Origin of the sequence: Gramella sp. MAR_2010_147 (assembly GCF_900105135.1) — a bacterium.
In the GTDB taxonomy this organism is placed as follows: Bacteria; Bacteroidota; Bacteroidia; order Flavobacteriales; family Flavobacteriaceae; genus Christiangramia.
In genome coordinates this window covers 1,326,441-1,384,111 of record NZ_LT629741.1, presented here as the reverse complement: position 1 = coordinate 1,384,111, position 57,671 = coordinate 1,326,441, and the positions used below count along the sequence as shown (strand labels likewise).

Annotated in this window: 50 protein-coding genes, 2 tRNA genes and 3 rRNA genes (2 of these 55 cut by a window edge); 39 read left to right on the top strand and 16 right to left on the bottom strand. The window is 36.8% G+C overall.

The window, feature by feature from the left end; all coding sequences use genetic code 11:
* Together wecB and BLT95_RS06270 are read left to right on the top strand one after the other, a co-directional pair.
* Window positions 1-1,031: the 3' portion of a UDP-N-acetylglucosamine 2-epimerase (non-hydrolyzing) gene (wecB, locus tag BLT95_RS06275; protein WP_089665264.1), read on the top strand. 76 nt of this gene lie to the left of the window's left edge; 1,031 of the gene's 1,107 nt are visible here — the last part of the coding sequence; its start codon lies off the left edge, out of view; its stop codon occupies window positions 1,029-1,031.
* Window positions 1,021-2,280 carry a UDP-glycosyltransferase gene (locus tag BLT95_RS06270; protein ID WP_089665263.1) on the top strand — a complete coding sequence of 420 codons (1,260 nt, stop codon included), beginning with the start codon at window positions 1,021-1,023 and terminating at the stop codon, window positions 2,278-2,280. Before wecB ends, BLT95_RS06270 begins: the two co-directional genes overlap by 11 nt.
* 96 nt (window positions 2,281-2,376) lie before the next feature.
* Here the strand turns inward: BLT95_RS06270 and BLT95_RS06265 are convergent, their stop codons facing one another.
* Window positions 2,377-3,342, bottom strand: coding sequence for a glycosyltransferase family 10 (locus tag BLT95_RS06265; RefSeq protein WP_089665262.1), 966 nt, complete (start codon window positions 3,340-3,342; stop codon window positions 2,377-2,379).
* Window positions 3,343-3,465: 123 nt separating this feature from the next.
* On the opposite strand from BLT95_RS06265, the gene BLT95_RS06260 reads away from it, so the two are divergent.
* The 23 genes from BLT95_RS06260 to BLT95_RS06155 all read left to right on the top strand — a co-directional run bounded on the left by BLT95_RS06260 (window position 3,466) and on the right by BLT95_RS06155 (window position 28,336).
* Window positions 3,466-4,617, top strand: coding sequence for a glycosyltransferase (locus BLT95_RS06260; protein WP_089665261.1), 1,152 nt, complete (start codon window positions 3,466-3,468; stop codon window positions 4,615-4,617).
* A gap of 1 nt (window position 4,618) precedes the next feature.
* Window positions 4,619-5,788: a hypothetical protein gene (locus BLT95_RS06255; RefSeq protein ID WP_089665260.1), complete on the top strand. Its 1,170-nt coding sequence runs from the start codon at window positions 4,619-4,621 to the stop codon at window positions 5,786-5,788.
* Window positions 5,788-6,867 (top strand): glycosyltransferase family A protein, encoded by a 1,080-nt coding sequence (locus BLT95_RS06250; protein WP_089665259.1) that lies wholly within the window; start codon window positions 5,788-5,790, stop codon window positions 6,865-6,867. The genes BLT95_RS06255 and BLT95_RS06250 overlap by 1 nt, the downstream gene beginning before the upstream one ends.
* A 3-nt stretch (window positions 6,868-6,870) precedes the next feature.
* Window positions 6,871-7,746, top strand: a complete 876-nt coding sequence (locus BLT95_RS06245) for a hypothetical protein (RefSeq protein WP_089665258.1) — start codon at window positions 6,871-6,873, stop codon at window positions 7,744-7,746.
* 3 nt (window positions 7,747-7,749) lie between these two features.
* Window positions 7,750-8,751 carry an N-acetylneuraminate synthase family protein gene (locus BLT95_RS06240; protein ID WP_089665257.1) on the top strand — a complete coding sequence of 334 codons (1,002 nt, stop codon included), beginning with the start codon at window positions 7,750-7,752 and terminating at the stop codon, window positions 8,749-8,751.
* Window positions 8,744-9,385, top strand: coding sequence for a hypothetical protein (locus tag BLT95_RS06235; protein WP_089665256.1), 642 nt, complete (start codon window positions 8,744-8,746; stop codon window positions 9,383-9,385). Before BLT95_RS06240 ends, BLT95_RS06235 begins: the two co-directional genes overlap by 8 nt.
* Window positions 9,382-10,542: a UDP-N-acetylglucosamine 2-epimerase gene (gene neuC, locus BLT95_RS06230; RefSeq protein ID WP_089665255.1), complete on the top strand. Its 1,161-nt coding sequence runs from the start codon at window positions 9,382-9,384 to the stop codon at window positions 10,540-10,542. Before BLT95_RS06235 ends, neuC begins: the two co-directional genes overlap by 4 nt.
* A 51-nt stretch (window positions 10,543-10,593) precedes the next feature.
* Window positions 10,594-11,715, top strand: coding sequence for a class I SAM-dependent methyltransferase (locus BLT95_RS06225; RefSeq protein ID WP_089665254.1), 1,122 nt, complete (start codon window positions 10,594-10,596; stop codon window positions 11,713-11,715).
* A gap of 8 nt (window positions 11,716-11,723) precedes the next feature.
* Complete coding sequence (locus BLT95_RS06220; RefSeq protein WP_089665253.1) at window positions 11,724-12,416, top strand: acylneuraminate cytidylyltransferase family protein; 693 nt, start codon at window positions 11,724-11,726, stop codon at window positions 12,414-12,416.
* The gene (locus tag BLT95_RS14460; RefSeq protein ID WP_231896422.1) at window positions 12,416-12,754 is read left to right on the top strand and encodes a hypothetical protein; all 339 of its coding nucleotides are present in this window, start codon (window positions 12,416-12,418) and stop codon (window positions 12,752-12,754) included. Before BLT95_RS06220 ends, BLT95_RS14460 begins: the two co-directional genes overlap by 1 nt.
* A gap of 14 nt (window positions 12,755-12,768) precedes the next feature.
* Entirely contained in the window at window positions 12,769-14,136 is a 1,368-nt protein-coding gene (locus BLT95_RS06215) for an asparagine synthase-related protein (protein ID WP_231896421.1), read from the top strand.
* Window positions 14,137-14,174: 38 nt separating this feature from the next.
* The gene (locus tag BLT95_RS06210; RefSeq protein ID WP_089666860.1) at window positions 14,175-15,563 is read left to right on the top strand and encodes a UDP-glycosyltransferase; all 1,389 of its coding nucleotides are present in this window, start codon (window positions 14,175-14,177) and stop codon (window positions 15,561-15,563) included.
* A gap of 1 nt (window position 15,564) precedes the next feature.
* Window positions 15,565-16,716 (top strand): glycosyltransferase family 4 protein, encoded by a 1,152-nt coding sequence (locus BLT95_RS06205; RefSeq protein ID WP_089665252.1) that lies wholly within the window; start codon window positions 15,565-15,567, stop codon window positions 16,714-16,716.
* A complete protein-coding gene (locus BLT95_RS06200; RefSeq protein WP_089665251.1) occupies window positions 16,713-18,239 on the top strand; it encodes a glycosyltransferase family A protein in 1,527 nt (508 codons plus the stop codon). Before BLT95_RS06205 ends, BLT95_RS06200 begins: the two co-directional genes overlap by 4 nt.
* A 41-nt stretch (window positions 18,240-18,280) precedes the next feature.
* Window positions 18,281-19,282 (top strand): glycosyltransferase family 2 protein, encoded by a 1,002-nt coding sequence (locus BLT95_RS06195; protein ID WP_231896420.1) that lies wholly within the window; start codon window positions 18,281-18,283, stop codon window positions 19,280-19,282.
* A gap of 8 nt (window positions 19,283-19,290) precedes the next feature.
* Complete coding sequence (locus tag BLT95_RS06190; RefSeq protein WP_089665249.1) at window positions 19,291-20,274, top strand: hypothetical protein; 984 nt, start codon at window positions 19,291-19,293, stop codon at window positions 20,272-20,274.
* Window positions 20,275-20,295: 21 nt separating this feature from the next.
* Window positions 20,296-21,099, top strand: a complete 804-nt coding sequence (locus tag BLT95_RS06185; RefSeq protein WP_089665248.1) for a class I SAM-dependent methyltransferase — start codon at window positions 20,296-20,298, stop codon at window positions 21,097-21,099.
* Complete coding sequence (locus BLT95_RS06180; protein WP_089665247.1) at window positions 21,099-22,202, top strand: glycosyltransferase; 1,104 nt, start codon at window positions 21,099-21,101, stop codon at window positions 22,200-22,202. The genes BLT95_RS06185 and BLT95_RS06180 overlap by 1 nt, the downstream gene beginning before the upstream one ends.
* On the top strand, window positions 22,199-23,242 hold the full coding sequence (locus BLT95_RS06175) for a glycosyltransferase (RefSeq protein ID WP_089665246.1): 1,044 nt from the start codon (window positions 22,199-22,201) through the stop codon (window positions 23,240-23,242). Before BLT95_RS06180 ends, BLT95_RS06175 begins: the two co-directional genes overlap by 4 nt.
* Window positions 23,239-24,606: an O-antigen ligase family protein gene (locus BLT95_RS06170; protein ID WP_089665245.1), complete on the top strand. Its 1,368-nt coding sequence runs from the start codon at window positions 23,239-23,241 to the stop codon at window positions 24,604-24,606. The genes BLT95_RS06175 and BLT95_RS06170 overlap by 4 nt, the downstream gene beginning before the upstream one ends.
* The gene (locus tag BLT95_RS06165; protein WP_089665244.1) at window positions 24,560-25,573 is read left to right on the top strand and encodes a glycosyltransferase family 4 protein; all 1,014 of its coding nucleotides are present in this window, start codon (window positions 24,560-24,562) and stop codon (window positions 25,571-25,573) included. The genes BLT95_RS06170 and BLT95_RS06165 overlap by 47 nt, the downstream gene beginning before the upstream one ends.
* A gap of 321 nt (window positions 25,574-25,894) precedes the next feature.
* Window positions 25,895-26,902, top strand: coding sequence for a glycosyltransferase family 4 protein (locus tag BLT95_RS06160; RefSeq protein WP_089665243.1), 1,008 nt, complete (start codon window positions 25,895-25,897; stop codon window positions 26,900-26,902).
* Between the two features lie 39 nt (window positions 26,903-26,941).
* Window positions 26,942-28,336, top strand: a complete 1,395-nt coding sequence (locus BLT95_RS06155) for an exopolysaccharide biosynthesis polyprenyl glycosylphosphotransferase (protein ID WP_089665242.1) — start codon at window positions 26,942-26,944, stop codon at window positions 28,334-28,336.
* Window positions 28,337-28,626: 290 nt separating this feature from the next.
* On the opposite strand, the gene lnt is transcribed toward BLT95_RS06155, so the two are convergent.
* A complete protein-coding gene (gene lnt / locus BLT95_RS06150) occupies window positions 28,627-30,222 on the bottom strand; it encodes an apolipoprotein N-acyltransferase (protein WP_089665241.1) in 1,596 nt (531 codons plus the stop codon).
* A gap of 381 nt (window positions 30,223-30,603) precedes the next feature.
* On the opposite strand from lnt, the gene BLT95_RS06145 reads away from it, so the two are divergent.
* On the top strand, window positions 30,604-31,353 hold the full coding sequence (locus tag BLT95_RS06145) for a CDP-alcohol phosphatidyltransferase family protein (protein ID WP_089665240.1): 750 nt from the start codon (window positions 30,604-30,606) through the stop codon (window positions 31,351-31,353).
* Here BLT95_RS06145 and lptB read toward each other — a convergent pair.
* From lptB to BLT95_RS06125, 4 genes are read right to left on the bottom strand one after another with little or no spacing between them, the layout of a single operon-like run.
* The gene (gene lptB, locus BLT95_RS06140) at window positions 31,350-32,090 is read right to left on the bottom strand and encodes an LPS export ABC transporter ATP-binding protein (protein ID WP_089665239.1); all 741 of its coding nucleotides are present in this window, start codon (window positions 32,088-32,090) and stop codon (window positions 31,350-31,352) included. The two genes, BLT95_RS06145 and lptB, sit on opposite strands and share 4 nt — an antisense overlap.
* Window positions 32,091-32,133: 43 nt before the next feature.
* Window positions 32,134-32,484, bottom strand: coding sequence for a carboxymuconolactone decarboxylase family protein (locus BLT95_RS06135; RefSeq protein WP_089665238.1), 351 nt, complete (start codon window positions 32,482-32,484; stop codon window positions 32,134-32,136).
* Between the two features lie 3 nt (window positions 32,485-32,487).
* Window positions 32,488-33,321, bottom strand: coding sequence for a twin-arginine translocase subunit TatC (gene tatC / locus BLT95_RS06130; protein ID WP_089665237.1), 834 nt, complete (start codon window positions 33,319-33,321; stop codon window positions 32,488-32,490).
* Window positions 33,321-34,286 carry a KpsF/GutQ family sugar-phosphate isomerase gene (locus tag BLT95_RS06125; RefSeq protein ID WP_089665236.1) on the bottom strand — a complete coding sequence of 322 codons (966 nt, stop codon included), beginning with the start codon at window positions 34,284-34,286 and terminating at the stop codon, window positions 33,321-33,323. The genes tatC and BLT95_RS06125 overlap by 1 nt, the downstream gene beginning before the upstream one ends.
* 84 nt (window positions 34,287-34,370) lie before the next feature.
* Between BLT95_RS06125 and recQ the strand changes: the two genes are divergently transcribed.
* The gene (gene recQ, locus BLT95_RS06120; RefSeq protein WP_089665235.1) at window positions 34,371-36,569 is read left to right on the top strand and encodes a DNA helicase RecQ; all 2,199 of its coding nucleotides are present in this window, start codon (window positions 34,371-34,373) and stop codon (window positions 36,567-36,569) included.
* Between the two features lie 52 nt (window positions 36,570-36,621).
* Here recQ and BLT95_RS06115 read toward each other — a convergent pair whose 3' ends face one another.
* The 3 genes from BLT95_RS06115 to BLT95_RS06105 form a co-directional block, all read right to left on the bottom strand.
* On the bottom strand, window positions 36,622-37,224 hold the full coding sequence (locus BLT95_RS06115; RefSeq protein WP_089665234.1) for an outer membrane beta-barrel protein: 603 nt from the start codon (window positions 37,222-37,224) through the stop codon (window positions 36,622-36,624).
* Between the two features lie 120 nt (window positions 37,225-37,344).
* Window positions 37,345-38,298 (bottom strand): transketolase family protein, encoded by a 954-nt coding sequence (locus tag BLT95_RS06110; protein ID WP_089665233.1) that lies wholly within the window; start codon window positions 38,296-38,298, stop codon window positions 37,345-37,347.
* Window positions 38,299-38,332: 34 nt separating this feature from the next.
* On the bottom strand, window positions 38,333-39,178 hold the full coding sequence (locus BLT95_RS06105) for a transketolase (protein ID WP_089665232.1): 846 nt from the start codon (window positions 39,176-39,178) through the stop codon (window positions 38,333-38,335).
* Between the two features lie 168 nt (window positions 39,179-39,346).
* On the opposite strand from BLT95_RS06105, the gene tgt reads away from it, so the two are divergent.
* The 6 genes from tgt to BLT95_RS06075 all read left to right on the top strand — a co-directional run bounded on the left by tgt (window position 39,347) and on the right by BLT95_RS06075 (window position 46,094).
* Window positions 39,347-40,477, top strand: coding sequence for a tRNA guanosine(34) transglycosylase Tgt (tgt, locus tag BLT95_RS06100; RefSeq protein ID WP_089665231.1), 1,131 nt, complete (start codon window positions 39,347-39,349; stop codon window positions 40,475-40,477).
* Window positions 40,478-40,486: 9 nt separating this feature from the next.
* Window positions 40,487-41,563, top strand: coding sequence for an LptF/LptG family permease (locus BLT95_RS06095; RefSeq protein ID WP_089665230.1), 1,077 nt, complete (start codon window positions 40,487-40,489; stop codon window positions 41,561-41,563).
* Between the two features lie 97 nt (window positions 41,564-41,660).
* On the top strand, window positions 41,661-42,614 hold the full coding sequence (locus tag BLT95_RS06090) for an acetyl-CoA carboxylase carboxyltransferase subunit alpha (RefSeq protein WP_089665229.1): 954 nt from the start codon (window positions 41,661-41,663) through the stop codon (window positions 42,612-42,614).
* Window positions 42,615-42,782: 168 nt separating this feature from the next.
* Window positions 42,783-44,333 carry a replicative DNA helicase gene (gene dnaB / locus BLT95_RS06085; protein ID WP_089665228.1) on the top strand — a complete coding sequence of 517 codons (1,551 nt, stop codon included), beginning with the start codon at window positions 42,783-42,785 and terminating at the stop codon, window positions 44,331-44,333.
* A gap of 139 nt (window positions 44,334-44,472) precedes the next feature.
* Window positions 44,473-45,657 carry an asparagine synthetase B gene (locus BLT95_RS06080; RefSeq protein ID WP_231896419.1) on the top strand — a complete coding sequence of 395 codons (1,185 nt, stop codon included), beginning with the start codon at window positions 44,473-44,475 and terminating at the stop codon, window positions 45,655-45,657.
* A 14-nt stretch (window positions 45,658-45,671) separates the two neighbouring features.
* Window positions 45,672-46,094 carry a secondary thiamine-phosphate synthase enzyme YjbQ gene (locus BLT95_RS06075; protein WP_089665227.1) on the top strand — a complete coding sequence of 141 codons (423 nt, stop codon included), beginning with the start codon at window positions 45,672-45,674 and terminating at the stop codon, window positions 46,092-46,094.
* A 54-nt stretch (window positions 46,095-46,148) separates the two neighbouring features.
* On the opposite strand, the gene rplT is transcribed toward BLT95_RS06075, so the two are convergent.
* The 4 genes from rplT to thrS all read right to left on the bottom strand — a co-directional run bounded on the left by rplT (window position 46,149) and on the right by thrS (window position 49,388).
* Entirely contained in the window at window positions 46,149-46,493 is a 345-nt protein-coding gene (rplT, locus tag BLT95_RS06070; protein ID WP_089665226.1) for a 50S ribosomal protein L20, read from the bottom strand.
* A 135-nt stretch (window positions 46,494-46,628) separates the two neighbouring features.
* Window positions 46,629-46,826 (bottom strand): 50S ribosomal protein L35, encoded by a 198-nt coding sequence (gene rpmI / locus BLT95_RS06065; RefSeq protein WP_011708523.1) that lies wholly within the window; start codon window positions 46,824-46,826, stop codon window positions 46,629-46,631.
* Between the two features lie 36 nt (window positions 46,827-46,862).
* Entirely contained in the window at window positions 46,863-47,414 is a 552-nt protein-coding gene (gene infC, locus BLT95_RS06060) for a translation initiation factor IF-3 (protein WP_083830790.1), read from the bottom strand.
* 21 nt (window positions 47,415-47,435) lie between these two features.
* A complete protein-coding gene (gene thrS, locus BLT95_RS06055) occupies window positions 47,436-49,388 on the bottom strand; it encodes a threonine--tRNA ligase (RefSeq protein ID WP_089665224.1) in 1,953 nt (650 codons plus the stop codon).
* Window positions 49,389-50,228: 840 nt separating this feature from the next.
* Here thrS and BLT95_RS06050 point away from each other — a divergent pair.
* From BLT95_RS06050 to BLT95_RS06025, 6 genes are all read left to right on the top strand, one after another.
* Window positions 50,229-51,758 (top strand): 16S ribosomal RNA (locus BLT95_RS06050).
* 178 nt (window positions 51,759-51,936) lie between these two features.
* Window positions 51,937-52,010, top strand: a tRNA-Ile gene (locus tag BLT95_RS06045).
* Window positions 52,011-52,139: 129 nt separating this feature from the next.
* Window positions 52,140-52,213: transfer RNA gene (locus tag BLT95_RS06040), tRNA-Ala, on the top strand.
* Window positions 52,214-52,442: 229 nt separating this feature from the next.
* Window positions 52,443-55,276: ribosomal RNA gene (locus tag BLT95_RS06035) — 23S ribosomal RNA — on the top strand.
* Between the two features lie 157 nt (window positions 55,277-55,433).
* A 5S ribosomal RNA gene (gene rrf / locus BLT95_RS06030) occupies window positions 55,434-55,543 on the top strand.
* The 16S, 23S and 5S rRNA genes sit together here with 2 tRNA genes alongside, the layout of an rRNA operon.
* 142 nt (window positions 55,544-55,685) lie before the next feature.
* A complete protein-coding gene (locus BLT95_RS06025; RefSeq protein WP_089665223.1) occupies window positions 55,686-56,147 on the top strand; it encodes a hypothetical protein in 462 nt (153 codons plus the stop codon).
* A 32-nt stretch (window positions 56,148-56,179) separates the two neighbouring features.
* Here the strand turns inward: BLT95_RS06025 and BLT95_RS06020 are convergent, their stop codons facing one another.
* The 3 genes in view from BLT95_RS06020 to BLT95_RS06010 are tightly spaced (at most 1 nt apart) and all read right to left on the bottom strand, a layout consistent with a single transcriptional unit that may run on beyond the window.
* Window positions 56,180-56,401, bottom strand: coding sequence for a DUF6095 family protein (locus tag BLT95_RS06020; protein WP_089665222.1), 222 nt, complete (start codon window positions 56,399-56,401; stop codon window positions 56,180-56,182).
* A 1-nt stretch (window position 56,402) separates the two neighbouring features.
* Window positions 56,403-57,212: a DUF4249 domain-containing protein gene (locus tag BLT95_RS06015; RefSeq protein ID WP_089665221.1), complete on the bottom strand. Its 810-nt coding sequence runs from the start codon at window positions 57,210-57,212 to the stop codon at window positions 56,403-56,405.
* A protein-coding gene (locus BLT95_RS06010; protein ID WP_231896418.1) for a TonB-dependent receptor crosses the window boundary here: on the bottom strand, window positions 57,213-57,671 show its 3' portion. Its footprint extends 1,917 nt past the window's final position; only the last 459 of its 2,376 coding nucleotides appear in the window; the start codon falls outside the window, past its right edge; its stop codon occupies window positions 57,213-57,215.

Genomic DNA, 57,671 nt, shown 5'->3' with positions numbered 1-57,671 from the left:
GAAGTATTTCACATAAAATATGTATAACAGCCCAGCATCGCGAAATGCTGGATGGTGTGCTCCGTTTTTTTGAAATTAAGCCAGATTATGATCTGGATCTGATGACTAAAAATCAGAATCTAAATCTTCTTAGCTCTTCTATTTTAAAGGAGTTCAATACAATACTTCAGAAAGAAAAGCCTCATGTTATTCTGGTTCAGGGTGATACCACCACAGCATTAATGGCTTCTATAGCATCTTTTCATAGCGGTATTCCCGTAGGACATATTGAAGCTGGATTGAGAACTTATAATTTGCAGGCTCCTTATCCCGAAGAGGCCAATCGCCAGTTAATTGGTAGATTGGCTAACTTTCATTTTGCTCCTACCTTAAGTTCAAGACAAAATTTATTAAAGGAAGGTGTGCCGGACGATAGAATAGTTTTGACCGGGAATACTATTGTTGATGCCTTAAATTTTGGAAAGTCTAGATTAGATAGTATTGCTAAAAATAGTGTGACACGGGAAATCAGGAAAAAATTAGATCCTGATAAAAAGACAGTTCTGGTAACTGGTCATAGAAGAGAAAATTTTGGTGACGGCTTCGAGGAGATATGCAATGCCCTGAAAAAAATAGTTTCAACAAAAAAAATACAAATAGTTTTTCCGGTTCATTTGAACCCAAATGTTCAAAATGCAGTATTAAAAAATCTCGCAGAAGTAGACGGTATTCATTTAATAGATCCTGTAGATTATCCAGTTTTATTATGGTTGCTGAGTATTTCTGATCTGATTATTTCCGATTCTGGAGGTATCCAGGAGGAAGCACCAAGTTTTAATAAACCAATAATTGTTACCCGTGAAGTTTCAGAACGCATGGAAGGTGTAGATGCTGGAATTGCATTTTTAACTGGAGCATCAGAAAATAAAATAACGGAAAAAGTTTTTTATTTATTGAACAATGACTGGACGGGACTTGATGAAAATCCATATGGTGACGGACATGCCTCTGCAAGAATAGCTGAGTTTTTAATAATGATGAATGAAAAATAAAAAACCAGCAAAAATTTTAATCGTTGTAGAATCCATAGATGTGGAAAATAGTAGTGGGTCTAAGGCTAATGTTGCCTTGATCCGAAATTTACATAATGTGGGTTATGAGTTGAAAGTATATCATTATTCCAGGAAAGAAATTCAAATAGGGGATATTGAATGTATTAACATTAAAGAGCGCAGAAGGAACTTAACTTTTTTGATCAGCAGAATAGAAAGGTATACTCGTAAATATTTAGGTTTAAATTCAAATAAATATATTGAAAACCAATTCGGTTTTTCTTTTACTCTTTTTAATGATCGCAATAGTATTATTTCAGAATTAAGAAGGGATAACTTTAATGCTGATCTGGTTCTTAGCCTTAGTCAGGGAGGAAGTTTTAGGCCACATCACGCCCTTCTTAAAATGCCAGAATTTCATGAAAAATGGATAGCATACATACATGATCCTTATCCAATGCATATATTTCCACCTCCTTATACTTATAGTGAGCCGGGATGGGAACAAAAAATAAAATTCGTAAATAAAGTATTTAATACCGCCAAATATATTGCCTTTCCCAGTAAGCTGCTACTAGAGTGGATGCATGATCATTATAATTTCGATATGGAAAAGGCTGTGGTTATTCCACACCAGTTAAATAAATCTACTAACAAACCAATTGACTATCCCTCTTTCTTTCAGCCATCGAATTTCAATTTAATTCATGCTGGAAATTTGTTGTGGGGAAGAGATCCTAAAGGTTTAATTCAAGGTTTTCAAAAGTTTTTAAAGATCTATCCAGAAGCTAAAACTCACGCGCGATTGATTTTTATTGGCGGTAAAAATCACTATTCCGACTACCTAAAGAAGGTTTCCTCAATTACTAAGGAGATAGAAATAAGTCAAGATTATATGGCTTTTGATCAGGTGAATACATTGCAAAAACAAGCTTTTGTAAATATAATTCTCGAAGCAAAGGCTGAGGTGAGTCCATTTTTGCCTGGGAAATTTCCACACTGCATACATGCCAATAGGCCTATATTATTACTTGGTCCATCTAAAAGTGAATGCAGAAGATTACTGGGTGATGATTATTTTTACTGGTCTGAGATTGATGATATAGAGAAAGTGTTTCTAACTATTGAAAGCTTATATATTAAATGGAAGAAAAATGATTTATGCGAACTAAATAGGACAGACTTAGATTATTATTTATCAAAAAATCATCTTAGTGAAATTTTAGATTCAATACGTGAAAAACCTTAGAAGAATATAGAGATACTGTGTCCATATTAATTAATTTTTAGAATACCAAAGCTCTCAAAGCATTCTAAATTTTTTTGCTTAGCTCTTGTAGAAGTTTTATGATGCAAGGATATCATTGCATTTTTTAACGATGTTATCGAGCATTTTCTTATGAGTTTCTTTCCAAAATTTTTCAGGTTTTTCTGTAAAGGAATTGTAAACATTTATACACTTATTTAATCTATTAATGAAATCTTCAGTACTCATATTTTTAATAAAATCGAGTAATTTCTCTGGATTTTCAATTTCTGAATAATCTATAAAACTTTTCCTGGGGAAAATCTCATAGATCGAGCTTTTTGGTCCGCCATAATAGATAGGAAGACAGTTGTTTTCAATGCTTTCCCAAATTTTTTCTGTGATATATTTAGGATAAACCGTATTTTCAAAGCAGAGATTAAAGTTATAGTTCTTTAAAATATCCTTCTTTCTAGTATGCCTGTCAGTAAACCTTGAATCTTCTATAGATATACCTTTAGGCCAGCCCTGACCATAAATATCTATCATATTTTCAGATAATAAGTGGTGAGCAATATCGGACCTTTTTTTAATAAGATCTATATTACTTCCGCCGACTATCAATTTACTTGTTTTTCCTCCATTATAATAAGACATTAATGCTGCTACTTTTCTATTTGAAAGTTCGAAGTCTTTATTTAGAAGATCAAGTTGAGGTTTATTAAGAAATCTCTTTTCCTGATAAGTTACATTATTTCCAAAAACATCGCCGGTATAGATGTTCATTACATTTACTTTAGGGAAAATTAAAAAAGGGTAGTAAATAGAGGAACTGGTGGTTGAAAATCTGGGTTCCTGAGCCCAAATAAGATAATTTTTCCTCCCGGGATTTTTTAAAATAAACTTTTTAAGACTTCGATGATTTCCGGCAACAAAAATATCTGCCTTATTTTTATTCTTCGTTATTTTTATTCCTTTTTTATTCAAATACAAAAGGTCGTCCTTAGAAAAATTTTCATCAAAGGGCGTATAGGGTAAATGGCCAATTTTAAATATGTTGATCATTTATTTTCTTATTTTAACCAAAGCTAACATTTTAATTTATTTTAGCTTTTAATACTTGAATTATGGCCTTTTTAAGAAAGGAGATAAAAGATCCTGTAATAATTTAATTTTCACAATTACTTTATGAGAATACTAATGGTATCCATGTTTTCAATTCATTTTTTCAGATGGGCAGAACAATTAAGAGATACCGATCATGAGGTTTATTGGATAGATGTATTTGATTCTAATACCTACGTGAAAAGTTTAGATTTTGTAGAACAAACTGTGGGCTGGCGCAATAGATGGAATTATCCGGGAAGGTATTTGTTGAAATCTAAGGCTCCTGTTCTAAATAAATTTCTAAATAAACTTAATCAAAGGGATCTAAAATCTATTCTGGAAGAAAAAATTAAAGAAATTAAACCAGACATTGTTCATTCTTTCGTACTACAGTCTGCTGCCTTCTCTATTTTGCCGGTAATGCGAAATTTTCCAAATATTAAATGGGTCTATTCGGCATGGGGAAATGATTTGTTTTACAGGCAAAACTTCGATAGGGATTTGAAGAATATAAAAGAAACCCTACTCGAAATTGATTATATGTTTGCCGATTGTTCTCGAGATTATTTATTGGCTAAGGATTTTGGATTTAAGGGTAAATATTTAGGCACTTATCCTACAGGTGGTGGGTATAATTTAGAAGAATATGATAAATTTATCTCTAGCTTTAAAGAAAAGCAAGGTATAATCATAAAGGGATATCAAGGTAAATTGGGCAGGTGTAATAGGGTGCTCGAAGGCTTAATTAGAATTAAATCTGAATTAAAGGAATACAGGATCACGGTTTATGGTGCAAATAAAGAAGTTTTTGAATTTGCCAGAAAAAGTGGATTGTTGGAGTGGGATAATTTTGACGTAAAGTATAACCTTACTCAAACAGAAGTTTTAAAACTAATGGGCAGTGCAAAAATTTCAATTGGGAATAGTATTTCAGATGGTCTGCCTAATACACTACTTGAGTCGATAATTATGAATTCGTTTCCTATTCAGTCAGATCCGGGGGGCGCCACCTCCGAATTAATAGGTCATGAGAAAAATGGATTTTTGATTAATGACCCTGAAAATTATAACGAAATTAGAGAATTAATAGTAAGAGCAATTAATGACCCGGCGTTTATAAAAAAGGCTATTGAGCATAATACCGAGCGAATTAAACCCTTTTTAGATAGGGATTATATTAAAAATGAGGTGCAAAAGCAGTATAGGTCCATAGAAAAACAGCTGATAGGTTAATATGATAATCATTGATAAGCCCCAATTAGAAAAAAGAGATGATAAGGTCATATTATCAGTTGACTTTGAAATTGAAGCTAATAAGAAAAAATTATGGTATTCTTTTTCAAATAAGTATAAAGAATATTTAATCGTTGAACAACTTGATGCCTTTGTTGTTGGATTATTGTTTTTAGGTCTAAAAACAGGTCATGATCTCAAATTAAAAGGTCCTATATCAGCCAGGCTTTTTTACAGTCTTAATCATTATTTATTAGATGCGTTCTGTTTAGTTAATCCTAATTATAAAAGAATAAAAATTATTCCATCATCCTTATGTACTTCAGATTTTAATGTAGCTAACACGGCAGGAACTGGTTTGTCCTGCGGAATTGATTCCTTTGCTACTTATTTTGATCATAAAGATGAAGTAAGTCCATATCTGATTGAATATTTCACTTTTTTTAATGTAGGCTCCCATGGTGATAATGGAGGAGATAAGGCCAGGAAAATTTTCAACGAAAGGTTTAATAATGTATCTCAATTTGCCGAAAAAGTTAACCGAGAAGTTATTACAGTAGATTCTAATCTTAGCGAAATTTTAAAAATGAAATTTCAGGAAACCTATAATCTTAGAACCATTTCCTGTGCACTTCTTTTGCAGAAATTATTTAAGAATTATTATTATTCCTCTGGTACACGTTTCGATCATTTTGCTTTTAATAATAAGGAAATAGCAGATCTAGATATGCTAATAATTCCAAACCTATCTACAGAATCAACCTCTTTTTTTGTAAGTGCACTTAAATATTCCAGAATAGAAAGAACCAAACTAATCTCAGAATTCCCTCAAACATTCGAACATCTCGATGTATGCACTCATCCTTATATAGAAGGGAGAGATGAAATAAATTGTTCAGAGTGCTATAAATGTCAAAGAACAATGCTCACCTTGGAAATACTGGGGAAACTGGAATTTTATGCAAAAGTCTTCGATCTTAATAAGTTTAGAAAAAACAAGAAGAAGTATATTGGTTGGCTACTGTCCAAAAAGAAAAAGCTAACGCTAGACAGAGAGTTAATAAGAGTTATAAAAGAAATGAACCAGATAGATTCAGAAATCTACTTTTATATGATTAAGAATATATTATATCGTCAAAAATTAAAATTAAAAAGGATCTTTAACTCATAATGCTTTCAATATTATATCCATATCGTAATAGGGACTCAAAAAGGATAAAAAGATCTTTCGATTCACTCTTAGAACAAACCAATAAGAACTTTGAAGTTTTCTTTATTGATTATGGATCTACTCCTGATCTGGCTGTAGATATAAAAAGATTGTGCCAAAACTATCCTTTTATTAGCTACCAGTTTTATCCCACTCAATACCAGCCCTGGAATAAAAGCAGGGCTCTCAATTCGGTGATCAAAAATTTAAAAACGGACTTTTGTTTTGTTGCAGATGTGGATGTTATTTTTCATCCCGAATTTGTGGAAACGGCTTATAATTTGACGAAAACAGGACAGACCACTTATTTTCAGGTAGGTTATTTAAGTTCATCAGAAAGCCGGAAGACCAAAGCATTTAGTGAATATTCAGATTACAGGTTAAGTACAAACGAAGCAACAGGGTTAAGTCTTTTTCCTGTTGCTCAGTTAAAGGAATTAAATGGGTTTGACGAATTTTATCATTTCTGGGGAGCTGAAGATACCGATATGCACATAAGATTGAAAAATGCGGGTTACGGGGTTAAATTTTATGATGAAGAACTCTTATTATTACATCAATGGCATCCTTCTTACCAAAGCCGCGAGAGAACAGGATCAACTTCCGAACTTAAGCTTTCAGGAATACTTCCCCTGAATCATCAGCATCTTAAAAATGCTATGAAAAATGGAATAACAAAGATTAATAATGATTCTTGGGGTGAAAATCTAAGCAAAGAAGAATTTGATGAACTGGAAGAGGCCGCATTATTCAAGGAAGTTACTAATGAGAAACGACAGGTAGAAGATGTCTTATTCGGACAATTACCTGGTTTTAAAACGGGAATTATAAAGATAAGGATTGTTACAGATCCTTTTGAGGACACTTTAAAATATAAGACCAAAAGACTTTTAGGTAAAAAAGTGCCTGAATATTATACTTTAACAGAGGTAAACGATAAGGTATTGTTGCATCTAATTTCATTTTATCGCGATATACCATATTCCGTAAAGGTAAATCATGACAATTACGAAATAGAAGTTGCTATAAAATTTTCTTAGTTCATGTCTTTAAAACTAACGTTTAAGAGTTTTTTTTTCAGGTTTTTAGAGATCCTGCCTAATAAGCAGGGGGAGCAGGTTTATCATAAAGTTCAGGAGTTATTCAGTAAGGAGAACCTGGATTTTAAAATTAGATCTTCACATAACACTTTCAGGACTTTCCAAGATATAACCCGGGAACAAGGAATAGAGATTAAAGATCGGGTTGTTATAGAAATAGGATCGGGTTGGTTACCCCTAATGCCTTACTTTTTTCGCTACATGGGAAAAGCAGAAAAAGTTGAAACTTTTGACCTTAATAGGCATTATCAAAGGGAAAATATTGAAAAGTTAAATGAGGCTTTTTCGGGAGAATATGAAGTAGAAATCAACAAGGTTAAAGAGTCAGCTTACTCACTTCCTGAAGCGATCAAGTATTACCCTAACTCAAATATTTTAGACCAAAAGCTTACAAATTGTGATCTGGTCTTTTCCCGTTTCGTATTGGAGCATTTGAGACCAGAAACAATTAAATCTATGCACCTCAAATTTAAAAAGGAATTAAAGCCGGGAGCTCATATTGTACATCTTATTTCTCCCGGAGACCACAGGGCCTATTTGGATAAAGAGCTTTCCCTTCAGGATTTTCTAAAGTATTCACGAAGGGAATGGCAAAAGAAACAAACCAGGTTTGATTATCACAATAGATTAAGGTTACCAGAGTATTTAGAGATATTTAATAACCTGGATCTTAAAATTGTCCATCTTACCTATGAAGTACCTGATAGAAATTCAGAATATTACAGGAAATTTGAAGCTCTCAATTTGCATCCTGATTTTACAGATTTTACAGATGAGGAACTAATGGCTGGGGCAATTAATATTATTTTAAAAGTATAATTTATGTTTATAATCGCTGAAGTAGGTCAGGCCCATGAGGGAAGTCTTGGAATGGCTCTTTCTTATATTGATGCGCTCGCAGAAACTGGGGTGGACGCTGTGAAATTCCAAGTACATATTGCAGAAGCAGAGAGTAGCATTTATGAGCCTTTCAGGATCAAGTTTTCTGAGCAGGATAAAACAAGATTCGATTACTGGAAAAGAATGCAGTTTACTCCCGAAGAATGGAAAATTCTGAAAGATAGGTGTGCAGAAAAAAAAGTTGAATTTTTAGCTTCTCCTTTTAGCAATAAAGCAGTAGATCTCCTGGAAGAATTAGGAGTAGAACGATATAAGATAGGTTCTGGTGAGGTTAACAATTTCTTACTCCTGGAAAAAATTGCAAACACCGGGAAACCGGTAATTCTATCTTCCGGAATGAGTTCTTTTTCTGAACTGGATTCGACTGTTGAATTTTTAAAGGAAAGAAAGGTACCTTACAGTATCTTGCAATGCACTACCGCATATCCTACACAGCCCGAGCAATATGGATTGAATGTGATACCAGAACTAAGGGAGCGATATAAAGTTGAGGTAGGTTATTCAGATCATTCCGCAAAAAAAGAGACCTGTATAGCTGCTACAACTCTTGGCGCTGAAATTCTTGAATTTCATGCAGTATTCAGTAGAAAAAGTTTTGGTCCTGATGCAACTTCCTCTTTAGAAATTGATGAGATTACAGAATTGGTTAGCTCAGTAAGAAATATTTCAAAAGCCTTAATGAATCCGGTAGATAAATCGGATAATAGAGAATATGAAAAATTAAAATCTATTTTTGAGAAATCTTTGGCAGTAAATAAAAATTTAAGGAAAGGGCATATACTTAAATTTGAAGATATGGAGGCTAAAAAGCCAAAAGATAAAGGGATAGATGCCAAAGAATTTAGAGAAGTAATGGGGAAGAAACTTAAGAATAACCTTAATAAATGGGATTTTTTAAAGGAGAAAGATATTTTGAATGAATAAAAAGGATTTTATAAAAGAGCAATACAGTAAATTTTCAAGAACTGAAGGGAGTCAGTTCATTACTAGTGAGTATGCATTGGGCGAAATTCTTAATTTTATAAATAAATTTAAACCAGAGAATATTCTTGAAGTGGGTGTCGGCATAGGTACTATTTCTGACTCTATAATTAAGGCTTATAAAAATGAGTACGGACCTAAGGTTTACGGCACCGAAAATAACGAATTTTGTCTTTCTAAATTACCTGAAAACCTCGGTAAAGATTATAGCTTTCTAAAATTATTCCCTTCTATTCAGAATTTGCCAAGAGATATAGAATTTGACTTGATAATAATTGATGGTAAAGAATCTAATTTGAAATCCATAAAGCATATCATGAATGATCATTGTATTATTTTGGTAGAAGGAGACAGAAAGGAGCAAACAGAAATTTGTCAAAATCTTTTTCCCAGTTCGAAGTTCGTACATTTGATAACCAGCAAGAAGAATAGTTATTACTCAAACCGAGCTAAAGAGCATTACCAGGGAGGTATTAAAGTGATATTTACGGATCCTCACTTTACTCATTTTTTAGAATGGTTTAAATTAAAGTTAACTTCAAAATTTCATTTCCAAATTAGAAAATTTTCAAGATGAAAAAGCGAAGAAAAATCTGTGTAGTTGTAACTGCCCGACCGTCTTATAGTCGTATTAAGTCCGCTCTTACTGCTATCGAAGCTCATCTATCTTTGGAACTTCAGCTGGTAATAGCCGGTTCGGCATTATTGGATAGATATGGAAACGCCGCAGATTTCATCGAGAAAGACGGTTTTAAAGCTGCTACAAAGGTCTTTATGGTCCTGGAGGGAGAAAACCCTACTACTATGGCTAAAACCACGGGGATTGGAGTAATGGAACTAACAAATGTGTTTTATAACCTGCAACCTGATGCAGTTGTAACCATAGCCGACAGGTTTGAGACTATTGCTACCTCCATTGCCGCGGCCTATCAGAATATCCCCCTGGTGCATATTCAGGGAGGGGAGGTGACCGGGAGTATAGATGAAAAGGTTAGACATGCTAATACGAAACTGGCTGATCTACACCTGGTATCCAGTGACGATGCCAGAGATCGGGTAATTAAATTAGGAGAAGAACCACGAAAAGTGATTAATACGGGATGTCCTTCAATTGATCTAGTTAAACAGATTGAAAACGAATTAGAACTAAATTTTGATCCTCTTCAGAAATATGGAGGTGTAGGTGAAAATATTGACTGGAAAAAAGGTTATCAAATTGTAATGCAACACCCCGTTACAACGGAATTTAAAAGTTCGAGAATACATATAGAAGAAACTCTAAGGGCTGTACATAAAAGCGGTTTGCCCACATTCTGGTTTTGGCCAAATGTTGATGCAGGATCTGATGGAACTTCTAATGGAATACGTGCTTATCGGGAGCTTAATGATCCAGGAAACATTCATTTTTTTAAGAATATGGAACCTCTGGATTTTTTACGTTTACTTAAATTTTCGAAACTTCTTATTGGTAATTCTAGCGTTGGAATTAGAGAAGCCAGTTCCCTGGGTTTACCGGTAATCAATATTGGTAACCGACAGAATAGAAGATTGCGGGCCGAAAATGTTACAGACTTACCATATTCTGAAATGGAAATTTTAAATGGAATACAGGAATTATATCGGCGGCCTTTATATACACCATCAGCGATCTATGGTGAAGGGTATTCCGGTAAAATCATTGCCAATATTTTAGCAACGACGGAACTCAGCTCATCGAAAACAATCACTTACTAAATATGTCCTTTTATAGAAATCATATTCTAAAAGGGAAAAAATCTTAATAGAATGTTTGCAGAGAATCAAGATATTCGAAATGTTAATTCTGATGCGGAAATTGTAAAGTGCATTCAAACTGGCACCTACGGCCAAATGCCAGCTCAAATAATTGAATTCTTTAACAGCTTACCAAAAACGAACTTTTATGATTATTTAAGAACACTAGCTGTACCATTTTTATTTAATGCCTTTGAGAGAAACTTAATGGGGGATAAAAATCCAGTAATTTCTTTTAAAGAAGATTTGTTTAAGCTTAAAAAACTTACTTCTAATATAATAGAGTCTGGACCATTAGAAGAATTAATGTCTCAGATTATGATAGATGATAAAATTCCGGAATTCCCCGAAGAAATTAAGGTCCATACAGGAATTCATTATGGAAAATTATTTCAGGAATTTGATCACTATAGCTTTTTTGACGAAGCCAAAGATCTTTTGGAAACAAGGTTAAAAATAAATGACATACATATTCCGGAACTTAGAAAAATGAAAGTATTAGATCAGGGTTCTGGAGGGGGTAGATATACAGCTGCGTGGAAATTGTTAGGAGCAAAGAGTGCAGTTGGATTGGATTACTCTGAAATTGGAATACAGGATGCAAGGGCCAGAGTTAAAATGGCTAATATTGATAATATTGAGTTTGACTTGGGATCGGTATTAGATATGCCTTATGAAGATGAAAAATATGATTTTGTTTTTAGTAATGGTGTATTACACCATACAGAAAATTGGAAACAAGGTATTTCTGAACAACTTCGTGTATTAAAACCTGGTGGATATGGATGGCTGTATCTAATTGAGGATCCTGGAGGTTTGTTTTGGGATCAAATTGAGCTACTTAGAGCTATCATGAAAAAAGTAAATAAATCCTTTGCTCAACAAGTAATGAAATCTTTAAATATTCCGCCTAATAGGGTTTTTTATATGTTGGATCATGTAATGGTCCCTATAAATACACGTTTGGCAAAGGAGGATATTGAAAGTCAATTGGTATTAAATGGAGCAACTTCTATTCATAGACTTAATAGAGGTGTCAAATTTGACCGGGTAGAGTATATTTATAAAAATATTCCTTATTCAAGCGAAAAATTTGGAATAGGGGAGAATAGGTATTTTTTTAAAAAAAAATAAAATTAGATTTGAAAATATTAGGCGTAATTCCAGCTCGTGGCGGTAGCAAGGGAATCCTCGGAAAGAATATTAAGTTGCTAGGGGGAAAACCACTCTTAGGCTACACTATAGATTCCGTTGTAGAATCTAAACTGCTTACAAAATGCATTCTTAGTTCCGATTCCGAAGAAATTATAAAAGCAGGGAAGCGACTGGGGGTAGAAATTCCCTTTATAAGACCGGCTGAATTTGCTAAAGATGAAACACCTTCTATTGAAGTTATAAAGCATGCACTAGAATTTTTTGCAGCATCCAATGAATATTTTGATACGGTCTGTCTACTCCAGCCTACAACCCCCTTCCGGAGAGATGGACTTATAGATGATGCAATCAAAAAATTTGATTCAGGAAGCTATGATTCACTGGTAAGCGTTCGCAAAGTTCCCCACCAATATAATCCTCATTGGGTATTTGAAGAAAAGAAAGGGAAACTGGAAATTGCTACCGGAGAGAAGGAAATCATTTCTCGCAGACAGGAGCTGCCGAAGGCATACCACAGGGATGGAGCAATTTATCTTACAAAGACTGAGGTTATTTTAAACTCTAATTCCCTTCTTGGCAATAAGATTGGCTTTATAGATACCACAGATGAGGATTATGTGAACCTTGATAGCATGGAGGACTGGAAGAAAGCCGAAGAAATTCTGAAAAAAAGAAGTTAATGTGTGGTATTGCCGGAATTATTGGAAATCGAATTCAGGAGACTGATATTGAAAAAATGCTTATCTCCATAGCTCACCGTGGTCTTGATGCCAGGGGTATTTATGAAGACAAGGGATTTGCGGTATTAGGACACAATCGCCTTTCTATTATTGATCTTTCGCATGAAGCAGATCAGCCTTTTAATGATCCTACCGGCCGTTATCACCTAAGTTATAATGGAGAGATTTACAATTACCAGGAATTAAGGACTGAAATAGGCCAGAGATATGAATTCAGAACCAGTTCAGACACCGAAATTTTACTGGCGGCCTATATTCTTTGGGGAAAAGTTGCCTGAAAAAATTAAATGGAATGTTTGCTTTCGCCATCTGGGATAGTAAGGAGAAAAAGCTTTTTGCAGCCCGCGACAGATTTGGGGTCAAACCTTTTTATTATAATTACTCCAATAATGATCTTCTTTTTGCCAGCGAAATTAAAGCTATCCGCAGGGTGAAACCGGCAGAACCCAATGAAAAATTATGGGCTAATTATTTTTGTTTTGGTTCTTATGGATCTCCATCAGAAACTTTTTATAAAGATATAGAACAACTACCCGCAGGACATTTTATAGAATTTAAAGACGCTAATCTCTGTATTGAAAAATGGTATGATTTCCCTGAGCAGATCAGGACTATTTCAAATAATCATTCAGCAAAGAAAATTAAAGAGAAATATCTGGAGTTGCTTATTGATTCTATTAGGTTAAGGTTCCGGGCAGATGTCGAGATTGGATTCAATATTAGTGGAGGTATAGACAGTTCGTTATTACTTGCACTGGTTAATAATTACAGCAAAAGTAAAAAAATAAGAGCTTTTTCATTTTATACGGGTGATGAACGATATGATGAACTGCCGTGGGTAGAAAGAATGATAAGGCAAACCGGGAATCCTCTTGAAAAGGTAAGACTTAGCTTTGATGAAGTACCCAGATATGCAAAATTATTAAGTGATATTCAGGAAGAACCTTTTGGGGGAATACCTACCATAGCCTATTCCAAAATTTTTGAAAAAGCGAACCAATCGGGGATTAAGGTTTTGATGGATGGTCAGGGAATGGACGAGCAATGGGCGGGATATGATTATTATTCAGCCCAAAGCGATTCTGTAGTACAGGGTACCGGAAATTCCAGCTCTTTTAAACCAAATGTCCTTAACAGCTCTTTTAGAAGTCTGGCCCAAAAACCAGAGTATCCCACACCTTTTAACTCCCGAATTCAGAATTTGCAATACCGCGATCTCTTTTATACCAAGCTCCCGAGGGCATTGAGATTTAATGATCGTATATCAATGGCTTTTAGTACTGAGCTAAGAGAACCTTTTCTTGATTACAGGTTGATGGAACTCGCATTTTCCCTTCCGGATGCTATGAAGATCAATGGAGGAACACATAAATATTTATTACGCGAGATTATAAAGGGATTTGTACCGAATAAAATTTCAGAGGCCCCCAAAAGAGCCTTGCAAACGCCGCAAAGAGAGTGGTTAGGTGCAGAACTAAAGACTTTTGTAACGGAAAACTTAGCCAATTTAGAAAACTCCGCTTTTCAATCCTGGTTTGATCATGATCTTATCCGGAAAGAATGGGATCTATATAAAGAAGGTCCAAAAACCAATAGTTTTTTCCTTTGGCAATGGATAAATACAAGTCTTATAGCTTCCGGTATTCAGGAAACTACTTAGTTTTCTATATTTGGAGAGTTCTAAAAACTTTATCTGAATTGAGATCAAAAAAACTTTTAGTAATAATCCCAGATGGTGTTGGCTTGAGGAATTTTGTTTATACTAAATTTCCGGAAGAAGCGAAAAAAGCAGGGTGGGAATTACTTTTTTTAAATATGACCCATTTTGATCTGAAAGGGAGGGGGCATAGCGAGATAAAATTAGATCCTAAGCCTTCAGCGTGGACAGATATTTTAAAACGTGCTAAGATTCTCATAGAACTAGATCTTTTTAAAAATAAATTCGATGATCCGGTTTATGAAAAATATAAATTTCCAGCCTCGAATAAAGGCTTTAAAAATAAGTTGAAGAATTTTATTCTTAGCATCCTGATAAGGAGATATAATTCAGAAAGTGGTTTGGTGAAATTAAGACGGAAGATGAAGGATGCTGAAAGAAAAACCGGATATTATAACACTTGTTTGGAAATATTAAAACGAGAGAATCCAGATGTGGTATTTTGCACAAATCAAAGGCCTGTAAATGCAATATCACCAATCACTGCCGCTCAGGATCTTGGTATATCTACTTCCTGTTTTATTTTTTCCTGGGATAATCTTCCTAAGGCAACTAAGGTGCTTGATCCTGATTATTATTTTGTCTGGAGTGAATATATGAAGAATGAATTGCTTCAATATTATCCAGATATAAAATCTGATCAAATTAAAATTACGGGTACTCCCCAATTCGAAATTCATAATGACAGATCGGTTATTATAAATAAGAAGGATTTTTTTGATATTCATGGATTAGATAAGGAAAAAAAATACCTGTGTTTTTCCGGAGATGACATTACCACTTCTCCTCATGATGAGTATTTTTTGAAAGATGTAGCAGAAGAGGTGGAAAAACTAAATCAAAAAGGACATAGGCTGGGGATAATTTTTAGAAGATGTCCAGTAGATTTTTCAGAGCGCTATGATAAGATACTAAAGGATCATAAAGGTCTTATAGTACCTATTAATCCTTTATGGACTGGAGGGGAAGGTTACTGGAGTCATGCTATACCCACAAAAGATGATCTTCATTTACAAACAAACATTATTGAGTACAGTTTTATGGTGATAAATGTAGGTTCCTCTATGGTCTTCGACTATGCGGCTAAAGGAAAACCCTGTGCCTATCTAAATTATTTACCTTCTGTAACAAACCTGGAAAAAGACATCAGGGAAGTTTATTCATACACTCATTTTAAGTCTATGCCAGATAAAAATTCTGTTTACTGGATAAATAAAAAGTCTGATATATCTTTAATAGTAGAAAACGCATTGAAAGATCCACATGCTGTTGTATTTAATGCTCAAGACTGGTTTTTTAAAATTAATAAGACTAATTCTGAAATGAATGCCTCAAAACATATAGTCAATCAATTAGATAGCTTATTATAATATGCATGTAGCCTTTCTAACTCCCGAATATCCACACCCCCTTTGTCATCCCTCAGGAGGTCTTGGAACGAGTATTAAGAATCTGGCCGAGGCTCTGATAAGAAAAGGAGAAGAGGTGAGCTTGATAATATATGGACAGAAGGAGGAGTCGAATTTTGAAGAAAGCGGCATTCATTTTTATCTTTTAAAACAGAGAGGCTATTTTTGGGGAGGCTGGTTCTTTTATAGAAAACATATTCAAAGGTTTATAAATAATCTTATTAGCGTTAAAAATATCCAGATACTTGAGGCTCCAGACTGGACGGGGGTCACAGCATTAATGAATATAAATTGCCCGGTGGTAATACGTATGAATGGGAGTGATGCTTATTTTTGCAAACTGGATGGGAGACCACAAAAGCTAAAGAATCGCTTTTTTGAGAAAAGAGCTTTAAAAGCTGCTGATTCTCTGGTAGCGGTTAGTGCATTTACCGCAAGGAAGACCAATGAAATTCTTGGATTGAAAAGGTATATTGAAATTATTCCAAATAGTATAAGAATTGAAAAATTTGAACCCTCAGTAGATGAACCTGCTCCTAATCGTATATTATATTTTGGATCTTTAATTAGAAAAAAAGGTATTATAGAACTGGCATATATTTTTAACCGGGTAAATGCTGTTCTTCCAGATGCTGAATTAATTTTGATAGGAAAGGATGTACCTGATATTTTTGAAAAGAGATCGACTCTGGAAATTTTCCGGGAAAAACTGACGGAGATTGCTGAGCCAAAAGTAAAATATCTGGGAGCTGTTTCTTATGATGAGGTTAAATCACATATTATGAGCGCTAAAGTGGTAGTACTGCCAAGTTTTGCTGAGGCTTTGCCTATGACCTGGCTGGAGGCGATGGCCATGGAAAAAGCATTGGTGACTTCAGATATTGGATGGGCAAAGGAAGTAATGATAGATGGAAAGACCGGTTTTACGGTATCGCCTGAGAATCACCAGCTGTATGCTGAAAAAATTATTGAACTTCTTAGGGATTCCGACTTATGTAAAAAATTGGGAAAGAATGCCAGGATTAAGGTTATGAATGATTTTTCATCTGATTTGATAGCAGATAGAAATATTGATTATTATAATTCAGTTATAAGTAAATACCAGGATAATTGATCTATTTAAATCATTATAATTCAGCAGAAGTAAAATCTGTAATTAAAGATGGAGAGCAAATTCAGTTTTCCCATTCAAACCTGGTGATTTGCTTTTGGGAAATTTGCGAGAGGTATCCTGAGGAATTAATAATTTGGAAAGACGAGGAAATCAATGCAGATTTAAATGATGACCTAAACGATATTTTTAAACATGATTGCATTATGGCCTCATATCATATAGAATCTAAATTTCTTCCTGATTCCATAGGGTATATAGACCAGTTTCCTTTTGTGAATCCAGCATATGAGGTGAAATATCCAACCTGGAGAATGAGTACAGATGTTGGGGGTATCAAAGCTAAAACAGCTCTTAAATTTAAATGGATATTTCAGAATATTGAAGACTTTGGTTACCTCATTAATTCTATTGGTAAGTTGGGGCAGCAGAATTCCCTTTTTTGTTATAACGAACCTGATTTAGTAAAAGCAAATTCCCAACCTACTTACCAGAGCAAGGCATCAATATCTCAATTATTCAATTTTGTAGCTCAACATTATAAAAAGGAATGGTTATTTGTTCTTTTATTCTGCTATATTAAATATGAGAAACAATTGCCTTTGTGGTCATTTATTAAAAGTTATTTTAAGAGATCCTGTTTTCATAAGGAAATTGACCTTTCAGATTTAAAAGTTCCTCTGAAAAAAACCAAAGGTTTAAGAAATACCGTAGATGTAATAATCCCAACAATAGGAAGGCCTGAATATTTAAGAAAGGTATTAATTGATCTAAAAGCACAGACACATTTTCCTTCAAAATTGATAATTGTTGAACAAAACCCAGATCTCAGTTCCAAAACACAATTGGATTTTATAGATAATGAGGTATGGCCATTTGAAATAGTTCATCATTTTATTCATAAAACAGGGGCCTGTAATGCTAGAAATCTTGCCATGCAATCAATAACTGGCGACTGGATGTTTTTTGCCGATGATGATATACGCTTTGCTGAGAATATTATAGAAAAGGCTTTAGAAGAGTTACATCACCTTGATATTTGTGCCCTCAATTTAAATTGTATACAGCCAGGTGAAAATACTTTTTTTGAAAAGATCAAGCAATGGGCAGCATTTGGTTCAGGTACTTCTATAGTAAGATCTTCGTACGCTTTGAAATGTAGGTTTTCAGAGGCTCTCGAATTTGGCTTTGGTGAAGACATTGATTTTGGATTACAATTAAGATCTCATGGTTGTGATATTGTTTACCATCCAGAGGTGAAGATTACACATTTAAAGGCTGGTAGTGGGGGGTTCCGGAATACACTTAAAGACAGATGGGATAATTCCAAATTAGAGCCTAAGCCTTCACCTACCATGATGTGGTTGGCAAAAAAATATTATTCTACTGAGATGAGAAGGGGATATAAGGTGAGTCTATTTTTAAAGTTCTATAAAAAACAAAAGATAAAGAATCCAATCAAATATATCGAAATGATGAGAGACAGATGGGCTTTAAGTGAGAAGTTAAGCAGTAATTTGCCTTAATTCTCAGGGCAATTAAATAGAATCATCAAATGATGGAACATATGGAATCATATAATTTTAGCCTGGTGGTATGCACTTATCAGAGGTCTGCTTCGCTGGAAAGATTAATGGATTCTGTGGTAGAACAAAGCCTTTATCCCAACGAGATCTTAATTATTGATGGCTCTTTGAATGATAAGACAGAAAAATTAATTCAGACGAAAAAGTATAGAAAACTTAATTATTACAGAGTTGAAGAAAATGATAGAGGCTTAACCAGGCAAAGAAATTATGGGATCAGTAAACTATCCTCCGAAGCTGAAATTGTTTGTTTCCTTGATGATGATATAGTTCTGGACAAGTATTATTTTGAAAATCTAATAAACACTTATAAGCTTTTTCCTAATGCAATAGCCGTGGGTGGTGTTATCTTAAATGAAACCGACTGGACTGAAAAAGGAAATAATCAAGAGGTTAGATTTGATGAATTCTTAAAAGATGGCTTTGTAAGAAAACTAGGACTTAGAAATCATGTTCGTAAGAGACTGAATTTATTATCAGATGACCCCCCCGGTTTTATGCCGACATTTTCTCATGGTTTATCCATTAGTTTCCTGCCACCTACAGGTGATATTTATCCTGTTGAATTTTTTATGGGGGGTGTATCATCCTATAAAAAGGAAATATTTAAAAAATTAAGTTTTTCAAAATATTTTGAAGGTTATGGCTTATATGAAGATATGGATTTTTGCCTTAGGGCATCCAGAATAGGAGAAATGTATGTGAATACGGGAGCCCAGGTATATCACTTACATGAAGAAGCTGGTAGGCCAGATTATTTTAAATATGGTAAGATGGTAGTGCGTAATGGTTTTTATGTGTGGAAAATTAAAAATCCTGATCCGGGTTTTAAAAGTATTTTAAAATGGAACGCAATTACCCTATTATTAATTTTAATAAGACTCAGCAATATCCTTAATAAGGATGAAAAAGGAAAATCATTAAATGATTCCCTCGGAAGATTCACGGGTTGGCTGAGTTTGATAATTAATAAACCACGATAAATATAAGGATGGGAAAGGGGATCAAATCAATTCTATTTATAATAGGGATCTTTCTCCTGGTGCTGGCTGTTTTTAACTATAGATATCCATTTGTGTCACCAGAGAGTAATGGCTGGTCTATAGGTTTCAGAACTACTGATGCTCCACTTCAAAAAATATTTCCTTCTGAAAGTAACCTTATAAGTCATGATTCTCTTAACAGAATAACTAGTTCTTCAACCAGATTTCTCGCTGATCCTTTTTTGTTTTATGAGGATGGCATTTATTATCTTTTTTTTGAACATCAAGAAGAGGGGCCGGCTAAGATTGCTTTGTTTCAATCACCGGATGGGTTGAATTATAGTTATAAAGGGAACGTAATAGACGAGTCTTTTCATTTATCATTTCCGCAGATATTTAAATATAAACAAGACTATTATATCCTGCCTGAATCGGCTGCAATTAATCAGGTGGTTTTATATAAAGCAGTTAATTTTCCACTGGAATGGAAGGTTTCTGATACCTTAATAAAAAATATTAAATTAAAGGACCCTGCAATCCTGATGTCCGATACCATAAATCTAATCACCGGGATCGATGAAGACTGGGAACAGCATATTTTTAGAGCTGATTCTCTATTTGGAAAATGGGATGAGGATAAGGTTTTTAAAAAGAGAAAGGGAAATGAAATCAGAGCAGGAGGTAATTTTTTTTCTGTCAAGGGTGAATGGTTTATACCTTTTCAGAATAACAAAGAGGGATATGGCACTGGCGTTTCCTTATATAATTTAAGGGAGAAGAAATTCGAAAAAGTTCTTTCCAACCAATTATATAAATCTGATTCGATTCGATGGTTTGGTAGAGGGATGCACCATTTGAATATGAATAAAATTAATGATGAGTATTACGTGGTATATGATGGTGATGAAATAAAAACTGGCAAAAAGAATCTAACCTGGAAATCATCTATTAAATATAATCTGTACGACCTTTATAACTTTGTACTTAGATAAATTAAACCGAAAGCTATTCGTATGGAAGAAATGAAGGATATGATAAGTAAGCAAAAAGCTTTCTACGACCATAAAGAAAAGAATTTTGTTACCAAAATTTGGTATTACTTTAGAAATAGCACCTTAAATGCTTTCAGGAAAAATATAGGTCTTGAAAAGGAGATATATGACCTGCATTTAGATTGGCTTGGGGATCTAAATGAAATGAAAGTCTTAGACCTGGGTTGTTATGAGGGAAACTCGTTGTCTTTTCATATGGCGAAAAATGCAAAAAAATACGTAGGTATAGATCTAAGCGAGAAGGCTATAAAAATACTCGACAAACGCTTCAGTCAATTACCTAATGCTGAAGTATATTCTATGGATTTTCTTTCTCCCGATTTTAAAGAAAAAGATTTTGATCTTATTTATGCTTATGGTGTGCTACATCATTTTAGAAATACCGAGGAATTAATTAGTAAGCTAAAGCAAAAAATTAAACCTGGGGGGAGAATAATAAGTTATGATCCCCTTACCACAAGTAAGCCGGTTCGGCTCTTAAGAGGATTGTACCGGCCTTTTCAAACCGATAAGGAGTGGGAATGGCCTTTTTCTAAAAAAGTGTATTATAAATATTCTCAGGAATTTAAAATCTTGGATAGGCGCGCTATTTTAGGTAAAACAAAATGGTTGTTTTTGATCAATCTTTTACCACTTGGAAAATACAAAAAAGAAATAATTACCAAGAAGTGGCATAGAACTGACTGGGAATTATCTAAGCGAAATGATAAGCATATGTTTAAATGTATGCACCTAACCATGCTTATGAGACTTAAATCGAATTAATGCATTTTTCCGTATTTACTCATGCCGAACATTTTGAGGGAGAGAATACTTATTTTTCTTATTCCCCATATATACGGGAAATGAATATATGGTTTGATTTTATAGATGAAGTTACAATTATTGCTCCTTTAAAAAATAAAAAAACTGCTATTGATAGCAGCTATAATAAGAATGTGGAGTTTGCCCCTATTAAGACAATTAATTTTACTTCTTTCAAAAACTCTGTAATTTCGTTTTTTAGGATACCTGTTATTGTTTTAGAAATTTACAGGGCAATGTATAAAACAGATCATATACATATTAGATGTCCAGGTAATATAGGATTGTTGGCGGCATTGGTTCAGATACTTTTTCCAGGAAAGTCTAAAACTATTAAGTATGCAGGGAATTGGGATCCTAAAAGTGAACAACCCTGGACTTATCGATTTCAGAAATGGATTCTGAAGAATGAATTCTTAACACGAAATGCAAATGTTTTGGTCTACGGAGAGTGGTCTAGCCGGACTAATAATATAATTCCCTTTTTTACCGCAAGTTATTCAGAATCTAACCGGAACACCTATATTAAAGATTTTTCCCTTCCACAGAAATTTATCTTTGTAGGAACACTTTCTGAGGGCAAAAGGCCTTTATTAGCGGTTCAGATAATTCATAAACTCCTACAAGATGGAAGTAAAGTTTTTTTGGATATTTACGGATCGGGTATAATGGAAGAAGGCATCCGTAAATATGTTGAAGATCATGGTCTGGAAAGTAATATTATATTACATGGAAATCAAAATGCTCAGGTGATTATGAACGCTTATAAAAATTCGCATTTTTCCATTTTACCATCAAAAAGCGAAGGCTGGCCCAAAGCACTGGCGGAATCTATGTTCTTTGGCTGTATTCCTGTAGCTACCTCAGTTTCCTGTGTACCCTGGATGTTAGGGTATGGTAACAGAGGGTTTATAATTGAACCGGAAGTCGGTTTGGCCGCTCAGAGAATTAAAAGTATTCTTTCCGATGAGATGAAACTTAATATACTTTCAATAAAAGCTCAGCAATGGTCGCAGGTTTATACTTTAGAAAAATTCAGGATTGAAATAAAAAAATTACTATGAAAATCCTGCAATTGATAGATACTCTAAATCCAGGAGGGGCGGAGCGAATGGCGGTTAATTATGCAAATTCACTAATTGATTTTGGACAAGAATCATTTTTGGTCACCACCAGGGAAGAAGGTGGTTTTACAAAGCTATTAAATAAGGAGGTAAAATTTTTTTTTTTAAAAAGAGAAAAGATCTTTGACAAAAAAGGCATATTGAATTTCAAAAAATATCTATATCAACATGATATAGATATTGTTCATGCCCATGGGACCTCGTGGTTCTTTGCAGTGCTGTGTAAACTGACCGGAAGCAAATTTAAGCTCATTTGGCATAATCATTATGGTGCTAGTAAGGGAATGTCCCTATCTAAAAAGAAACTTTTAATTCTTTTTTCTCGGTTTTTTGATGGAATAATTTCAGTAAATCAGGAATTAAAGGAATGGGCTGATGATCTACTAAAGGCTAGAAAATCTATAAGCCTTGTTAATTTTGTTTTAGGAGGTGAAGACAGAAGATTAAAAAATAATACCGGATTAAATGTAGTATGTATAGCTAACCTAAAACCGGTTAAAAACCATAAATTTCTTTTGGAGGCCTGTGACTTGGTGTCGAAGGAAATTAAAATTAGCCTTCATTTGATAGGACAGGAATTTGGAGATGATTATTCAATTGAAATGAATAAGGAATTTAATAGGAGGTCCTATGTTAAGTTTCATGGCCCTCTATTGAATCCAGGTCCTATTTTGAATAAAATGCAAGTGGGAGTTCTAAGTTCAAACTCTGAAGGAATGCCTATGGTCATTCTGGAATATGGAATTGCAGGAATACCTGTAGTTTCTACGGATGTTGGAGCCTGCAGAAATATATTAGGAGAAAATGCTAATATTGTTGCATCTGGAGATGTAAAGGGAATGGCAATTGCCATTAGAGACTATCTGATAAATTCGGATAGAGCAGAGAAGGATTCAAGAGAATTCCAAGAAAGAGTTTTAGATAAATTTTCAGCTCAATCAGTGATACCGGATTATTTACAATTTTGTAAAAATTTATGATTAGAAATGATACCGTAAATAATCAGTTTTATCTCAAAATGTTGATATTACATTTTGGATATGGTTTTCTAATTTATCTGTTTCCATCTTTAGCCAAGATTATTCTGATGGGTATCATTGCTTCTTTCCTTTTTATAATAATCGATAGAAAAAATAGGGGTAATGAGGCTTTGATGGCTGCGGCATATATAGCAGGAGGAGAAGTTTTTTTCAGACAGACCAGTGCCGTGATTTTCTATGAAACAGGAAAATATATGGTCATCATTTTTCTGGTAATAGGAATGTTCTTTAAAGGAGCCAGTTCTAAGACAGTTCCTTTCTGGATCTATCTGCTAATCCTGTTTCCGGGAGTAGTTATGGTTACTTTTACCATGAGCTATGAATTTGAATTCAGGAAACAAGTGGCTTTTAACCTAGCCGGTCCTGTTTGCCTTGGAGTTTCCGCACTCTACTGTTATTATAAAAAAATTAAAAAGGAAGATTTTCAGCGCGTTTTAGTAATGCTTTTAATGCCTGTAATTGCACAGGCTGTGTATCTTCTATTTTATACTCCAAGTCTAGATGACGTAATGATTAGTTTTTCAGGTAATTATGCCTCTACTGGTGGTTTCGGACCCAATCAGATTTCCACCATCATGGGACTGGCAGTATTTTTATTAAGCACCCGGTTGTTCACTATTAAAAATTTTAAAATAAATATTATAGATGCTTTTTTGTTATTGATGGTAGGATATAGAGGAGTGGTGAGCTTTTCTCGTGGTGGTATTGTCACCGCTATCTTATGTGTAATTGCATTTTTAATGTTATTTTATTTTAAACAGAATGATAAAACTATCAAAAAATTAAACTTAAAAATTATAGGGGTTTTAGTAATATTTATTTCTGTTTGGATTTTTAGTTCATTAGAAACGGGGGGATTAATTGGTAATAGATATACTAACCGAAATGCCATGGGGCAGATGGAAGACGATATTACTACCGGCCGAGTAGAACTTATAGAAACAGAATTAACTGCTTTTTATCATCATCCAATTACAGGGATAGGTGTGGGGAAAGGGAAGGAGTATAGAGAAGAACAATTGGGAATTGGAATTGCCAGTCATAATGAATTAAGCAGATTGTTAGCTGAACATGGAATTTTAGGTGTTTTTGCTCTTTGTATTCTTATATTTGTGCCAATTACATTTTGGTTTAAATTCAAGAATAATTATTATTTCCTGGCATTCGTTGTTTTCTGGTTTATGACTATTAACCACTCCGCAATGAGGATAGCCTTACCAGCATTTGTATATGGACTTGCATTATTATATATAGTAGATGAAAAAAAGAATCCTGTACATAGGAAACGACTTGCAGGTCAATAGTTTTACGGTTACCTATATTTCATTTTTCAGTAAAATGTTGAGGAAAGAGGGCTATAAAGTCAGGACAGCATCCACCAGAAACAATAAAGCACTGAGGCTGGCTGAAATGCTTGGACTTATCGCTAAGTATAAGAACTCTACAGACATCGTTCTCATAGATACTTACGGCGCTATGAATTTCTATTATGCTTATCTGGCAGGAAAAACCTGTAAAATGTTTAACTTAGAGTATATTCCTATACTTCATGGTGGAAATTTGCCAGACAGACTTGAAAATTCTCAAAAATTTAGTCAGAGTTTGTTTAGAGGTTCTAAAGCAAATATCGCTCCATCTAAATTCCTCTATGACATCTTTCAATCTTATGGGTTTAAGAATACTCAGGTTATTCCTAATGCCATTAGAACAGATAAATATCCGTTTTTGCAACGCAAAGAGTTTCGGCCTAAACTTTTATGGGTGAGACGTTTTCAGGAACGTTATAATCCTTTAATGGCCTTAAAGGTCTTACTTAAATTAAAACAGATATATCCAAGAGCTAGTTTGTGTATGGTGGGTCCGGAGAAAGACGGTACTATGATCTCTTGTAAAAAGCTTGCGAAAAAATATGACCTGGATGTAAGGTTTACCGGTAAGCTTAAAAAGAAACACTGGGCAGAGCTTTCTAAAAACTATGACTTTTTTATTAATACCACTTCTATAGATAACACGCCAATAAGCGTTATTGAAGCAATGAGCCTGGGACTTGCAATTATCAGTACGGATGTAGGAGGGATGCCTATGTTGATTAATAACAATGAAGATGGAATATTAGTTCCTGAAGAAGATGAAAGCGCTATGGTTAATGCGATCTCAAAAATAGTAGAAGATCCTTCAAAAGGAGAACGATTGTGTCTAAATGCCAGAGAGAAAGTTGAATCTTTCGACTGGAATAATATAAAAGATCAGTGGAACGAAGTTCTTAATTAATGAACATTTTTATCTATGAAAAATTTATACTTGTTCATTTTTTCCATCGCCGGATCCTTCGACAAGCTCAGGAGAAACAAAAAATCCACTTACGAGAATTTATCTAAATTTATTGTTCAGCACCTAAATTTAGGAACTCGCCTTAAAAGGTCAGGTAAAAAAATAATTCCTGAGGCTCAAACAACCTAAAATTTCACGGTGCTTTCACTTCAAATTTGAAGATAAATTTTCGATAGGCCGATTAAAAACTAAAAAAAGAATAATTCTTTTTATGATCAAGATTCTAATTCAGTAAAAACATTTTAAAAGTTTAGGGCAATATTGAAAAAAATTCTCTACTTAGGAAATAAATTAGAAAAGCATGGTTTCTCACCCACCAGTATAGATACGCTTCCTGCTTTATTAAAGGAAGAAGGATATAGAGTCACCGCAGTCTCCTCTGTAAAAAACAGACCCCTAAGATTGCTTCATATGCTGGCGAGTGTAGTTATTAAAAGAAAAGCAGATATGGTTTTAATTGACACCTATAGTACTTCCAATTTCTGGTATGCTATTCTTAGCGCTAAGCTATGTAAGCTTTTTAAAACTCCATATATCTTTATTCTCCATGGAGGGAACCTGGAAAAACGCTTTCATGCTTCTTCGGAAAAGATCCTAAAGATTTTTAGAAATGCCAGAGCCAACGTAGTTCCGTCTTATTTTCTAAAAGAAAAACTGGAAAAATTCCAGTTTAGAAACATGGTTTTTATACCAAATTCAATTGATCTGTCTATCTATAATTTTAATGAAAGACGAGCTTTAAGGCCCAGAATTTTATGGGTGCGTGCACTTCACAAAGTCTATAATCCCGAAATGGCAATTCTGGTACTCGAAAAATTGCTGGAAACTTATCCCAATGCCGAATTATGTATGGTGGGTCCCCAAAAAGATGGAAGTCTAAAAAAACTTGAGGAAGTGGTTGAGAGAAAAAAACTGCCGGTTATTTTTAAGGGAAAGCTCGAAAAAATGGAATGGATTAAATTATCTAAAAAGTATGATATTTTTCTTAATACAACTTCCATTGATAATACTCCTGTTAGTGTGATTGAAGGAATGGCGCTAGGATTGCCTGTAGTTTCAACTAAAGTAGGAGGAATTCCCTATTTAATTTCAGATGAAGAAAATGGAATTCTGGTGCCTCCTAATAATCCAGATGAAATGGTATCCGCAATCCAGAGATTGCTAACGAATCCTCAGTTAGCCGAAAAACTAAGTATCAATGCCAGAAAAGAGGCTGAAAAGTTTGATTGGAATAAGGTTAAATACAAATGGCTAGAATTGCTAGGTTAAAAAATTATATATTTAACCCGAGCGAAAACCTAACCTGTGATGTCTCAGAAGCCCCTATTTCATTTCGAAATTTCGGAACGTAAAATTCTTTTACGCATTTTTGATATGCTTGGTGTTCTGCTAACCCTTGCAGTTGTGGGAATCATTTTTAAATTCAATTATTTTAGAATAGATGCTGATAACTGGAGTTGGACTCTTCTATTTCTGGCTTATTTAAATTTATTTGCCAGCGTTTTTGAACTCTATGATCTTCAAAAGGCCGATCGCTTTGACAGCGTACTTAAGAATGTACTGCTCACTACAAGCTTAACAGTGCTGTTTTACATGCTTACGCCGTTCTTCACACCAAGTCTACCCGAGAATCGTTTGCAAATATTATTCTTTTTTCTATCGGTAGCAGGGTCATTGTTGATCTGGAGATTTCTTTATATCAGTCTTATTTCCTCTCCCAGGTTTTACAAAAGGGTCCTGGTAGTTGGAGATTCGTTTGATATTAAATTAATAGCAGAAGCACTCCAAAAATCAGATCCTAATTACTTTGTTGTTGGATATATAAATACCGATCATAAATTTAAAACAGACTTTGATAGAAGCGGTCTTTTGCATTTTGAAGTGGAAGAATTACAAACTGCAATCAGGGAAAATCATATTAATGAAATTGTTGTAGCCAGTGCCTACCAAAAAGGTTTAATGTTCTCTTTATACAACCAGTTAAATGAATTGCTGAAACAGGGTTTTCCAATTCGCGATTACACACAGGTTTACGAGGAGGTTACCAGAAGAATTCCAGTTCAGAATGTAGATAAGGATTTTTACAGATACTTTCCATTTAGCCGATCTAATCAGAATAAATTTTATAAGCTGGTTTTTAGAGTCTTTGATATTATGGTAGCATTGGTAGGTATCCTCTTCGGAATAATTATTAGCCCATTTATTATTATAGGAAATCTTTTTGCGAATCAGGGTAAATTTTTCTTCACACAAGAAAGGGTTGGGAAAAACGGAGTTGTATTCAATATACTGAAGTTGAGGACAATGACTAAGGATGCCGAAGCTTTAGGACCACAATACGCTCAGAAAAACGATTACAGGATCACTAAATTCGGGATGTTTTTAAGAAGATCGAGAATTGACGAAATACCGCAGTTTTATAATGTTTTAAAAGGGGAGATGAGTTTAATAGGTCCGCGGCCGGAAAGACCGGTGTTTGTAAAAGATCTTTCTAAGCTTATTCCATTTTATGAGACCAGGCATATTATCAAACCCGGTTTGACAGGCTGGGCACAGGTAATGGCCAATTATGGAGATTGCTATGATGATAGTCTGGAAAAGTTACAATATGATCTTTATTACATCAAGCACCGGGGGATATTCCTGGATTTGAGTATCCTGCTAAAAACGCTTAGCACCGTTATTTTTTTCAGAGGACAATAGTTCAGTGGACAGTATTCAGTTAACAGTAATCAGTGAGAAATTGAGACTACTTCGGTTATTTTAGTTCCTCATCTCGCAGTGACAATAGAATTAGATTGTTTCAGTCGTATTGCTTCCTGGAAATGACAGCGATAATTAAACTTTTATTTATGATACGAATAGAGGCTGAAACAAGTTTAGCATGACCTAATCATTATCAGTCAATTCGTTCCTTGGAATGACAACAGAATCTCAAAAGATTATTCGAATTGTTTCGTGAAGCCAGTTCCAATATTTAAATTATCCATTATTCAGGCAGGTCTTTTCCTTTTAAATTTTACTACTGAAAATAGAAAGATGAACAAGGCTAAAAACCGGGCAATTCCTGGTAGATAATCGCCATATTTTACATAGAATGTCTTATCGTGCTGAATTCCGACCTGGCCTACGATGGTGCCCTTTTTTTCATATCCCAGACTTTTTTCAATATCTCCCCTGGAATTAATGATGGCCGAGATTCCTGTATTAGCACTTCTGGCAACAAACCTTCTATTTTCAACTGCCCGCAGTTTTGCATAGCTCAGGTGTTGTTCGTGCCCTTCTGTGTCTCCCCACCATGCATCGTTCGTGATAATACTTAAGAAGCCAGCACCATTTTCTACATATCCCGTAACATAATCTCCATAAACCGATTCATAGCAAATAATAGGCGCTGTGCCAAGACTATCATTTAACCATAGCACTTCCCGATCTTCCTGTGTGGTCTTCATCGCTACAGTACCGCCTAAATCTATCATGATATCCCCTAATATCGGCTTTAAAATATCCTGATAAGGGAAGTTTTCAACCCCTACCACGAGCTTTGATTTATGATATAATTGAATACTATCTGAAGAATTTTTAACCAAAAATGCCGAATTATAATCATCATACCAGTCATTGGGTCCAATCTTATTTGATTGACTTCTAACTTTATCAGGATCTTTAAAGCGCTCGAACATACTAAGCCCTCCTAAAAAACCAAGTTTTGGCTGAATTCTACTAAGCTGTCTTCCGAAGTAAACAGCTTCTGAATTTTTAAAATTTGAAAGTTGTGTGCCATCAGCAAAAACAGTTTCGGGAGCAATTATAAAATCTGTTGAATCTGTAGTTGAGGTCCTGCTTAACTCCAATAGTAATTCGCCAATCCGGGAATCGGTCGTATTATATTTTTCAGTATAAGGATTGATATTTGGCTGTAAAATAACCACATCCAGCTTCTCTTTTGGTTCCTCGTAATTATAATACATAATTAAAGAGAGACCTAAGGGAAATAAAATAAGCAGGGATGCTTTAAAGATTGCACGATAGATAATAGATTTTTCATGGAACTCCCTGAACTGGAGTATGGCTTTAAAAACGGCAATATTAACCAGCCATACCCAAAGCGTGCCGCCAAAAGTTCCGGTGAATTCATACCATTGCACCCAACTAATATATTCAGAAAAAACATTTCCTAAATTCAGCCACGGCCAGGAGAAATCCCAGTTTAAGTGTACTTTCTCGAATACCATCCATAAACTTATCAGGAATGCAGAGGCTGCACTAAAGCCCGTTCTCCTGGCAACTATGTGGTAAAGTAAGAACACTACAGACATCAACAGGGAGTTTGCAAGGATGGCAAAGACTCCTCCAAAAGGAGTGGAAAAATATATCCAGTAGGTTGTTATTAAATTCCAAATAAAAAAGCTTAGATAAGAAACACCAAAGACCTTAAGTTTTACCCAGCTTTTAGAATGGTTTCTAATGTTGAACTCTGCGATGAGCAGGGGAATAAATGCAAAGAATATGAAAAGCGGAAATCCATAGGTAGGCCAGGATATAGCGAGTAGTATTCCACTTAAGAGAGCATATATAAGATTCTTCATAGCATTCAGGTCTGTTCAAAAATAGCAAACTCTGTTCAGTTACCAATTAACAGTTATCAATTATCAAGTAGATTGAGGGATTTTATATATGTAATTATAAAGTTGTGTCTTCTGGGGTTCTAAGTTTATAGTTCATTGTTTGTGGTTTCCTGAGGTATTATAAAGAGATGCTGAAACGAGTTCAGCATGACGTGAATAAAGTTGATGAGATTTCTCACTTCGCTATTGCTTCGTTCGAAATGACATATGATCGTAATGTTATCGTTTCGACCAAAGAGAGAAATCTAACATTCGAAATTTCAATCAAACCAGATTAAAGAAATTTTTAGATCTTTTTCAATTCAAAATAGTAGATTAGTAAATTCTAACTAAAACCGATCCATGGGCATTAAAAGGCATATTCCCAATTTAATTACTCTTTTGAATCTATTTAGCGGAAGTCTTGCCGTGATCTTCGCCGTTAAAGGTAACTTAGTACTTGCGGCGATATTTGTGGCAGCAGGAATATTTTTTGATTTTTTTGACGGACTTGCGGCACGACTGCTCGATGTAAAGAGTGAAGTTGGACTTCAACTGGATTCACTTGCCGATGTGGTGACAAGTGGAGTAGTACCTGGAATCGTAATGTATCAATTACTCACGAAAGCTTTACCGGCGAGCGGAGGCCTGGGAGCTGACTGGAATTCTTCTGTTTTTGATATTCAAATGAAACCCTTCGCATTGATAGGAATTTTGATCATTTTAGCTTCCGCTTACAGGCTTGCAAAGTTCAATGTGGATGAACGCCAAACCGATTCTTTTATTGGTTTGCCAACTCCGGCTAACGCCTTGTTAATACTAAGCTTGCCATTAATTTTAACGTACCAGCCAGGCCCATTTATTTCAGGTCTTTTATTGAACGAATGGTTTCTGGTAGGACTAACTCTGGTGAGTTGTTATTTGCTGAATGCAGAACTGCCATTGTTTGCATTAAAGTTCTCAGACTGGGGATTTAAGGAAAATAAACTGAGATATTTCTTTATTGTTAGCTGTATCGTTTTAATAATCTTTCTCAAGTTTATTGCGATACCGGTAATTCTGATGTTATATGTATTACTATCGATTATTTCGAATAGAAGTACTGCTGCTTAATTAAAAAGCTTCTTCTTTCTGAGTTCAAAATTCTGCCCTAGATACACTTTTCTAACCATTTCATCTTCGGCAAGTTCTTCAGGCATCCCATGTTTAAGGATACTTCCCTCAAACATTAAGTAGGTTCTATCTGTAATTGCCAGTGTTTCCTGAACATTGTGATCGGTAATGAGAATTCCAATATTTTTATCTTTTAACTGGGCAACAATTCGCTGGATATCTTCAACAGCTACAGGATCTACTCCGGCAAAGGGTTCATCCAGTAAAATAAAATTAGGATCGGTAGCTAAAGCTCTTGCGATCTCTGTTCTTCGTCGCTCGCCACCACTTAAAAGATCACCACGGTTTTTCCGAATATGGCTTAATCCGAATTCCTCAATAAGAGACTCCATCTTCATCACTCTTTCCTTTTTCGACAGCTTGGTCAGCTCGAGAACGCTCATAATATTATCCTCAATACTTAGTTTTCTGAAAACTGAAGCTTCCTGGGCGAGATATCCAATTCCGTGCTGAGCCCTTTTATACATAGGATACTTTGTGATATTCTGTTTGTCCAGGATTATATCACCGCTATTAGGTTTGATAAGTCCTACGATCATATAGAAAGAGGTGGTCTTACCAGCACCATTCGGTCCCAGAAGCCCTACGATCTCCCCCTGATTTACTTCTACAGAAATGCCTTTTACAACATCCCTTCCTTTATAGGTTTTTACAAGTTTTTCAGCACGTAATTTCATATTCTCAGTTTACATTTCTCATAGCACAGAAATTATACCGTAATTATTGTTTATTATCTTCCAAAGCTTCCCAATATTCAAAAGCTCTTCTTAAATGTGGAATCACAATAGTTCCCCCAATAAGGGTCCCTATACTTAGGGTTTCCATGATCTCTTCACGTGTAATACCTTCTTTGTGACTTGATTCCAGATGATATTTAACACAGTCATCACATCTTAGAACAGTAGATGCAACAAGACCTAAAAGCTCTTTTGTTTTTTTATCTAATGCTCCTTCGGCAAAAGCGTTCGTGTCAAGATTAAATATTCTTTTAAGAACTTTATTGTTCTCAGATAAAATCTTGTCATTCATTTTGGCGCGGTACGAATTAAATTCGTCGACCTTATCAATCATAGCTTATTTTTTTAATTTTTCTTCTTCTTTTTTATACATGATCCTTGAGATGATAATACTTACTTCATATAAGATCAATACTGGAATAGCAACAATAATCTGACTTACAATGTCTGGGGGAGTGATAATCGCAGATAAAATTAAGACGATCACCAAAGCGTATTTTCTATATTTCCTTAAGAAATCCGGGGTAACGACACCAACTTTCGTTAAGAAGTAAATTACAATAGGCAATTCAAATATTAATCCACTGGCGAGCACAGATGCTCTTACCAGGCTTATATAGCTACTCAGGTCAAAATCATTAAAAACAGTATCACTTACCTGATATTTTCCGAGGAAATTTATAGAAAGTGGGGTAACTACATAATAGCCAAAAAGAACTCCTAAAAAGAACAGGAACGAGGTCACAAAGATAAATCCTTTTGCGTGCCTGCGCTCATTGCTATGCATGGCAGGAGCCACGAATTTCCAAAATTCATAAATTATGTATGGGAATGCAATAATAAAACCGGCGGTGATAGAGGTCCAGACGTGTGCCGAAAATTGACCTCCCATAGTTCTACTTTGAATTCTAAATGGCATTTCAGGATCACAAAATCCGCCATCAATTCCAAAATATCCAGAAAGTCTGCACAGTACTTTATATGAAAAGAAATCTCCATTGGCCGGTCCAAACAGAAGTACATCGAAGATGAAACTTTTTAAAATAAATGCGATTCCTCCGGCTATAACTACTGCGAGCACAGCTCTAATTAAATGCCATCTTAATTCTTCCAGATGGTCTAAAAAAGACATTTCATTTCCTGGCTCTTCCTGGGGGGCTATTTTATCCATTATAAAATTCCTTCTCTAATTAAATTATGTAAATGAACCACACCTGCATATACTCCATTTTCTACTGCCAGCAGTTGTGATATTTGGTTTTTTTGTAGAACATCCAAAGCTTCCACGGCTAGTGTATCCTGCTCGATGGTCTTTGGGTTTTCACTCATAATATCTTTAGCCTTCAGACCTTTTATTTCCTGATGATCTTTTAGCATTCTACGAATATCTCCGTCTGTAATAATACCTACGATTTTATTATTATCCAAAACAGCAGTTACACCAAGCATCTTTTCAGAAATTTCAATGATCGCATTCGCCACATCGGTATCCGGGGAGACCTGAGGAACCATATTTTGAGAAGTGATGTCGCTAACTCTCAAGTAAAGTTTTTTACCTAAAGATCCGCCGGGATGATATTTAGCAAAATCTTTACTGCTAAATCCTTTCAAATTTAAAAGACAAACAGCCAGGGCATCACCAATTACCATTTGGGCAGTAGTACTTGTAGTGGGGGCCAGATTATTAGGACAGGCTTCTTTTTCAACATAACAATTCAACACATAATCTGCTTCTTTGCCAAGAAAAGATTCTTTGTTGCCCGTAAGACCTATTAAGGTATTGTTGAAGTTTTTGATCAAGGGAACCAATACCTGAATTTCAGGGCTGTTTCCACTCTTAGATATACAAATTACGATATCATCGTTTTGAACAATACCTAAATCACCGTGTATGGCATCTGCCGCGTGCATGAAAATTGAAGGAGTCCCTGTGGAGTTTAAAGTCGCAACTATCTTATTAGCAATAATGGCACTTTTTCCTATTCCCGTCACAACAACCCTGCCTTGAGATTCATAGATGATCTCAACCGCTCTGGTAAAGTCTTCGTCGATGAAATTTTCAAGGTTGGCAATTGCTTCTGCTTCGTTAGAAATGGTTTCTTTTGCAGTGAAAATGATTTGATCGCTAAGTTTCAAATTAGATTAAATTAAGAATTGCAGGTACTAAAGAAATATGTATATTTAGTAATGCAAATGTATGTAAAATTGTAACACAATTGAATGGGTTTGACCGAAATTGATTTACACAAAGAACTAAAGAGGTACTTTGGATTTAGTCAGTTTAAGGGGCTTCAGGAAGAAGTAATTACCAGCATCGTGAAAGGAAATAACACGTTCGTGGTAATGCCGACTGGCGGAGGTAAATCACTATGTTACCAGCTCCCTGCGCTTATTTCAGACGGTACTGCTATTGTGGTATCGCCCCTTATAGCTTTAATGAAAAATCAGGTAGATGCTATACGTAGTATCTCCTCTGAACATGGTATCGCTCATGTTTTGAACTCCTCTCTGAATAAAACTGAAGTTAGTCAGGTAAAGAATGACATCAGAAATGGTGTTTGCAAATTACTTTATGTAGCTCCGGAATCTCTTACCAAGGAAGATTATGTCGACTTTTTAAAAGGTCAGACCATTTCTTTCCTGGCGGTAGATGAAGCTCACTGTATCAGTGAGTGGGGACACGACTTCAGGCCCGAATATCGAAATCTTCGTCATATCCTAAAAAGGATAGGCGACAATATTCCGATTATTGGCTTAACGGCAACTGCAACTCCCAAAGTTCAGGAAGATATTTTGAAGAATCTGGGGATTACAAAAGCTAAAACTTTTAAAGCCAGTTTTAACAGGCCAAATCTTTATTACGAAGTACGTCCAAAGACGAAGAATATTGAAGCTGATATTACTCGTTTTGTCAAACAGAACGATGGGAAATCGGGGATAATCTACTGTTTGAGTAGAAAAAAAGTGGAAGAACTGGCACAGACACTCCAGGTAAACGGGATCAAAGCAGTTCCTTACCACGCCGGGCTGGACGCAAAAACGAGATCAAAACATCAGGATATGTTCCTTATGGAAGATATAGATGTGGTGGTAGCAACCATCGCTTTTGGTATGGGGATAGATAAACCCGATGTGCGTTTCGTTATTCACCACGATATCCCAAAAAGTATTGAGAGTTATTATCAGGAAACTGGTCGTGCCGGTAGAGACGGAGGAGAAGGTCATTGCCTCGCTTTTTATTCATATAAGGATATAGAAAAACTGGAGAAATTTATGAGCGGTAAACCTGTTGCAGAACAGGAAATTGGTCATGCCTTACTTCAGGAAGTGGTTGCTTACGCTGAAACTTCGGTTTCCAGGAGAAAATTCATCCTACATTATTTTGGAGAAGAATTCAGTTCAGAAACTGGTGAGGGGGCAGATATGGATGATAATGTTCGAAATCCTAAGAAGCAGACAGAGGCAAAAGAGGATCTGGAGCTTCTTTTGAAAACAGTGAAAGAGACCAATGAGTTATATAAGTCTAAAGAGGTTGTAAAAACACTTATGGGAAAATCCAATGCCATTATTTTGTCCCATAAAACAGACGAGCATCCACTCTTTGGAAAAGGAGCCCATCAGGATTCTAATTACTGGATGGCGCTGGCACGGCAAGCCTTAGTTTCCGGATTTCTGAAAAAAGATATTGAAACCTATGGCGTGGTGAAAATCACTGAAAAAGGAAGGGATTATCTTAAAGATCCAGTATCATTTATGATGACAGAAGATCATATCTATAATGCCAGCACCGAAGAAGCGGTGACCAAAGCAGATAAAGGTGGAGCTTCGGTTGATGCTCAGTTGGTAAAGATGCTTAAAGAGCTGAGAAAAAAAGTAGCGAAGAAGAAAGACCTGCCGCCTTTTGTGATTTTTCAGGATCCTTCTTTAGAAGATATGGCTCTTAAATACCCTATAAATATTGAAGAATTGAGCAATATACATGGTGTAGGAGAAGGTAAGGCCAAGAAATATGGGAAAGATTTTGTGGAACTCATTTCGCGGTATGTAGAAGACAATGATATTGTAAGACCCGATGATTTTGTAGTAAAATCTACAGGAGCCAATAGTTCTTTAAAGCTATATATTATTCAGAATGTAGATAGAAAGTTGCCTTTGACCGATATTGCTTCTGCAAAAGGAATGGCGATGCCTGAATTTATCAAGGAAATGGAAGCTATTGTCTATAGTGGAACCAAATTGAATATCGATTACTGGCTAGATGATATTCTGGACGAAGATCAACAGGAAGAGATTCACGATTATTTTCTGGAGGCTGAAACCGATAAGATCGATGAGGCTATGGAAGAATTTGATGGAGATTATGATGATGAAGAGTTACGTCTTTACCGAATCAAATTTATAAGTCAGGTGGCAAATTAAAAAAAACAAAAAACCCGGGAATCCCGGGTTTTTTATATAAAACCTTCATTCTCTAAAGGGTATAAGATACACCAAGTATCCATTGTGAAGGTCTCGAATCTATGGTAAATCCAGAGTCAGCGGCAATATCTCCTCCCTGTGCGAAATTATCCTGAAAGGAGCCTTCATGTCTCACATCAAAACCTAATCTTCCAAGATCTAATCCTATTCCTAATTGATATCCCACGGTGATATCATTTTCCACTTTCTCAATACTTAATTGAGTATTTTCCAATTCATTTTTCAGAATATATTGAAAAGAAGGCCCTGCTTTAATATTTAAAGGTCCCAGAACATTTATACCGACTAATACTGGTGCATCAATTTTACTCAATTTATAGTCGAAATCAGAATATTCGGTATTCAGCTCTGTGTACAATAATTCCGGCTGGATGAAAATTCCTAAAAGCTCAAATTGAGCAAAAAGCCCTGCATGAAATCCCGTTTTATTTTCACCGTCTTCAAAAGAAGAAGTAAAATCACCCGATACCTGACTAAATGATTCGTATTCTCCGGTTGCGCCATAATTTAAACCTCCTTTAATTCCAAAACTGGCGTTTTGGGCACTCATTCCAAAACCTACAAAAATGAAGGTTAACATCATTAACTTTTTCATGGTAATCTTATTTATTGTTCGGGTGATATAACGTTATTTACGATTGTTTATTTTCATTAAATTAAAAAAGCCTTTCAGTGATTAAGTTGAAAGGCCCTTATAATATTGGATATGAGAACACTATTTACGTTTCAAAACTTTTTCAGTAGCCTTGATAATTGCTGCGGAATTTAAACCATACTTATCCATTAATTGCGCAGGTGTACCGCTTTCTCCAAAAGTATCCTGAGTAGCTACAAACTCTTGCGGAGTTGGATGGTTTTCTGCCAGTGTTCTGGCAACACTTTCTCCTAATCCACCTAAAAAGTTGTGCTCTTCCGCAGTCACCACACAGCCAGTTTTCTTAGCTGAAGCGATAATTGCTTCTTCATCTAAAGGTTTTATGGTATGAATATCAATAACTTCAGCGCTGATTCCTTTTTCATTCAATTCTACAGCGGCCTGTATTGCCTCCCATACTAAATGTCCTGTAGCGATAATCGTAACATCGCTACCCTCATAAAGCTTTACAGCTTTACCAATTTCAAACTTCTGGTCTTCGGGAGTGAAATTAGCTACTTTTGGTCTTCCAAAACGTAGATAAACCGGCCCATCGTGTTCAGCAATTGCTAAAGTTGCCGCTTTCGTCTGATTGAAATCACAAGTATTAATCACCGTCATTCCGGGCAGCATTTTCATCAAACCAAGATCTTCAAGGATCTGGTGAGTCGCTCCATCTTCTCCTAAAGTAACCCCAGCATGTGAAGCACAAATTTTCACATTTTTTCCTGAATAGGCTACACTCTGGCGAATCTGGTCATAAACCCTTCCGGTAGAGAAATTAGCAAAAGTTCCCGTAAAAGGAATTTTTCCGCCTATAGTCATTCCGGCAGCCATGCCAATCATATTCGCTTCAGCAATACCCACCTGGAAAAATCTATCAGGATGATTTTCTTTAAAATCGTCCATTTTAAGTGAACCGGTAAGGTCGGCGCAGAGTGCCACCACATTTTCATTGGTTTTACCAAGTTCGGTTAAGCCTGCTCCAAAACCCGAACGTGTATCTTTACTTCCTGTATTTTTATATTCTTTCATGATCTTCTAAATTTTGTAATAATGAATTTAACGATTAGTAATCTCCAAGAGTTTCAGGATTTTGAGAAAGTCCTGTCTCTAATTGTTCATCGTTAGGAGCTTTTCCATGCCACGCATGTGTATGCATCATGAAATCTACTCCATTACCCATTACCGTATTCATTAAAATACAAACCGGTTTGCCATTTCCTGTTCGTGTTTTAGCTTCTTTAAGACCATCAATAACCTGTTGTAGATCATTTCCATCTTCAATTTCCATAACATCCCAGCCAAATGCCTCAAACTTTGCTTTAAGATTACCCAATGGAAGTACTGTTTCTGTGCTTCCATCAATTTGCTGACCGTTTAAATCTATGGTAGAAATAATATTATCAATTTTATTTCCAGCAGCATACATAATAGCTTCCCAGTTCTGACCTTCCTGTAGCTCTCCATCTCCATGCAGCGAATAAATAATATGCTTATCATTATTCAGCTTTTTTGCCTGAGCAGCACCAAGGGCAACGCTCATTCCCTGGCCTAAAGAACCAGACGCGACTCTAATTCCCGGTAGACCTTCGTGGGTGGTTGGGTGTCCTTGTAGTCTTGAATCGATTAACCGGAAAGTATTCAATTCTTCTACTGGAAAATATCCGCTACGGGCAAGTACGCTGTAAAAAACAGGAGAAATATGTCCGTTAGATAAGAAGAATAGATCTTCACCTTTTCCGTCCATATCAAAATTGGTGTTGTGATCCATAACCTCCTGATACAGTGCTGTGAAAAATTCAGCGCAGCCTAAAGATCCTCCCGGATGTCCGGAATTTACCTTATGAACCTGCCTTAGAATGTCCCGGCGAACCTGAGTAACAAAATCTTGTAATTCGTTGATGTCTGGCATTTTAAATTGTGTTGTTTTAATGCCGCAAAAATAACTTTTTAAAAAGCTTTGACAAAGCAACTAATGCCCAGTTATTAACTTTTTATTGAAAATACTAACATCCTTAACTTATAATTGCACTTCTATTTGATATTTACTTGAGTATCTTTGCAGCGATTAAATGGAACTATGGATTTTGAACTTTTAACTACCGACCCGGGTAGTAAAGCACGCGCAGGAAAAATAACAACAGATCACGGAGTAATTGAAACTCCTATTTTTATGCCGGTTGGTACAGTGGCTTCTGTAAAAGGTATACATCAGAGAGAATTGAAGGAAGATATAAATCCAGATATTATTCTTGGAAATACCTACCATCTTTATTTAAGACCTCAAACCGAGATTTTAAAAAAAGCCGGGGGCCTTCACAAGTTCATGAACTGGGATCGTAATATTTTGACAGATAGTGGGGGATACCAGGTGTATTCTCTTTCAGCCAGAAGAAAGATTAAAGAAGAAGGCGTAAAGTTCAAATCTCATATAGATGGTTCTTACCATACTTTTACTCCTGAAAATGTGATGGAGATTCAGAGAACTATTGGCGCAGATATTATTATGGCCTTTGATGAATGTACTCCTTATCCCTGCGATTATAATTATGCAAAAAGATCGATGCATATGACACATCGCTGGCTGGATAGATGTATCAACCATTTAGAGAAAACACCTGAAATTTACGATTATAAACAAACATTTTTTCCTATAGTTCAGGGGAGCACTTATAAGGATCTTCGGAAGCAATCGGCAGAATATATTGCAAATGCCGGAGCCGAAGGGAATGCCATCGGCGGACTTTCAGTAGGAGAACCTGCAGAAGAAATGTATGCAATGACCGAAGTAGTTACTGAAATCCTTCCGGAAGATAAGCCACGATATCTTATGGGAGTAGGTACTCCTATTAATATTCTGGAAAATATCGCACTGGGTATTGATATGTTTGACTGTGTAATGCCAACCCGGAACGGTAGAAACGGAATGTTATTTACTGCTCATGGGACCATTAATATCAAGAACAAAAAATGGGAAGATGATTTTTCACCTGTAGATCCCGAAGGTGTAAGTTTCGTAGATTCTCAATACTCCAAAGCATACGTTAGGCATTTGTTTAGCGTTAATGAAATGCTTGGCAGGCAAATTGCGAGTATTCATAACCTTAGCTTTTATCTTTGGTTGGTGAGAGAGGCGAGAAAACATATCTTAGCCGGAGATTTCCCGGCATGGAAAGATAAGATGGTAAAGCAAATGGATAAACGACTTTAATCACGGAATTTGAAAATTCTAGATTGGTACATACTTAAGCGATATTTAGGAACCTTCACGATGATGTTGTTGCTATTTATTCCTATTGGTATCACCGTGAATCTTGCTGAAAAGATCGATAAGATCCTGGAGAATGAGGTTCCGTTTATTGAAGTAGCTTATTATTACCTTGATTTTACGATCTATTTTGCCAATCTCTTATTTCCGATCTTCTTATTTTTATCGGTCATCTGGTTTACTTCCAAATTGGCAATGAATACAGAAATCGTGGCCTTTTTAAGTAGTGGGGTTTCTTTTTATCGATTTTTAAGACCTTATCTAATTGGTGCAACGATTGTTTGTATTGGAGCTTTAATTTTAGCCATGTATCTGGCGCCTCAGGCCAGTAAAGGTTTTAATGAATTTAAATATCAATATCTCAAGCGAGGAGAGCAAACCCAGGAAACCAGTGATGTTTACAGGCAGATCAATGATAATGAGTATATCTATGCGAGTCATTTTCAGCCAAAAACAAAATCAGCCCGTAATTTTACTTTAGAGCATTTCGAAGGAAATGAACTTAAATTTAAAATAAGCGCGTCCAATTTAAGATATAGTGAGGAGGATAGTCTGTATAAACTTACCAGGGTTGATAAGAGAATTATTGGTAAAGAAGAAGACAGTATTATGTTCATGCGAACACTGGATACTATTTTACCATTTGAATTTGACGAATTAACACCTGAATCATATATAGCTGAAACACTCAATTATACTGAACTCAATGAGTTTATTGAAAAGGAACGGCGCAGGGGGTCAGGGAATATTAATAGATATTTAGTGGTTGCCTATAAGCGTTGGAGTATCCCGATTTCAGCATTTATTTTAACTATTATCGCTGTTGCAGTGGCATCCTTCAAAAGGAGAGGGGGAATGGGAGTAAATCTTGCCGTTGGAATTACCCTGGCCTTTATATTTATATTCTTCGATAAGGTTTTTGGTACTATGGCCGAGCAATCTACATTCTCACCTTTAATCGCTGTGTGGTTCCCTAATATAGTATTTGGGATACTGGCAGTAGTGCTCTTATTCCGCGCCAAACGCTAAGTCTCAAAATCGTTGAAAATTTAAACTTTATCGGTGAAATCTATCCTTTCAAAGTTGTTATATTTGTAAGCTATAAAAAATAATTACCATAAACAGTATGGAATATTTAGATTTTGAACAACCTATCAAAGAGCTTGAAGACCAGTATTCTAAGGCATGCAATATTGGCGAAGAAAGTGAGGTTGACGTAACCGCTACCTGTAAGCAAATTGAGAAGAAATTAATCGAAAAGAAGAAGGAGATCTATAAAAATTTGACTCCCTGGCAACGTGTTCAACTTTCAAGGCACCCTAACAGGCCCTATACTTTAGATTATATTAATGCTATTTGTGGAGACACCTTCCTGGAACTTCACGGGGACAGGAATGTAAAAGATGATAAGGCAATGATTGGAGGTCTTGGTAAGATCGACGATCAGAGTTTTATGTTTGTGGGGCAGCAAAAAGGTTATAATACTAAAACAAGACAATATAGAAACTTTGGGATGGCGAATCCTGAAGGCTATAGAAAAGCGCTTAGATTAATGAAGTCTGCTGAAAAGTTTGGTGTGCCTGTGGTTTGTTTTGTAGATACGCCCGGAGCTTATCCTGGCCTTGAGGCAGAAGAACGCGGACAGGGTGAAGCAATTGCCCGCAATATTCTTGAAATGACACGTTTAAAAGTGCCGATTTTTGTAGTAATTATTGGTGAAGGTGCAAGTGGAGGAGCACTGGGAATTGGAGTAGGAGATAAAGTGATGATGCTGGAAAATACCTGGTATTCTGTGATCTCTCCTGAAAGTTGTTCTTCTATTTTATGGAGAAGCTGGGAATATAAGGAAAGAGCCGCAGAAGCATTGAAGCTAACTGCAACCGATATGAAAAAGCAGAAGCTTATAGATGAGATTGTAAAAGAACCGCTTGGAGGAGCACATGCTAATAAAGAAGCGATCTTTAATACGGTAAAATCTTCGATTTCCAAGGCTTATTCTGAATTTAAAAACTTATCACCAGCAGAACTGGTAGAAAAGAGAATGGATAAGTATTTAGACATGGGTGTGTTTAAAGGATAAGTTCTTTATTTATACGACATCGTTATAAAATCCGGGGAATCATTTCCGGATTTTTTTGGCTTATTAACAAAAAAATATACTTATTAACAGGTAAATTGTTCATTACCTGTTAAGTAAGAAAGGGCAAATGCGTCAAGCTTGTCTTAACAAATTTTTTACTTTAGAGACATGGAAAAAACCACCTCCCCCCAAAATATTACCTATAAAAAATCCAATGTAGTAAGTCTTGAAAAAGGAAAAGTTCCACCGCAAGCTGTTGATTTAGAGGAAGTTGTGCTAGGCGCAATGATGATTGATAAAAAAGGTGTAGATGAAATTATTGATATTCTTATTCCTGAAGCTTTTTACAAAAACAGTCATAAGCTCATTTATGATGCGATAAAAAAGTTGTTCGATGCATCAGAGGCGATTGACTTATTAACCGTTTCCAACCAACTTAAGAAAGAAAAGGTTTTTGATAAAGTTGGAGGAGACTATTATTTAATTCAGCTTACACAAAAGGTTTCGAGCTCGGCACATATTGAGTTTCATGCCCGTATCATACTTCAAAAATATATTCAGAGAAGTTTGATTAAGATTTCAAATGAAATAATTGAGGAAGCTTTTGATGAAGGAACCGATGTTTTTGATCTATTGGATTCGGCAGAATCAAAACTTTATGAGGTAACTCAGGGGAATATTAAACGTTCTACAGAAACAGCTCAAAGTTTAGTGATCCAGGCGAAAAAGAAGATTCAGGAAATTTCCAATAAAGAAGGACTTAGTGGTGTTCCATCTGGATTTGATAAACTTGATGAGCTTACTTCAGGTTGGCAACCTTCAGATTTAATTATTGTTGCTGCACGTCCTGGTATGGGTAAAACAGCTCTTACGTTGTCTATGGCTCGTAATATTGCGGTAGATCAGGGCATTCCGGTGGCTTTCTTCTCACTGGAGATGTCTTCAGTGCAGTTAATTACTCGTTTGATCTCTTCTGAAACCGGTCTTTCTTCGGAAAAGCTTAGAACTGGTAAACTGGAGCAGCATGAATGGGAGCAGTTGAATGTGAAAGTAAAAGATCTTGAAAAAGCGCCTTTGTTTATTGATGATACTCCTTCGCTCTCTATTTTCGATTTAAGAGCAAAAGCTCGTAGGCTTGCTTCACAACACGGTATTAAAATGATTGTTGTTGATTATTTGCAGTTGATGACGGCTGGAGGAAGTCAAAAAGGAGGAGGAAACAGGGAACAGGAAATTTCAACAATTTCGCGAAACCTGAAAGCCCTGGCAAAGGAACTTGGAATTCCAGTGATTGCACTTTCTCAGTTGTCCCGTGCCGTCGAAACCCGTGGAGGGAGTAAGCGACCATTGCTTTCTGACCTTAGGGAATCTGGAGCGATTGAGCAGGATGCAGATATCGTTTCGTTTATTTACCGTCCCGAATATTATAAAATTGAAGAATGGGATGATGAAGAAAGAACACCTACTCAGGGACAGGGAGAATTTATTGTGGCAAAACACCGTAATGGTGGTTTGGAAAATATCAGGCTTAAATTTATTGGAGAACTCGGTAAATTTGATAATTTAGAAGACTTTAATTTTCCATCTGAAATACCTTCCAGTATGAATAGTGGTGGAGATAGCGACTTCGGAAATTTCAATTTACCAAATCCAAGCGCCGATGAGGCTTTTGGAAGCTCAATGAATAGCGATGATGACGATAATGATGTTCCTTTCTAAACTGAATAGGCTAATTTTAGCCAGGGAAGAACTATTGTCTAAAAATTTTAAAAGCAGTAAAGTGTGTAAAAACATTTTACTGCTTTCTTTTTTTCTGCTTATCAGTTCTCCAATTTTCGCATCGAAAATTCTCATTCCAATGGATGCAGAATCTCAGGGCAATCACTTAAAAGCTTATGGAATCGTTTACTATTCCTTAGAAAACCAACTCTCTGTAAACTGGTTATTGAATTATCGTGGAGGTTCATTTCTTATTACAGATTCAGAAAAACTTAGAAGAGAGTGCCAGATACGCGGAGTTGATTTTGAAGTTCTAAGTGATAATAATTCCGCTTCTATTCTGGAGGAGATCAGTAGTCCGTCAAAGAATATGGAATCTGTAGTTTTGGAAAAGGCTCCTAAGATAGCAGTTTACAGTCCAACAGGCAATAAACCATGGGATGACGCAGTCACTATGGCGCTTACCTATGCAGAGATTCCATATCAAACCATATATGATACCGAAGTGCTTAATGATGCTTTGGTACTGTATGACTGGCTTCATTTGCATCACGAGGATTTTACAGGGCAGTATGGTAAATTTTATCGGGCTTTTAGAACCACTCCATGGTACATTGAAGAAAAGCGGGAAGCAGAACGATTAGCCACACAACTTGGATATAATAAAGTTTCAGAAGAGAAACTTGCAGTGGCTGTGAAAATCAGGGATTATGTAATTGGTGGTGGTTTTATGTTCGCCATGTGCAGTGCTACAGATAGTTTTGATATAGCTCTTGCTGCGGAAGGGGTCGATATTGCTGAAGCGATGTTCGACGGAGATCCAAGTGAACCGGGATATCAGGCTAAAATAGATTTTGATAATACCTTTGCCTTTACCAATTTTGAACTGGAAAGAAGTCCAATGGTGTACGAGTTTTCCAGTATAGACATGACTGAAAAAAGGCAGATACAGAAAGAGAATGATTATTTCACGTTGATGGATTATTCAGCTAAATGGGATGTGGTGCCCACGATGTTAACTCAGAATCATACGAGATTAGTGAAAGGTTTTATGGGACAAACCACAAGTTATGACCCTCAAACTGTGAAGCCTGGAATTTTGATAATGGGCAAAAGCAGGCTAAATGGAGAAGCCAGATATATCCATGGTATTAAAGGAAAGGGATTTTTTACATTTTATGGCGGACATGATCCTGAGGATTATCAACACAGAGTAGGGGATCCAAAAACAGAGTTAGAGTTGCATCCCAATTCACCAGGCTACAGGCTCATCCTTAATAATATACTTTTTCCCGCTGCGAAAAAGAAAGAACAAAAGACCTAGTTCTAATTCTAATTATGAAATCTCTTCAGAAAGAAATAAGACTAAAAGCCAGGAAACGTGGTTTTCATATAATCACCAATGAATTGTTATCTCAGTTTCCTGAAATTAAAAAAATAAAGATCGGTGTTTTGTATGTTTTTATAAAACATACTTCAGCGGGTCTGGCTATCAATGAAAATGCAGATCCTACGGTAAGGGAAGATTTTAAAAGTCATTTTGATAAAATGGTTCCGGAGAATCAACCTTACTATGAACATACCACAGAAGGACCAGACGATATGCCTGCACATATCAAAGCTTCTTTAACCGGAACTTCAGTGCAAGTCCCTATTACCAATGGAATGCTTAGTCTTGGCACCTGGCAGGGTATTTATCTTTGTGAACATAGAAATGATGGAGGTTCAAGGAAACTGGTGCTTACAGCTTTTGGAGAGTGATAAAACAAAAAATCCCGCCATATGGCAGGATTTTTCTATAAGAGAGTATAATTGTTATTTTACTTTTTCTACAATTGCTTTAAAAGCGTCTGGGTTGTTCATCGCCAAATCGGCAAGAACCTTACGGTTCAATCCAATTTCACTGGTTTTGAGTTTCCCCATAAATTGAGAATAAGATAATCCTTCTTGTCTGGCTGCAGCGTTAATACGCATTATCCATAAAGAACGGAAGTTACGTTTTTTAGCTTTACGGTCTCTGTATGCATAAAGCATCGCTTTATCCACCGCATTTTTAGCAACAGTCCAGACGTTTTTACGACGTCCGAAATAACCTTTTGCTTGCTTTAAAACTTTTTTTCTACGTGCCCTTTTGGCAACTGAGTTTACTGATCTTGGCATATTTTACATTTTTTTGTAGCAGGCGGTCGATAACCGACACTTTTAACTTGAACTTCCAGTTGTCTCAATGAGCGCAGTAGAAGTGTTGCCCAACTCCATGGTTAAATAATTAATTAAAACCTCAAGAGCTTCAAATTACTTTAAACGTAATTGAAGTTTGACATTGTCCTTATCTGCATCATGTACTAAAGTACTGTGAGTTAAGGCTAGCTTACGTTTTTTAGACTTCTTTGTTAAGATATGACTCTTAAACGCGTGCTTTCTTTTAATCTTACCTGTACCTGTTAGCTTAAAACGCTTTTTGGCACTGGATTTAGTTTTCATCTTAGGCATTGCTGTCCTTTTTTATAATTAACTCTCTTATTCTCTTTATTTCGATTTCTTAGTCGGGGATAAAAACATAGTCATACGCTTTCCTTCCAACTTAGGCATTTGCTCCACTTTACCATGCTCTTCTAGATCCTGAGCAAGTCTTAGCAGAAGAATTTCTCCTTTATCTTTAAATACGATAGAACGACCTTTAAAGAACACAAAGGCTTTTAGCTTCGCACCATCTTTAAGGAACTTTTCGGCATTACGCTTTTTAAATTCGTAATCATGATCATCTGTATTGGGACCAAATCGAATTTCTTTTACCACCACTTTACTGGCTTTAGCTTTCATGGCCTTTTCCCGTTTCTTTTGTTCATAAAGAAACTTCTTATAGTCCATTGCCTTTACAACTGGAGGTTTTGCATTCGGAGAAATTTCAACAAGATCCAAACCTAATTCCTGTGCAATAGACAGGGCTTTCTTGGTTGGATACACATCCATTTCTACATTATCACCAACCAGACGTACTTCTTCAGATCTAATTTTTTCGTTGATCCTGTGTTCTGCTTCTTTTTGTCGGCCGAATCTGTTCGGTTTTCTTCTACGTATTGCTATGGCTTAAAATTTAAATTAAACTTCCGTTTTAAAAGGCTTTAAGGTACTATTGATTTCTGTATTAATCAAATTTGCGAAATCTTCTATTTTCATGGTGCCTAAATCACCTTCGCTGTGTTTACGAACAGAAATCGTACCATCTTTGGCTTCCTGCTCTCCAACGATAAGCATATAAGGATATTTGTTAACTTCTGCCTCCCTTATCTTCTTACCTATTGTTTCGTTCCTGTTGTCAACAAGGCCGCGAATTTCGTTATTTTCAAGCAAAGTTAAAACTTTTTGTGAGTATTTTTCATATTTCTCACTGAGTGAGAGAATAATAGCCTGTTCAGGCATGAGCCATAGCGGAAAGTTTCCACCGGTATGCTCTAATAAAATAGCTATAAATCTCTCCATACTGCCAAAAGGAGCACGGTGGATCATTACAGGACGATGTGACTCATTGTCACTTCCTTTATATGTCAGGTCAAAACGCTCCGGTAAATTATAATCTACCTGAATAGTTCCTAATTGCCAGCTTCTCCCTAAAGCATCTTTTACCATGAAGTCCAGTTTAGGACCGTAGAACGCTGCTTCTCCTGTTTCAACAACATAATTTAGTCCTTTCTCGTCTGCTGCATTGATGATGGCAGTTTCCGCTTTTTCCCAAACATCGTCCGAACCGATATATTTTTCCTTGTTATCGGGGTCCCTTAATGAAACCTGGGCGGTGAAATCTTCAAATCCTAAAGAAGAGAATACATATAAGGTAAGGTCAATTACTTTTTTGAATTCTTCATCCAGTTGTTCCGGCATACAGAATATGTGTGCATCATCCTGTGTAAACCCACGAACTCTGGTTAAACCATGAAGTTCACCACTTTGCTCATACCTGTATACAGTACCAAATTCTGCAAATCTTTTAGGAAGGTCTCTATAACTCCATGAAGATGCATTGTACATTTCACAGTGGTGCGGACAATTCATAGGTTTAAGCATGAACTCTTCTCCTTCATTAGGTGTGCTGATGGGTTGAAAGCTATCCTCACCATATTTTGCGTAGTGTCCTGAAGTTACATATAATTCTTTACTACCAATATGTGGACTTACTACCATTTCATATCCGGCCTTTTTCTGCGCTTTTTTAAGGAAGTTTTCAAGTCGTTCTCTTAAAGCAGCACCTTTAGGAAGCCATAAAGGAAGTCCCTGTCCTACTTTTTGAGAAAAAGTAAATAGCTCTAATTCCTTTCCTAATTTTCTATGGTCGCGTTTCTTTGCTTCTTCTAAGAGCTCCAGATATTCCTTTAAATCCTTTTGCTTCGGAAACGAAATACCGTAAACTCTTGTAAGTTGCGGGTTGTTCTCGTTTCCTCTCCAGTAAGCACCGGCAACGCTCATAAGCTTTACCGCCTTGATAATTCCGGTATTCGGAATATGCCCGCCGCGACACAGGTCTGTAAAAGTATCGTGATCACAGAAAGTAATCTCACCATCAGTAAGATTCTCAATCAGTTCTACTTTGAATTGATTGTTTTCTTTCTTGTAAAAATCAAGTGCTTCCTGTTTAGAAACCTCTCTTAATTGAAAATCATGCTTTCCTCTTGCGATTTCAAGCATTCTGTTTTCGATCTTTTTAAAATCGTTGTCAGAAATTTTTTGCTCTCCAAAATCTACATCATAATAAAAGCCTCTTTCAATCGCTGGTCCTATAGTAAGTTTCGCTCCAGGGTATAGATCCTGAATAGCCTGCGCCATTACGTGAGAAGTAGAATGCCAGAAAGCTTTCTTGCCTTCATCATTGGTCCAGGTGAATAGAATAAGATTACCATCTGTATTTAAAGGTGTGGATGTTTCCACCGTTTCATCATTAAATTTAGCTGAAATTACATTTCTGGCTAAACCCTCACTTATACTTTTGGCTACCTCCATTGGGGTAGTGCCGTTTTCAAACTCTTTTATACTTCCGTCTGGCAGAGTAATCTTGATCATTATATTCAATTTTTGCGAAGTCACAAAGATAAGGTGTTGGATTTGGTTGCGCAATACATATATGTAGATAGGTGACTATTATATTAAGGAGATCGAAATTATCTAATAGAACTCCATCTTATTAGTCATTTTCAGAATTTATTTTTAGCTGAAAGTAGGTGTTTAGCAGCCGGTTATAAATAAATCTTAATTTTTCTTAAAAAAAGCCATGATTTTATTTGGCGGTAGGGAAGAAGTTGGTGTATATTTGCAGCCGCTTAAGGATGGAGCGATAGGTTCACTGACAGTAATGAGAATGGGGTATACGGCAAGAAACGGCCTTGCGGATTAAATAAAAAAAGATGATTTTTTATTTGGTTGGAGAGTAAAAGTCGTTTTATATTTGCATCCGCTTTGGAGGTGAAGTGATGTTCATTTAAAGAAAAGGGAGTTATTAAAGTGCTGCTGAAAGCTTTAAAAAGAAACTAAAATTTTTATCAAAAAAGTTTTGGTTGGTAAATAAAAAGCGTTGTATATTTGCACCCGCTTTGAGAGAGAGCAAACGTTCATAATTACAGAATGATATTAAGAGAAACCGCCGGACGGGGCGTAATTTAAAGGGGTTCAAATCCTCGGGTTTTAACTAAGACAATGATCAATACACAATAAGCAATGATCATCTGGCAATTTTAGGATTGTTAATTGATACCTGCTAATTGATAATTGACAAGTTCATTGATATATTGAATTGACAAGGATTGTAGAGTAGCGATACTTTATGATCAAGTGTATAAGAATTAAGACTAGAAAAAGTCATACTGAGCAATTTCTTTAGTAGTTGTTGAATATATATAAGATTTAACGATGAAGAGTTTGATCCTGGCTCAGGATGAACGCTAGCGGCAGGCCTAACACATGCAAGTCGAGGGGTAACATAGGAAAGCTTGCTTTTCTGATGACGACCGGCGCACGGGTGCGTAACGCGTATACAATCTGCCTTTAAGCGGGGAATAGCCCATGGAAACGTGGATTAATACCTCATAGTATGTAGACCTCACCTGAGGATTACATTAAACATTTATGGCTTAAAGATGAGTATGCGTCCTATTAGTTAGTTGGTAAGGTAACGGCTTACCAAGACGGCGATAGGTAGGGGTCCTGAGAGGGAGATCCCCCACACTGGTACTGAGACACGGACCAGACTCCTACGGGAGGCAGCAGTGAGGAATATTGGACAATGGAGGCAACTCTGATCCAGCCATGCCGCGTGCAGGAAGACGGCCCTATGGGTTGTAAACTGCTTTTATACGGGAAGAACCACATCTACGTGTAGATGCTTGACGGTACCGTATGAATAAGGACCGGCTAACTCCGTGCCAGCAGCCGCGGTAATACGGAGGGTCCAAGCGTTATCCGGAATCATTGGGTTTAAAGGGTCCGTAGGCGGAGTAATAAGTCAGTGGTGAAAGTCTGCAGCTTAACTGTAGAATTGCCATTGATACTGTTATTCTTGAATTATTATGAAGTGGTTGGAATGAGTAGTGTAGCGGTGAAATGCATAGATATTACTCAGAACACCTATTGCGAAGGCAGATCACTAATAATATATTGACGCTGAGGGACGAAAGCGTAGGTAGCGAACAGGATTAGATACCCTGGTAGTCTACGCCGTAAACGATGGTTACTAGCTGTCCGGCCTAATTGAGGGCTGGGTGGTTAAGCGAAAGTGATAAGTAACCCACCTGGGGAGTACGTTCGCAAGAATGAAACTCAAAGGAATTGACGGGGGCCCGCACAAGCGGTGGAGCATGTGGTTTAATTCGATGATACGCGAGGAACCTTACCAGGGCTTAAATGCAGTCTGACAGGTCTGGAAACAGACTTTTCTTCGGACAGATTGCAAGGTGCTGCATGGTTGTCGTCAGCTCGTGCCGTGAGGTGTCAGGTTAAGTCCTATAACGAGCGCAACCCCTGTGGTTAGTTGCCAGCGAGTCATGTCGGGAACTCTAGCCAGACTGCCGGTGCAAACCGCGAGGAAGGTGGGGATGACGTCAAATCATCACGGCCCTTACGTCCTGGGCCACACACGTGCTACAATGGTAGGGACAGAGGGCAGCTACCCCGCGAGGGGATGCGAATCTTCAAACCCTATCACAGTTCGGATCGCAGTCTGCAACTCGACTGCGTGAAGCTGGAATCGCTAGTAATCGCATATCAGCCATGATGCGGTGAATACGTTCCCGGGCCTTGTACACACCGCCCGTCAAGCCATGGAAGCTGGGGGTACCTGAAGTCCGTCACCGTAAGGAGCGGCCTAGGGTAAAACTGGTAACTGGGGCTAAGTCGTAACAAGGTAGCCGTACCGGAAGGTGCGGCTGGAACACCTCCTTTCTAGAGCTTTGTCACCTAGTGACAAGCGACAATTAGTAAGGGAAGTTCAGCTAAGGCCAATTTGGTCTTGATTCTTATCGTCAATTCGATTAAAAATAGATATGAGATCTAAGATGTGAGATATTAGAAGATACACTTCTAATGTTTAGAGTCTAAAGACTAGTGTCTATTTATGGACAGTCTCATAGCTCAGCTGGTTAGAGCGCTACACTGATAATGTAGAGGTCGGCAGTTCGAGTCTGCCTGAGACTACTTTTTAATTAAAGTAAGCCATCAGGTTTATAAAGACGTTCATTTGAAATAACTAAAGGAAATTTTAGAGGTTGAGTAGCCGTTATAAGTACTGTTAACTAATAACTGTTAACTGATCACTGAAATAATGGGGGATTAGCTCAGCTGGCTAGAGCGCCTGCCTTGCACGCAGGAGGTCATCGGTTCGACTCCGATATTCTCCACGATTCCTAGAGATAAAACGGGAATAGTTTTTACAAACAACCAGGAAACATAAGTTTTTTAGTTTGTAGGATCATCGAAGTTTTATTGTTAGACAGGAAAAAAGTTCATTGACATATTGAGAAACAAAGAATACGAGAACACTATTAGATAGAAATATTTAATATAAGTAATACATTATAATACTTCTGTTCTGAGCAATCAGAATGGATTAGAGCATTAAGCAAAGCGCATACAAGCTAGATAAGGGCGTATGGGGAATGCCTAGGCTCTCAGAGGCGAAGAAGGACGTGATAAGCTGCGAAAAGTCGTGGGGATTGGCACATACAAATTGATCCGCGAATATCCGAATGGGGCAACCCACTATACTGAAGGTATAGTATCCGCAAGGAGGCAAACCCGGAGAACTGAAACATCTAAGTACCCGGAGGAAGAGAAAACAATAGTGATTGCGCTAGTAGCGGCGAGCGAACGCGCAGTAGCCCAAACCAATGAGTTTACGGACTTATTGGGGTTGTAGGACCACAATATTGTTTGTACAAGGAATTAGAACAAGTTGGAAAGCTTGGCCATAGACGGTGACAGCCCGGTATAGGAAACTTCGTATAAAACATAGTGGTATCCTGAGTAGTGCGGGGCACGTGAAACCCTGTATGAATCCGGCGGGACCATCCGCCAAGGCTAAATACTCCTGAGAGACCGATAGTGAACCAGTACCGTGAGGGAAAGGTGAAAAGAACCCTGAACAAGGGAGTGAAATAGATCCTGAAACCATACGCTTACAAGCGGTCGGAGCCCCTTCGTGGGGTGACGGCGTGCCTTTTGCATAATGAGCCTACGAGTTACCGTTGCCAGCAAGGTTAAGCAGTTCAGCTGTGGAGCCGTAGCGAAAGCGAGTCTGAATAGGGCGCTTTAGTTGGTAGTGGTAGACGCGAAACCGTGTGATCTACCCTTGGGCAGGTTGAAGCTGTGGTAACACATAGTGGAGGACCGAACCCGTTGACGTTGAAAAGTCTTGGGATGACCTGAGGGTAGGGGTGAAAGGCCAATCAAACTCGGAAATAGCTCGTACTCCCCGAAATGCATTTAGGTGCAGCGATATAGATAGTTTTATAGAGGTAGAGCTACTGATTGGATGCGGGGGCTTCACCGCCTACCAATTCCTGACAAACTCCGAATGCTATAAAATGATTCATATCAGTGAGGGCATGGGTGCTAAGGTCCATGTCCGAGAGGGAAAGAACCCAGACCATCAGCTAAGGTCCCAAAATATATGTTAAGTTGAAGAAACGCGGTTGAACTGCCCAGACAGCTAGGATGTTGGCTTGGAAGCAGCCATTCATTTAAAGAGTGCGTAACAGCTCACTAGTCGAGCGGTTCGGCATGGATAATAATCGGGCATAAACATATTACCGAAGCTATGGACTATAGTTTACTATAGTGGTAGGGGAGCATTGTAACAGAGATGAAGGTGAGTCGCGAGGCTTGCTGGATTGGTTACAAAAGAAAATGTAGGCATAAGTAACGATAATGCGGGCGAGAAACCCGCACACCGAAAGACTAAGGTTTCCTCAGCTATGCTAATCAGCTGAGGGTTAGTCGGGACCTAAGGCGAACCCGAAAGGGGTAGTCGATGGACAAGCAGTTAATATTCTGCTACTTGCCCCACGTTAAAGCGGACGGAGGCGTAAATTTGGTGCGTACTGACGGAATAGTACGTTGAAGGGAGTGGTAACACCCCGATAGTACACAAAAGCTACGGCCGGCGTGATAATCCAGAGGAGCGACTTCCAAGAAAAGCGAGTGGAGGCAACCCGTACCCTAAACCGACACAGGTAGTTGGGATGAGAATTCTAAGGTGCTCGAGAGATTCATGGCTAAGGAACTAGGCAAAATTGGCCCGTAACTTCGGGAGAAGGGTCGCCCCCCTTATGGGGGGGCCGCAGTGAAAAGATCCAGGCGACTGTTTATCAAAAACACAGGGCTCTGCTAAATCGAAAGATGACGTATAGGGCCTGACACCTGCCCGGTGCTGGAAGGTTAAGGGGAGATGTTAGCTTCGGCGACGCATTGAACTGAAGCCCCAGTAAACGGCGGCCGTAACTATAACGGTCCTAAGGTAGCGAAATTCCTTGTCGGGTAAGTTCCGACCTGCACGAATGGTGCAACGATCTGGATACTGTCTCAGCCATGAGCTCGGTGAAATTGTAGTATCGGTGAAGATGCCGATTACCCGCTGTGGGACGAAAAGACCCCGTGCACCTTTACTATAGCTTAGTATTGACTTTGAACAAGTGATGTGTAGGATAGGTAGGAGACTTTGAAGCTGCATCGCCAGGTGTGGTGGAGTCGTTGTTGAAATACTACCCTTTACTTGTTTAGAGCCTAACTTCCAATGGAAGGACAGTGCTTGGTGGGTAGTTTGACTGGGGTGGTCGCCTCCAAAAGAGTAACGGAGGCTTCTAAAGGTTCCCTCAGCACGCTTGGTAACCGTGCGTAGAGTGCAATGGCAAAAGGGAGCTTGACTGAGAGACATACAGGTCGATCAGGTACGAAAGTAGAGCATAGTGATCCGGTGACACCGCATGGAAGGGTCATCGCTCAAAGGATAAAAGGTACGCCGGGGATAACAGGCTGATCTCCCCCAAGAGCTCACATCGACGGGGGGGTTTGGCACCTCGATGTCGGCTCGTCACATCCTGGGGCTGGAGAAGGTCCCAAGGGTTGGGCTGTTCGCCCATTAAAGTGGCACGCGAGCTGGGTTCAGAACGTCGTGAGACAGTTCGGTCTCTATCTACAGTGGGCGTTAGAAATTTGAGTGGACCTGATCCTAGTACGAGAGGACCGGATTGGACGAACCTCTGGTGTATCTGTTGTTCCGCCAGGAGCACTGCAGAGTAGCTACGTTCGGAAGGGATAAGCGCTGAAAGCATATAAGCGCGAAACCCACCACAAGATGAGATTTCTTTAAAGGACCGTGGGAGACTACCACGTTGATAGGCTACAGGTGTAAAGGCAGTAATGTCATAGCCGAGTAGTACTAATCATCCGTAAAGCTTGATGCGCGATGGCTCTGAGGCCGCAAAACCTCAGAGCCGCCAAATGCTTATTTTATAATGCATGACCAGTTCTTCGTTTAATTTTTTGTTTCTTAAGTATGTCAACGATATTAGTTCTAAGTAATTAGAACAGTTTTAAGCTCGAAGCTTATAACTTACCTTTTAAGGTGGCTATAGCAACGGGGCTCACCTCTTCCCATCCCGAACAGAGTAGTTAAGCCCGTTAGCGCAGATGGTACTGCTGTATTGTGGGAGAGTATGTCGCCGCCTTCTTCTTGAAAACCCTTTATCATATCGATAAAGGGTTTTTTTATGCGGTAAATTCTATGAAACCGGTAATTATAGTAAATTAAAACGCGCAACCTTTAGCCTTCTATGGTATCTATAGAGTAGAATTTATTCAAATGGTATTACTATGAAGTTCAAATTTCTATTATTTATTATAATTTTCAATCTCTTTTCCTGTTCTAAAAATAATATGGTAAGTCCCAGAATTCAGCAAGACTTATCAATAAAAGAATTTCCGCAGAAATGGGAATTATTTAAAATGTCTATTGGTATGCAGGCCGATTCAGAACTGACTGGAGAAGATATGAGGTATCAGGAAAATTATATTTTTGAATCTGATAGTACATTTTCAAAAACTCGGATTCAAGATAGTACTGAAACTATAGTGAGAGGAACTTACTCTATTAAGAACCAAAATGACGAACAGTTAATTTTATTGACCTTCTATGAGGAAAATAGTCTAATTGGTAATTGCAGTACTGAACCAGTAGAATATCTTAATTTACACTTAGATACTCAAACACTATTTAGTAACTGGTGGGCTTGTGATGGACCTGGACTTTATTATAAGCAGGTTTCTTTAGAGTAATTAAAATGTCGCTCAATATTATTTTGTAAGTCCTAATCGAAAAGAGCTTTCATAATAGTCATAATACCTTTAAACATCAAGAATATGGCACCAAAAGTGGCCAGAATGCCAAGGATAAGTATCGGAATATATAACGGATGTTCCTGATTATTAAAGGCGCTATAAAGTACAGATGGGCCTATCATAACTAATGGAAGCGCACCGGCTAAATATTTTATACCTGTAGATAATATTTTTTTGTTGGTATGCTTCATTTTATTCTACGATGTATATGGTGGAATCTACCTGAGATAATCTAAAATATCCAAAAGGATATTTTTCAGAGTTGATATTATTTATAATATTTCCTTTAACAGTTGCCGGCATAGTTTCAAAAGGTCCTCCCTGATTAGTTCCTACCTGGGAACGCAATATAAAGAGATATTCATAATAATCTTTAGATATGCCGTGTAGCTGAATCTCAATCTCATCATTTCTTTCAATATCTTCGGTGGAGTAATAACCAAAGATCTGATTACCATTGGTAAATTCATCTTCATAGAATTCTAGGCTCACATCGTCATTTATAAATTCAAAAAGATAATAATCTTCTGTTTCTACCGGGTCTGTATAAAAAGCTTTTATTTCTATGTCTTCTCCTAAAAAACCACCATTCTCCAACTGTTCAATATAGTCTATTCCTGTCACCGGTATTAATGTTTCTGTTGCTGAATAACGTTCGTCTTCTATAATTACTTCCAGAAAATACTGCATATTTACCGCCGGTTGAAATTGAGTGGTGGTATAAATCCCATCTCGTTGATGATCAAAAATGAATTCAGATCCATCTTCATCAATTACTTTTACCTCTGCATTTTCAACAGCTGTTGTTTCTTCTTCATAAAATGGCGATGTTCTGGAAATTCTAATCTCCTGATTTCTTCCATCGGTTCCGTTGAACCATTCAATAGACGCATCTATAACAATACGTGGCTCACTTTCTTCTAAGGGAATATTTACGACCTCTTCACACGAGATTAGTGCCAGGAAGCTGATAAATGCAAAGTAAATCCGATAATTTTTCATCTAAAATTTAAAATTATAAGTTACTGATGGAATTATACCGAAAAGAGATAATCTCACAGCTTCATTTTGATTGGTGTCAGCATTTTCCCTAAAACTAATTGAATAGGCATTTTGTCTATTATAAACATTATAGATTCCAAAGTTCCAGGAAGATGTGAACCTTTTTTCTTCCGTTGTTTCAGGGGTGAAAGTTGCTGAAATATCTAAACGATGATATTCAGATAATCTATCGCCATTTCTCTCTCCATAAACCGGGACGGTAATTCCCTGATATTGATATTGGGCTGTAGGGAACGTAGTTGCAAGTCCGGTTTGAAAAATAAAATTCGCATTCAAAAGCCATTTTTCATTGAGCTTGTAACTACTGGTAATACTTAGATCATGTGTTTTGTCATAATTCGAATAATACCATTGCCCATTATTTATTCCTGGTTCAAGCGACGTACGTCCTGGTGTGCG

What these genes read in the sequence shown, in the direction of transcription:
- BLT95_RS06270 (WP_089665263.1), top strand. Translation starts at nt 1,021, where the DNA reads ATGAAAAATAAAAAACCAGCAAAAATTTTAATCGTTGTAGAATCCATA.
- BLT95_RS06265 (WP_089665262.1), bottom strand. Translation starts at nt 3,342, where the DNA reads ATGATCAACATATTTAAAATTGGCCATTTACCCTATACGCCCTTTGAT.
- BLT95_RS06260 (WP_089665261.1), top strand. Translation starts at nt 3,466, where the DNA reads ATGAGAATACTAATGGTATCCATGTTTTCAATTCATTTTTTCAGATGG.
- BLT95_RS06255 (WP_089665260.1), top strand. Translation starts at nt 4,619, where the DNA reads ATGATAATCATTGATAAGCCCCAATTAGAAAAAAGAGATGATAAGGTC.
- BLT95_RS06250 (WP_089665259.1), top strand. Translation starts at nt 5,788, where the DNA reads ATGCTTTCAATATTATATCCATATCGTAATAGGGACTCAAAAAGGATA.
- BLT95_RS06245 (WP_089665258.1), top strand. Translation starts at nt 6,871, where the DNA reads ATGTCTTTAAAACTAACGTTTAAGAGTTTTTTTTTCAGGTTTTTAGAG.
- BLT95_RS06240 (WP_089665257.1), top strand. Translation starts at nt 7,750, where the DNA reads ATGTTTATAATCGCTGAAGTAGGTCAGGCCCATGAGGGAAGTCTTGGA.
- BLT95_RS06235 (WP_089665256.1), top strand. Translation starts at nt 8,744, where the DNA reads ATGAATAAAAAGGATTTTATAAAAGAGCAATACAGTAAATTTTCAAGA.
- neuC (WP_089665255.1), top strand. Translation starts at nt 9,382, where the DNA reads ATGAAAAAGCGAAGAAAAATCTGTGTAGTTGTAACTGCCCGACCGTCT.
- BLT95_RS06225 (WP_089665254.1), top strand. Translation starts at nt 10,594, where the DNA reads ATGTTTGCAGAGAATCAAGATATTCGAAATGTTAATTCTGATGCGGAA.
- BLT95_RS14460 (WP_231896422.1), top strand. Translation starts at nt 12,416, where the DNA reads ATGTGTGGTATTGCCGGAATTATTGGAAATCGAATTCAGGAGACTGAT.
- BLT95_RS06215 (WP_231896421.1), top strand. Translation starts at nt 12,769, where the DNA reads ATGTTTGCTTTCGCCATCTGGGATAGTAAGGAGAAAAAGCTTTTTGCA.
- BLT95_RS06205 (WP_089665252.1), top strand. Translation starts at nt 15,565, where the DNA reads ATGCATGTAGCCTTTCTAACTCCCGAATATCCACACCCCCTTTGTCAT.
- BLT95_RS06195 (WP_231896420.1), top strand. Translation starts at nt 18,281, where the DNA reads ATGGAATCATATAATTTTAGCCTGGTGGTATGCACTTATCAGAGGTCT.
- BLT95_RS06190 (WP_089665249.1), top strand. Translation starts at nt 19,291, where the DNA reads ATGGGAAAGGGGATCAAATCAATTCTATTTATAATAGGGATCTTTCTC.
- BLT95_RS06185 (WP_089665248.1), top strand. Translation starts at nt 20,296, where the DNA reads ATGGAAGAAATGAAGGATATGATAAGTAAGCAAAAAGCTTTCTACGAC.
- BLT95_RS06180 (WP_089665247.1), top strand. Translation starts at nt 21,099, where the DNA reads ATGCATTTTTCCGTATTTACTCATGCCGAACATTTTGAGGGAGAGAAT.
- BLT95_RS06175 (WP_089665246.1), top strand. Translation starts at nt 22,199, where the DNA reads ATGAAAATCCTGCAATTGATAGATACTCTAAATCCAGGAGGGGCGGAG.
- BLT95_RS06170 (WP_089665245.1), top strand. Translation starts at nt 23,239, where the DNA reads ATGATTAGAAATGATACCGTAAATAATCAGTTTTATCTCAAAATGTTG.
- BLT95_RS06165 (WP_089665244.1), top strand. Translation starts at nt 24,560, where the DNA reads ATGAAAAAAAGAATCCTGTACATAGGAAACGACTTGCAGGTCAATAGT.
- BLT95_RS06155 (WP_089665242.1), top strand. Translation starts at nt 26,942, where the DNA reads ATGTCTCAGAAGCCCCTATTTCATTTCGAAATTTCGGAACGTAAAATT.
- lnt (WP_089665241.1), bottom strand. Translation starts at nt 30,222, where the DNA reads ATGAAGAATCTTATATATGCTCTCTTAAGTGGAATACTACTCGCTATA.
- BLT95_RS06145 (WP_089665240.1), top strand. Translation starts at nt 30,604, where the DNA reads ATGGGCATTAAAAGGCATATTCCCAATTTAATTACTCTTTTGAATCTA.
- lptB (WP_089665239.1), bottom strand. Translation starts at nt 32,090, where the DNA reads ATGAAATTACGTGCTGAAAAACTTGTAAAAACCTATAAAGGAAGGGAT.
- BLT95_RS06135 (WP_089665238.1), bottom strand. Translation starts at nt 32,484, where the DNA reads ATGATTGATAAGGTCGACGAATTTAATTCGTACCGCGCCAAAATGAAT.
- tatC (WP_089665237.1), bottom strand. Translation starts at nt 33,321, where the DNA reads ATGGATAAAATAGCCCCCCAGGAAGAGCCAGGAAATGAAATGTCTTTT.
- recQ (WP_089665235.1), top strand. Translation starts at nt 34,371, where the DNA reads ATGGGTTTGACCGAAATTGATTTACACAAAGAACTAAAGAGGTACTTT.
- BLT95_RS06115 (WP_089665234.1), bottom strand. Translation starts at nt 37,224, where the DNA reads ATGAAAAAGTTAATGATGTTAACCTTCATTTTTGTAGGTTTTGGAATG.
- BLT95_RS06110 (WP_089665233.1), bottom strand. Translation starts at nt 38,298, where the DNA reads ATGAAAGAATATAAAAATACAGGAAGTAAAGATACACGTTCGGGTTTT.
- BLT95_RS06105 (WP_089665232.1), bottom strand. Translation starts at nt 39,178, where the DNA reads ATGCCAGACATCAACGAATTACAAGATTTTGTTACTCAGGTTCGCCGG.
- tgt (WP_089665231.1), top strand. Translation starts at nt 39,347, where the DNA reads ATGGATTTTGAACTTTTAACTACCGACCCGGGTAGTAAAGCACGCGCA.
- BLT95_RS06090 (WP_089665229.1), top strand. Translation starts at nt 41,661, where the DNA reads ATGGAATATTTAGATTTTGAACAACCTATCAAAGAGCTTGAAGACCAG.
- dnaB (WP_089665228.1), top strand. Translation starts at nt 42,783, where the DNA reads ATGGAAAAAACCACCTCCCCCCAAAATATTACCTATAAAAAATCCAAT.
- BLT95_RS06080 (WP_231896419.1), top strand. Translation starts at nt 44,473, where the DNA reads ATGGATGCAGAATCTCAGGGCAATCACTTAAAAGCTTATGGAATCGTT.
- BLT95_RS06075 (WP_089665227.1), top strand. Translation starts at nt 45,672, where the DNA reads ATGAAATCTCTTCAGAAAGAAATAAGACTAAAAGCCAGGAAACGTGGT.
- rplT (WP_089665226.1), bottom strand. Translation starts at nt 46,493, where the DNA reads ATGCCAAGATCAGTAAACTCAGTTGCCAAAAGGGCACGTAGAAAAAAA.
- rpmI (WP_011708523.1), bottom strand. Translation starts at nt 46,826, where the DNA reads ATGCCTAAGATGAAAACTAAATCCAGTGCCAAAAAGCGTTTTAAGCTA.
- thrS (WP_089665224.1), bottom strand. Translation starts at nt 49,388, where the DNA reads ATGATCAAGATTACTCTGCCAGACGGAAGTATAAAAGAGTTTGAAAAC.
- BLT95_RS06025 (WP_089665223.1), top strand. Translation starts at nt 55,686, where the DNA reads ATGAAGTTCAAATTTCTATTATTTATTATAATTTTCAATCTCTTTTCC.
- BLT95_RS06020 (WP_089665222.1), bottom strand. Translation starts at nt 56,401, where the DNA reads ATGAAGCATACCAACAAAAAAATATTATCTACAGGTATAAAATATTTA.
- BLT95_RS06015 (WP_089665221.1), bottom strand. Translation starts at nt 57,212, where the DNA reads ATGAAAAATTATCGGATTTACTTTGCATTTATCAGCTTCCTGGCACTA.